At 35.0% G+C, this 57,671-nt stretch carries 49 protein-coding genes and 7 pseudogenes (2 of these 56 cut by a window edge); 29 read left to right on the forward strand and 27 right to left on the reverse strand.

The window, feature by feature from the left end; translation table 11 throughout:
• The 7 genes and pseudogenes from ABWU73_RS05410 to ABWU73_RS05440 form a co-directional block, all read left to right on the forward strand.
• On the forward strand, nt 1-153 hold the final stretch of the coding sequence (locus tag ABWU73_RS05410) for a phage tail protein (RefSeq protein WP_065095495.1). It extends 195 nt beyond the left edge of the window; only the last 153 of its 348 coding nucleotides appear in the window; its start codon lies off the left edge, out of view; its stop codon occupies nt 151-153.
• Nucleotides 150-359, forward strand: coding sequence for a tail protein X (locus tag ABWU73_RS05415; protein ID WP_065095422.1), 210 nt, complete (start codon nt 150-152; stop codon nt 357-359). Before ABWU73_RS05410 ends, ABWU73_RS05415 begins: the two co-directional genes overlap by 4 nt.
• The gene (locus tag ABWU73_RS05420) at nt 360-1,304 is read left to right on the forward strand and encodes a contractile injection system protein, VgrG/Pvc8 family (protein WP_065095423.1); all 945 of its coding nucleotides are present in this window, start codon (nt 360-362) and stop codon (nt 1,302-1,304) included.
• 81 nt (nt 1,305-1,385) lie between these two features.
• Nucleotides 1,386-1,851 (forward strand): annotated as a pseudogene (locus tag ABWU73_RS05425) (ankyrin repeat domain-containing protein).
• A 60-nt stretch (nt 1,852-1,911) separates the two neighbouring features.
• Nucleotides 1,912-2,145, forward strand: coding sequence for a hypothetical protein (locus ABWU73_RS05430; RefSeq protein ID WP_065095424.1), 234 nt, complete (start codon nt 1,912-1,914; stop codon nt 2,143-2,145).
• Between the two features lie 27 nt (nt 2,146-2,172).
• A complete protein-coding gene (locus ABWU73_RS05435; RefSeq protein WP_341810181.1) occupies nt 2,173-3,090 on the forward strand; it encodes a patatin-like phospholipase family protein in 918 nt (305 codons plus the stop codon).
• An 11-nt stretch (nt 3,091-3,101) separates the two neighbouring features.
• A complete protein-coding gene (locus tag ABWU73_RS05440; protein ID WP_341810182.1) occupies nt 3,102-3,698 on the forward strand; it encodes a hypothetical protein in 597 nt (198 codons plus the stop codon).
• A 92-nt stretch (nt 3,699-3,790) separates the two neighbouring features.
• On the opposite strand, the gene ABWU73_RS05445 is transcribed toward ABWU73_RS05440, so the two are convergent.
• On the reverse strand, nt 3,791-4,702 hold the full coding sequence (locus tag ABWU73_RS05445; protein ID WP_065095427.1) for a helix-turn-helix domain-containing protein: 912 nt from the start codon (nt 4,700-4,702) through the stop codon (nt 3,791-3,793).
• Nucleotides 4,703-4,751: 49 nt separating this feature from the next.
• Nucleotides 4,752-5,681, reverse strand: coding sequence for a helix-turn-helix domain-containing protein (locus ABWU73_RS05450; RefSeq protein WP_065095428.1), 930 nt, complete (start codon nt 5,679-5,681; stop codon nt 4,752-4,754).
• Nucleotides 5,682-5,778: 97 nt separating this feature from the next.
• Here ABWU73_RS05450 and ABWU73_RS05455 point away from each other — a divergent pair, with 97 nt between their 5' ends.
• Nucleotides 5,779-6,699 (forward strand): Rpn family recombination-promoting nuclease/putative transposase, encoded by a 921-nt coding sequence (locus ABWU73_RS05455; protein WP_341810183.1) that lies wholly within the window; start codon nt 5,779-5,781, stop codon nt 6,697-6,699.
• Here ABWU73_RS05455 and ABWU73_RS05460 read toward each other — a convergent pair.
• Nucleotides 6,696-13,586, reverse strand: a complete 6,891-nt coding sequence (locus ABWU73_RS05460; protein WP_264329742.1) for a hypothetical protein — start codon at nt 13,584-13,586, stop codon at nt 6,696-6,698. The two genes, ABWU73_RS05455 and ABWU73_RS05460, sit on opposite strands and share 4 nt — an antisense overlap.
• An 822-nt stretch (nt 13,587-14,408) precedes the next feature.
• Here ABWU73_RS05460 and ABWU73_RS05465 point away from each other — a divergent pair.
• From ABWU73_RS05465 to ABWU73_RS05495, 7 genes and pseudogenes are all read left to right on the forward strand, one after another.
• The gene (locus ABWU73_RS05465) at nt 14,409-15,497 is read left to right on the forward strand and encodes an IS481 family transposase (RefSeq protein ID WP_264329420.1); all 1,089 of its coding nucleotides are present in this window, start codon (nt 14,409-14,411) and stop codon (nt 15,495-15,497) included.
• Nucleotides 15,498-15,739: 242 nt separating this feature from the next.
• Nucleotides 15,740-17,719: an ankyrin repeat domain-containing protein gene (locus ABWU73_RS05470; RefSeq protein ID WP_264329746.1), complete on the forward strand. Its 1,980-nt coding sequence runs from the start codon at nt 15,740-15,742 to the stop codon at nt 17,717-17,719.
• A 250-nt stretch (nt 17,720-17,969) separates the two neighbouring features.
• A pseudogene (locus ABWU73_RS05475) lies at nt 17,970-18,215 on the forward strand (PD-(D/E)XK nuclease family transposase); the annotation flags it as partial.
• 454 nt (nt 18,216-18,669) lie between these two features.
• Nucleotides 18,670-18,813: a hypothetical protein gene (locus ABWU73_RS05480; protein ID WP_173862902.1), complete on the forward strand. Its 144-nt coding sequence runs from the start codon at nt 18,670-18,672 to the stop codon at nt 18,811-18,813.
• A gap of 37 nt (nt 18,814-18,850) precedes the next feature.
• Entirely contained in the window at nt 18,851-20,398 is a 1,548-nt protein-coding gene (gene ltrA / locus ABWU73_RS05485) for a group II intron reverse transcriptase/maturase (RefSeq protein WP_341810189.1), read from the forward strand.
• Complete coding sequence (locus ABWU73_RS05490) at nt 20,395-21,216, forward strand: Rpn family recombination-promoting nuclease/putative transposase (protein ID WP_341810190.1); 822 nt, start codon at nt 20,395-20,397, stop codon at nt 21,214-21,216. Before ltrA ends, ABWU73_RS05490 begins: the two co-directional genes overlap by 4 nt.
• A gap of 177 nt (nt 21,217-21,393) precedes the next feature.
• A pseudogene (locus tag ABWU73_RS05495) lies at nt 21,394-22,226 on the forward strand (IS5 family transposase).
• A 23-nt stretch (nt 22,227-22,249) separates the two neighbouring features.
• Here the strand turns inward: ABWU73_RS05495 and ABWU73_RS05500 are convergent.
• The 3 genes from ABWU73_RS05500 to hemC all read right to left on the reverse strand — a co-directional run bounded on the left by ABWU73_RS05500 (nt 22,250) and on the right by hemC (nt 24,294).
• On the reverse strand, nt 22,250-22,441 hold the full coding sequence (locus tag ABWU73_RS05500; RefSeq protein ID WP_070356842.1) for a hypothetical protein: 192 nt from the start codon (nt 22,439-22,441) through the stop codon (nt 22,250-22,252).
• Between the two features lie 96 nt (nt 22,442-22,537).
• On the reverse strand, nt 22,538-23,425 hold the full coding sequence (gene murB / locus ABWU73_RS05505; RefSeq protein ID WP_264329809.1) for a UDP-N-acetylmuramate dehydrogenase: 888 nt from the start codon (nt 23,423-23,425) through the stop codon (nt 22,538-22,540).
• Complete coding sequence (hemC, locus tag ABWU73_RS05510; protein ID WP_264329869.1) at nt 23,416-24,294, reverse strand: hydroxymethylbilane synthase; 879 nt, start codon at nt 24,292-24,294, stop codon at nt 23,416-23,418. Before hemC ends, murB begins: the two co-directional genes overlap by 10 nt.
• Nucleotides 24,295-25,234: 940 nt before the next feature.
• Here hemC and odhB point away from each other — a divergent pair.
• Nucleotides 25,235-26,407, forward strand: coding sequence for a 2-oxoglutarate dehydrogenase complex dihydrolipoyllysine-residue succinyltransferase (odhB, locus tag ABWU73_RS05515; protein WP_010962667.1), 1,173 nt, complete (start codon nt 25,235-25,237; stop codon nt 26,405-26,407).
• Nucleotides 26,408-26,447: 40 nt separating this feature from the next.
• Here the strand turns inward: odhB and ABWU73_RS05520 are convergent, their stop codons facing one another.
• Nucleotides 26,448-28,391: a tetratricopeptide repeat protein gene (locus ABWU73_RS05520; protein ID WP_341810191.1), complete on the reverse strand. Its 1,944-nt coding sequence runs from the start codon at nt 28,389-28,391 to the stop codon at nt 26,448-26,450.
• Nucleotides 28,392-28,464: 73 nt separating this feature from the next.
• On the opposite strand from ABWU73_RS05520, the pseudogene ABWU73_RS05525 reads away from it, so the two are divergent.
• Nucleotides 28,465-29,297 (forward strand): annotated as a pseudogene (locus ABWU73_RS05525) (IS5-like element ISWpi1 family transposase).
• On the opposite strand, the gene ABWU73_RS05530 reads toward ABWU73_RS05525, so the two are convergent.
• Nucleotides 29,272-31,224 carry an NB-ARC domain-containing protein gene (locus ABWU73_RS05530; RefSeq protein WP_341810192.1) on the reverse strand — a complete coding sequence of 651 codons (1,953 nt, stop codon included), beginning with the start codon at nt 31,222-31,224 and terminating at the stop codon, nt 29,272-29,274. The pseudogene ABWU73_RS05525 and the gene ABWU73_RS05530 sit on opposite strands and share 26 nt — an antisense overlap.
• 239 nt (nt 31,225-31,463) lie before the next feature.
• Here ABWU73_RS05530 and secA point away from each other — a divergent pair, with 239 nt between their 5' ends.
• Entirely contained in the window at nt 31,464-34,124 is a 2,661-nt protein-coding gene (gene secA / locus ABWU73_RS05535; RefSeq protein ID WP_264329807.1) for a preprotein translocase subunit SecA, read from the forward strand.
• A gap of 9 nt (nt 34,125-34,133) precedes the next feature.
• Here secA and ABWU73_RS05540 read toward each other — a convergent pair whose 3' ends face one another.
• From ABWU73_RS05540 to ABWU73_RS05550, 3 genes are all read right to left on the reverse strand, one after another.
• Entirely contained in the window at nt 34,134-35,243 is a 1,110-nt protein-coding gene (locus ABWU73_RS05540) for an ankyrin repeat domain-containing protein (protein WP_209472768.1), read from the reverse strand.
• Between the two features lie 336 nt (nt 35,244-35,579).
• Nucleotides 35,580-36,221 carry a fructose-6-phosphate aldolase gene (gene fsa / locus ABWU73_RS05545; RefSeq protein WP_007552982.1) on the reverse strand — a complete coding sequence of 214 codons (642 nt, stop codon included), beginning with the start codon at nt 36,219-36,221 and terminating at the stop codon, nt 35,580-35,582.
• A gap of 39 nt (nt 36,222-36,260) precedes the next feature.
• On the reverse strand, nt 36,261-36,602 hold the full coding sequence (locus ABWU73_RS05550) for a hypothetical protein (protein WP_213862869.1): 342 nt from the start codon (nt 36,600-36,602) through the stop codon (nt 36,261-36,263).
• A 270-nt stretch (nt 36,603-36,872) separates the two neighbouring features.
• Here ABWU73_RS05550 and ABWU73_RS05555 point away from each other — a divergent pair, with 270 nt between their 5' ends.
• From ABWU73_RS05555 to ABWU73_RS05570, 4 genes and pseudogenes are all read left to right on the forward strand, one after another.
• A complete protein-coding gene (locus ABWU73_RS05555) occupies nt 36,873-37,136 on the forward strand; it encodes a transposase (protein ID WP_010082296.1) in 264 nt (87 codons plus the stop codon).
• A gap of 177 nt (nt 37,137-37,313) precedes the next feature.
• Nucleotides 37,314-37,394 (forward strand): annotated as a pseudogene (locus ABWU73_RS05560) (hypothetical protein); the annotation flags it as partial.
• Between the two features lie 124 nt (nt 37,395-37,518).
• On the forward strand, nt 37,519-37,794 hold the full coding sequence (locus tag ABWU73_RS05565; protein WP_213862870.1) for a DDE-type integrase/transposase/recombinase: 276 nt from the start codon (nt 37,519-37,521) through the stop codon (nt 37,792-37,794).
• Nucleotides 37,784-37,948 (forward strand): IS3 family transposase, encoded by a 165-nt coding sequence (locus ABWU73_RS05570; RefSeq protein WP_080717620.1) that lies wholly within the window; start codon nt 37,784-37,786, stop codon nt 37,946-37,948. The genes ABWU73_RS05565 and ABWU73_RS05570 overlap by 11 nt, the downstream gene beginning before the upstream one ends.
• A 523-nt stretch (nt 37,949-38,471) precedes the next feature.
• Here the strand turns inward: ABWU73_RS05570 and folD are convergent.
• The 5 genes from folD to ABWU73_RS05595 form a co-directional block, all read right to left on the reverse strand.
• Entirely contained in the window at nt 38,472-39,350 is an 879-nt protein-coding gene (gene folD, locus ABWU73_RS05575) for a bifunctional methylenetetrahydrofolate dehydrogenase/methenyltetrahydrofolate cyclohydrolase FolD (RefSeq protein WP_209472766.1), read from the reverse strand.
• A complete protein-coding gene (locus ABWU73_RS05580) occupies nt 39,334-39,909 on the reverse strand; it encodes a UbiX family flavin prenyltransferase (RefSeq protein WP_010082294.1) in 576 nt (191 codons plus the stop codon). The genes folD and ABWU73_RS05580 overlap by 17 nt, the downstream gene beginning before the upstream one ends.
• The gene (locus ABWU73_RS05585) at nt 39,902-40,168 is read right to left on the reverse strand and encodes a DUF2312 domain-containing protein (protein ID WP_010082293.1); all 267 of its coding nucleotides are present in this window, start codon (nt 40,166-40,168) and stop codon (nt 39,902-39,904) included. Before ABWU73_RS05585 ends, ABWU73_RS05580 begins: the two co-directional genes overlap by 8 nt.
• A gap of 13 nt (nt 40,169-40,181) precedes the next feature.
• The gene (locus tag ABWU73_RS05590; RefSeq protein ID WP_010962674.1) at nt 40,182-41,465 is read right to left on the reverse strand and encodes an HlyC/CorC family transporter; all 1,284 of its coding nucleotides are present in this window, start codon (nt 41,463-41,465) and stop codon (nt 40,182-40,184) included.
• A gap of 88 nt (nt 41,466-41,553) precedes the next feature.
• The gene (locus tag ABWU73_RS05595; protein ID WP_006280246.1) at nt 41,554-42,732 is read right to left on the reverse strand and encodes an aspartate aminotransferase family protein; all 1,179 of its coding nucleotides are present in this window, start codon (nt 42,730-42,732) and stop codon (nt 41,554-41,556) included.
• A gap of 275 nt (nt 42,733-43,007) precedes the next feature.
• Here ABWU73_RS05595 and ABWU73_RS05600 point away from each other — a divergent pair, with 275 nt between their 5' ends.
• Nucleotides 43,008-44,180 carry an NADH-quinone oxidoreductase subunit D gene (locus tag ABWU73_RS05600; protein WP_010962676.1) on the forward strand — a complete coding sequence of 391 codons (1,173 nt, stop codon included), beginning with the start codon at nt 43,008-43,010 and terminating at the stop codon, nt 44,178-44,180.
• A gap of 27 nt (nt 44,181-44,207) precedes the next feature.
• Here ABWU73_RS05600 and ABWU73_RS05605 read toward each other — a convergent pair whose 3' ends face one another.
• A complete protein-coding gene (locus ABWU73_RS05605) occupies nt 44,208-44,351 on the reverse strand; it encodes a hypothetical protein (protein ID WP_153296793.1) in 144 nt (47 codons plus the stop codon).
• A 589-nt stretch (nt 44,352-44,940) separates the two neighbouring features.
• Nucleotides 44,941-45,135: pseudogene (locus ABWU73_RS05610) on the reverse strand (IS256 family transposase); the annotation flags it as partial.
• A 157-nt stretch (nt 45,136-45,292) separates the two neighbouring features.
• Between ABWU73_RS05610 and ABWU73_RS05615 the strand changes: the two are divergent.
• Complete coding sequence (locus ABWU73_RS05615; RefSeq protein WP_264339118.1) at nt 45,293-46,618, forward strand: IS4 family transposase; 1,326 nt, start codon at nt 45,293-45,295, stop codon at nt 46,616-46,618.
• A gap of 41 nt (nt 46,619-46,659) precedes the next feature.
• Here the strand turns inward: ABWU73_RS05615 and rmuC are convergent, their stop codons facing one another.
• The 8 genes and pseudogenes from rmuC to ABWU73_RS05655 all read right to left on the reverse strand — a co-directional run bounded on the left by rmuC (nt 46,660) and on the right by ABWU73_RS05655 (nt 52,081).
• Nucleotides 46,660-47,991, reverse strand: a complete 1,332-nt coding sequence (gene rmuC / locus ABWU73_RS05620; protein WP_151807714.1) for a DNA recombination protein RmuC — start codon at nt 47,989-47,991, stop codon at nt 46,660-46,662.
• Between the two features lie 256 nt (nt 47,992-48,247).
• Nucleotides 48,248-48,418, reverse strand: coding sequence for a DDE-type integrase/transposase/recombinase (locus ABWU73_RS05625; protein ID WP_080717647.1), 171 nt, complete (start codon nt 48,416-48,418; stop codon nt 48,248-48,250).
• Nucleotides 48,419-48,662: 244 nt separating this feature from the next.
• A pseudogene (locus ABWU73_RS05630) lies at nt 48,663-48,833 on the reverse strand (IS110 family transposase); the annotation flags it as partial.
• A gap of 10 nt (nt 48,834-48,843) precedes the next feature.
• Complete coding sequence (locus tag ABWU73_RS05635; protein ID WP_264704179.1) at nt 48,844-50,181, reverse strand: IS110 family transposase; 1,338 nt, start codon at nt 50,179-50,181, stop codon at nt 48,844-48,846.
• A 289-nt stretch (nt 50,182-50,470) separates the two neighbouring features.
• The gene (locus ABWU73_RS05640; RefSeq protein WP_080717648.1) at nt 50,471-50,617 is read right to left on the reverse strand and encodes an IS3 family transposase; all 147 of its coding nucleotides are present in this window, start codon (nt 50,615-50,617) and stop codon (nt 50,471-50,473) included.
• Between the two features lie 59 nt (nt 50,618-50,676).
• Nucleotides 50,677-50,811, reverse strand: coding sequence for a hypothetical protein (locus ABWU73_RS05645; RefSeq protein ID WP_007548509.1), 135 nt, complete (start codon nt 50,809-50,811; stop codon nt 50,677-50,679).
• Nucleotides 50,808-50,942 carry an IS3 family transposase gene (locus ABWU73_RS05650; protein ID WP_007548354.1) on the reverse strand — a complete coding sequence of 45 codons (135 nt, stop codon included), beginning with the start codon at nt 50,940-50,942 and terminating at the stop codon, nt 50,808-50,810. The genes ABWU73_RS05645 and ABWU73_RS05650 overlap by 4 nt, the downstream gene beginning before the upstream one ends.
• A gap of 209 nt (nt 50,943-51,151) precedes the next feature.
• Nucleotides 51,152-52,081 (reverse strand): AEC family transporter, encoded by a 930-nt coding sequence (locus ABWU73_RS05655; protein ID WP_141456821.1) that lies wholly within the window; start codon nt 52,079-52,081, stop codon nt 51,152-51,154.
• Nucleotides 52,082-52,625: 544 nt separating this feature from the next.
• Between ABWU73_RS05655 and ABWU73_RS05660 the strand changes: the two genes are divergently transcribed.
• On the forward strand, nt 52,626-53,708 hold the full coding sequence (locus ABWU73_RS05660) for a multidrug effflux MFS transporter (protein WP_353285475.1): 1,083 nt from the start codon (nt 52,626-52,628) through the stop codon (nt 53,706-53,708).
• Between the two features lie 28 nt (nt 53,709-53,736).
• Here the strand turns inward: ABWU73_RS05660 and prfA are convergent, their stop codons facing one another.
• Entirely contained in the window at nt 53,737-54,816 is a 1,080-nt protein-coding gene (prfA, locus tag ABWU73_RS05665; RefSeq protein ID WP_007548640.1) for a peptide chain release factor 1, read from the reverse strand.
• 98 nt (nt 54,817-54,914) lie between these two features.
• Here prfA and yihA point away from each other — a divergent pair, with 98 nt between their 5' ends.
• The 4 genes from yihA to ABWU73_RS05685 form a co-directional block, all read left to right on the forward strand.
• Nucleotides 54,915-55,508: a ribosome biogenesis GTP-binding protein YihA/YsxC gene (gene yihA, locus ABWU73_RS05670; protein ID WP_010962460.1), complete on the forward strand. Its 594-nt coding sequence runs from the start codon at nt 54,915-54,917 to the stop codon at nt 55,506-55,508.
• A gap of 4 nt (nt 55,509-55,512) precedes the next feature.
• Nucleotides 55,513-56,424 carry an acetylglutamate kinase gene (gene argB, locus ABWU73_RS05675; RefSeq protein ID WP_209473400.1) on the forward strand — a complete coding sequence of 304 codons (912 nt, stop codon included), beginning with the start codon at nt 55,513-55,515 and terminating at the stop codon, nt 56,422-56,424.
• Nucleotides 56,425-56,838: 414 nt separating this feature from the next.
• Nucleotides 56,839-57,300 carry a dUTP diphosphatase gene (dut, locus tag ABWU73_RS05680; protein WP_006279458.1) on the forward strand — a complete coding sequence of 154 codons (462 nt, stop codon included), beginning with the start codon at nt 56,839-56,841 and terminating at the stop codon, nt 57,298-57,300.
• 63 nt (nt 57,301-57,363) lie between these two features.
• Nucleotides 57,364-57,671 carry the beginning of a hypothetical protein gene (locus tag ABWU73_RS05685; RefSeq protein WP_182282568.1) on the forward strand. 346 nt of this gene lie beyond the right edge of the window, so the window shows 308 of its 654 coding nt (coding positions 1-308); the start codon lies at nt 57,364-57,366; its stop codon lies off the right edge, out of view.

A 57,671-nucleotide genomic window follows, 5' to 3' on the forward strand; every position in this document is an offset into this window, starting at 1 on the left:
GAAGCTGAAAAACCACATGTTTTAGTAGATAGTTTAGGTAATATTTTAGGACAATTTGTAATTACTAGGTTAGAAGAAAAGCAGATGTATTTTTTACCTAATGGACTACCAAGAAAAGTTGAGTTTAGTTTGAGTTTGAAGAGCTATAGATGACTATATATTACTTAACCAAAGAAGGAGAAATGCTAGATCTGATTTGCTGGAAACATTACGGATTTACGGATGGAGTAGTGGAATTAGCACTAGCAGAGAACTTAGGTTTGGCAGAATATGGAAGCTTTTTGCCAGCAGGATTAAAGATAAAGCTTTCTGCTATTCAGAAAACAGTACAAAAGTCAAAATTAAAGGTGTGGGAATAAATGCAGCCAGATTTTGTAATAGATAAATGTGAATCAATTAGAGATAGAGTTATATCGTTACGCCTTACCGATGAATCTGGAACTATAGATGATATAGTTGAAGTACATGTTGATTACAGAGATGAAAACTTAAATGTTCCGAATGAATTAAATATCGCTCTGGGTTACAGAGAAACTGGAGTAGTACCTATGGGTATATATACAGTTAATGAAATTACGGTGCAGAGTCCACCTAAAACCTTACTAATAAAGGCTCATGCAACAAATTTAAGACTATCATTAAAGGAGAAAGTATCAAAAGAATGGCATCAAATTACTCTGGGTAACTTGGTTAAGGAAATAGCAGAAAAGCACGGATATGGATGCAGAGTTGCAGAAGAATTTGCAAGTGTGTTGATTCCACATATTAACCAAATAGAAGAAAGTGATATAAGTCTGTTAACAAAGATCGCAACAGAGCGTGAAGCAATGGCAAAGCTAGCTGGCGGATATATACTTTTTATTCCAAAAGGCAAAGCAAAATCGGCAACTGGAAAAGCTTTAGGAACAACAGCTATTAGACCTCAAGACACGATAAATTGGAAAGTGCATTTTACCGTAAGCAGGTACAACTCAGTGATTGCAAAATGGCATAGCTATGAAAAAGGTGCAACTATATCAGAAACAGTTGGCTCTGGTAGTCCAAGTTATATTATACAAACGCTTTATTCGAATGCAGAATCAGCACTAAGTGCAGCAAATGCTAAAATTAAACAACTCAAGCGAAATAATGCAGTGTTGGATATCACTATGCCTGGTAATCCAGAACTATTTGCAGAGGCGAAACTTAGCTTATTAGAATTTCATCAAGATATAGACGGTGAATGGATAATTGACAGAGCAGAACATTTGTTAGATGGTTCAGGTTATCGCACTGCATTATCAGCATCTATCAGTAAATGTTAAACGAAAATCAGTAAAATAAATATTCAATGTTAAGAAAAGTGTTAAACATGAGCAAGAAATAAGCTATACTTTTGGTGGTTTATAGCAACAGTAGTATATTACCTATTGCTATACGAAAGCAAAAGCGACAGACAATTATAAAACAATACTGCGGATTGCATCTGAAAATTGTAACTTAGAGACTGTAAAATTTTCAGCAAATAATCTATTAGATATTAATACACAGATTCCCGAATTAACAGCATTACATTATGCATCTGGTGCAGGATGTTTGGAGATTGTTAAATTTTTAATAGAAAAAGGAGTTGATATAAACACAGAAAAATATAAAAGATGGACAGCATTACATGCAGCTTCATACAAAGGTAACCTAGAGATAATTAAATTTTTGTTAGAAAAAGGCGCAAACCCTAACATTAGAGACACAGATGGAAAAAACCCAAGAGATGTAGCTGTACTAAGATCGCGGCATAATAAAGATAAACCATACGATGAAATTATACACTTGCTCTATAATGCTGAAAAGAAACACGAGTCTGATCGGTAATATTTCGTAACTGGAAACGAGAAGTAGTTGAAAGTTTTTTATTACACAGTTAGGAGAAACATGCAGAATCAAAAGATTCCAATCACAGTAATAGTAACGATGGTAATACAGACCATAGCAACAATTTGGTGGCTTGCCAAGCTGGATTTACGGGTTCACATTCATGATAAATTTATAGAGCAGAACAACGGATTGACCGTTACGGTATATCGTCTGGAAGAACGGGTAAAAAATCTTTCTGAGGAACTTGATGAGTTTAAATTACAAGTCTTAAGCGGGAAAATTAAATCTTAACATCTTTATCTAAATTTTCATTTCACAATGACTAAATATATTTTATCCGTTGACGGCGGAGGCATAAGAGGAATAATACCAGCCATAATACTAGCAGAAATAGAAAAAAGATCAAGAAAAAAGGTAGCAGAAATCTTTGATCTTATGGCAGGGACCTCAACCGGTGGAATTGTTGTAGCAGGATTATGTAAAAAAGATAAACAAGGAAACCCTCAATATTCAGCCAATGATTTAGTTGAGCTTTACCAAAAGTATGGACCATATATTTTCAAGTCTTCATTTTTTAGGCGATCAATATTATCTTGGTTTAACTGTGCACAATACCCATATAAAAATATTGAATTTGTATTGGACAAATATTTTGGTGATGATACTCTACAAAACACTTTAAATAATGTACTGCTTACCAGTTACGACATTCAGAATAATTGCCCATTTTTCTTTAAAAGCTGGAAAGAAGGTACTATTAAGCTGAAAGATGCACTCAGAGCTGCAACGGCTGCACCTACTTATTTCATACCAAAACATCTAAAAATTGACCAGATAGATAGAGTATTAGTGGATGGCGGGGTGTTTGCCAATAATCCTGCGGCTTGTGCATATGCAAGTGGTAAGAAATTGTTTCCAAATGATGAGATTATACTGTTATCACTAGGTACTGGTAGAACAGATAGAAGCATAGCTAATTCAAGGAGATTTGGAAAAATAGGATGGATCAAGCCACTACTGAATGTGATGTTTTCTTCAAGTTTAGATGCAATAAACTATCAGCTTGATCAAGTAATAGGTGACAAATATATACGAATACAATCGCAACTGAAAGTAGCATCAGCTGAGATGGATAATATTACATTTAAAAATATTAAATATCTGCAGCAAGAGGCAAATACAATGATAGAGGACAACCAGGAATTAATAGATAAATTCTGCGATATCGTATCTTAATTCACGTAAAAATGCCAAGCAAGATAAAGAACTTATATAAAAAAGCGAAAAAGGGCTTAAAGAATATAGCTTTGCCGAAAAAACATAAAAAAGTTCAAGAAGCTAACGATAAGCCGAAACCGCTAAGCCCTGAAATTGTGATGAAACCTACGCTATGGCAGAAAAAAGTTGAATTAACCTCTAAAGCAGAAAATATCGAAAAAGATAACAAGTGGAAAATAAAAGTATTCAAAACTAAACACGTAGAGAAGGATTCAAAAAGGGGAAAAATGTTCAAAAATGGTCTCAAAAAGCTAAAAGGGAAAATAAAAAGCCTAAACCCCATAAAGTCCAAGAAAAACAAGATAATCGGGAGCAAAAGACTAGCATTTTTACTAACATCTGCTACAATCGTGGCAATTTTACCAACATTCAGTTTAGCTCCCTTGCCAGCATTAGCGGTAACTTCTGCATGTGTTTTCAGTATTAATTTTATAGCTGTGAAGACGTTAAAGAAAGTTATCAAACAACGCAAATTAGCAGTAAGATCTGAAGATGAGCCAGAAAAACTAGAAGAGGTATCTGTTGAACAAGCGAAATCTAAGCAAATTTTCAGAGATGGTAAATAGATTTATTAAATAAACAATTACTTTTGCTTATATCTTAATATATTATTTCTGAGTACCTCTGTTTTTAATCCAGAATTCAAGTTGTTACTTCATCACTCACTCAACTCATCAACAGTTAGACCACTTGCTCGCACAATAATCTCAATCGCAATACCTGCCTTAACTAGATCTTTTGCAATCTTGATTTTCTCTGCTTTTTTAACTTTTTCCTTGCCGCTTTTCATATCTTCAGATAGAGATTTGACTAATGCATCTAATGATTCTTGTTCTCTGTACTCATCCATTAAACTCAATAGCTTTTTGCTTTCTCTTGTTTTAGGCAGTAGAACTTTAATATTCACTGATAATGCTCTTGCTATTTCATATAATTTATCAAATGAGATGGCAGTATATCCTTTTTCATATTCGTGTATTTCCTTGAGCGTTAAATCAATTTTATCCGCCAAATCTTTTTGAGTATATCTTCTTATCAATCTCCATTCTCTTATTCTTTGCCCTATTCTGTAATATATAGAATCAGTGTAAATTTCTTGTTCTGTATCATTATACTCGTAAATAGATAAGCCGGTTGCTTGGGAAATTATGTCAACTGAAACTCCTTCTTTTACTAGATTTTTTGCTATTTCCAACTTTGCTTCTTCCTGATTAATTTTTTCGCTAATATGAACAAACCTGACTAATGAAGGTACTATTTTGCCTAACTTTTGACTCTCGTATATTTTTGTTAGATAGAGTATTTCTTCGTCTTCATCTTCATGCTCTCTTACTGTTATTGGTTTAGGTAATAGATCTACAGCATCAACTGATAATACTCTTGCTATTATATATAGTACTTCAATTGGAATAACGATATATCCCTGTTCATAGCTGTTTACTTCTTGATATGCTAGCCCGATCTTACTTGCCAACTCTGCTTGAGTACACCTTTGCATTAATCTACACTCTTCTATTTTTTGCCCTATTTTGTAGCTTATAGGACTAACATTACTTGCAGAAATAAACATATATACCTCCATTTAAGAAAAAACTTTATTGCTATAATTTTTTTACGAGCTATCCATCTAAAACCATATCAATAGATAAACCTACCGCTTGCAAAATAATATCAATAGAAATTCCCCCTTTTACTAGATCCTTTGCAACTTTAATCCTTTCTATCTCTCTCACTTTCTCCTCACAAATACGTATTCCCTCAAACAGAGATTTTATTAGTGCATTACGTAGTTCTTGGCTCTCAATTTCTTTGTATTCTTTAATCAAATCAAGCAGCTCATTTTCCACTGTACTACCTTCATCTTTCTCTATTAGTAGATCTGTAATATTAATCGATAACGCTTCTGCCATTTCATATAATTTATCAAGTGGAACAGCAGTCCTTCCTTGTTCATAGTTGCTTATTTCATGACGTGTTGTATTCATTTTCTCTGCTAAATCTTTTTGAGTATACTCTCTCACTAGCCTCCATTCTTTTATCTTCTTTCCTATTTTGTAGTAGATAGAACCTGTTTTTTCTTCAATACATTCATCAGCAGAGAGGCCAATTGCTTGTGAAACAATATCAACAGAAATTCCTGCTTTAACCAGACCATTTGCAATTTTTATTTTTTCCGATTTTCTACTACTTTTCTCACTAACTTGAACAAATTTGGTTAATAAACAAAACATCCTACGTAACTCTTGATCATTAATCTTTTTATATTTCCTTACTAAATCTAATATTTCCTCTCCCTCATCTTCAAAACAGATTTTTTCATTTGATACAGGAATAAGATCCTTAATATTAATTGATAATACCTCTGCCATAGCGTATAACTTCCCAATTGAAATTTTTCGTGTTCCTTTTTCATATTGTAGTACTATTTGATACGTTACTCCGATTTTTCCCGCTAAATCTCTTTGAGTATATCCTCGCTTTAACCTCCAGTTTCTTACTTTTTGTGCTATTTGGTATCTTAGAGAGATAGTAGTAGTATGCTTTGCCATACAGAAATAAATATTATACAGGTTAACATAAATCAAAATTGTTGAACATTTCTTCAAAATTGTGTATAATTATTAATGTTTTCTAGGTTAACCCGTCATGGCTCTTTCGAAGTTTCTCGATCCAAAAAATGATATATCGTTCAAGCGCATCTTTGGCACTGAAAAAAATAAAGATATCCTTATTCACTTTCTTAATGATATTCTTGGCTTCACTGGCAAAAGTGCAATACAGGATATAGAGTTTTTAAGTACTATTCAAGACCCTGATATTGCTTCTAAAAAACAAAGCATTGTTGATGTTCTTTGTAGGGATGAAAATGGGCTGCAAGTCATAGTCGAAATGCAGGTCGCTAAAACTAAGGGCTTTGAAAAACGTGCTCAATACTATGCTGCTAAAGCCTATTCAAGACAGGCTGACAAAGGCGATCAATATCATGACCTTAAGGAAATTATCTTTATTGCTATAGCAGATTGTATTTTATTTCCTGATAAGTCTGAGTATAAATCAAAGCACACTATTCGCGATGAAGACACTAATGAACACGATCTTAAAGATTTTTATTTTATATTTATTGAGTTGCCTAAATTTCCAAAAACCAAAGAAGATCAGCTTTCAAGTATAGTTGAAAAATGGGTCTACTTCTTTAGATATGCAGATGAAACTAGTGAAGAAGAGCTAGAGAGAATAATAGGTAGTGATCTAATAATTAAAAGAGCGTATGAAGAATTAAATAGATTTAACTGGTCAGAAAAAGAATTCATTGCCTATGAACAAGAAATCAAGCGTATTCGTGATGAACAGGCTGTCCTTGCTCAAAAACTCGATGATGCTAAACATGAAGGTAGACAAGAAGGCATCCAAATCGGCCATGAAAAAGGCAGAGAAGAGGGCGAAAAACAGGCTAAAATAGCAGTGGCTAAAAATCTACTTAAAGCTGGTGTATCTATCGATTTAATAGCTGAATCTACTGGCCTTCCTAAAGCTGAAATAGAGCAACTTCAGGAAGAATTAGCCTAACGTGATCTTTTTAGTTGGTTATTTACTGTCACACCACTTAAATAAGATTCAGGTCTATCATTTGTTTCATCAGTAGTTCCCGGTGACTGACTTTCTGACCGACTAGTGTTAGTGAGAGAAACAGTAGAGGCAATAGTTGCAGAATCAGTAGTACTACTATTTCGGAAAACAGTGGCAAGATGTTTTATTGACCGCTTTAAAGAGAATTTCAGCTCGCGTGTTTGCTCTGCTTCTCCAATTTCACTTTTTGAGCCTATGAAAGGAATTACTTTGGTTGCTTGTACTACTTCTTCCATGTTCTTACCATTTTTTAAGCTATCAATATACTCCCTAGCTGTCATACTCACCTCTTTTTTATCTATTAGATCCTGAAACTTTTTGCTACTTAAATTCATATCGGCATTGATAAGCAACGGTACACTACCTTCTATATTAATTTTAGTTCCGAAGTCATATAGCTGTACCCTGGATAATTCTTGACCATTAATCTTAATAAGACCAAGCTTCTTATCCTGCTCTGCTAGAAGTTGACGTTCTGTTTTAATTTCTTTTGCTAAAATTTGCTTATCTTCATTGAATAATTGTCTGTTAGCTTTAGCAATGTCAAAGTGTTCAACAAGAAAGCCTTTTTCTCCCATTTTATAGCCAGCAGACTTTACCCCTATTTCTACAACTTCTATAAGCTGATCAACATTTTTTAAACCAGAAACAAATGCTGCATTACTATCAAAATAAGCATAACTATTACCTGCTCTATAAATCGCGACAACATGATTACTTGTTACTAAATGAATGGCAAAGTTACCTTTGATTCCAGCCATATAATTTGATAAATCATTGAGTATTTTGTAGCATCTAGTATGAATTAGGTCCAAAGGCAAACTACTAGACGAATCCAGGTGTTGTTCGAGCCCATCAAGTAATTTATTAAAAGCAAAAACTTCTCTTTCTTCTCTTTTAGATACCTGTTTACCCTGAGCTATACGTTCATAAATTTCAGATGAAGTTTCTAAATTACTCAAAAATGATTTGTTACTCCGCAAAAATAAAGCTTGGGATAAGCTGCGTGTAATTGCCACACATTTACCACCAATCTTAACTCCACGTTCTTCAAACGAAGGTAAATAAAGCCCTTGTTTCACTGGTTGAATGGATGAAGCAAACTTTGATAATTGTGAGGACACCTCTCGTTGCTTTTTGTTACGACATACCAACTGTATTTGTTTTGGAGATAAATCTCTTGAGCCACAAGAGCTACCTACCGCTGTGTCTAAAATTTCATCATCTTGCCTGTTTTTACTCCGATTGGTGTTACCCTTCTGAGTTTTTCTCTTAGCTTTAGGGTCACTTTGTTGTAGACTATCCGAATTTTGTTCTTGTTCTGTTCCCTTGGATGAGTTACTTGGTTTAGGACCTGCATTGGTTGCTTTGCCTTCTTCACTAACATTCTGTCCACCTAAGAAAATAGGAGGAGCTTTTTTAACTTGTTCATGTAATATATCAGATATCTTATAACGATCATTTTTGATAAGATTGTTTAAATATTTTGTTTTGTTTCCCTCTTTATTGAAACAAAGGTCATGCAATCTTTTAAAAATAGAACAAACATCAATTCCTACTCCATGTAGTATCCTAGATAAATCTTTCGGCGTAAAAAGCTTTTTCTCAGCCAAGAAGTGATTTAAATAATTTTCTTTATTAAAACAAACTTTATGAAAGTTTCTTAAAATAAAAGTGGCATTATTTCCCGCCATGGATAATATATTAGATAAATCACTTGGCGTGAAACCTACCTTACGAAAGTCACCTAAAAGCTGTGTTTCGCTTCCTTTCTCATCAAAACAAACATCATGAAAATTTTTTAAAGCAGAACAAATGTTAGCTCCTGCTCCATGCAATATCTTAGATAAGTTACTCAGCGTAAAACTTTCTTCCCTGATTAAGAAATGATTTAAATATCTTTTTGTGTCTCCTATAAAACAAAAATCATGAAACTCCTCTAGATTCTTTTCTAGATTATTCGTTGCTCCACTCAACATACTACATAAATTACCTGGCCTAAAACCTACCTTATAGAAATCATCTAAAAGTTTTGTTACTTCTCCTTTCTCATTAAAACAAACACTATGCAATCTTTTTAAGATAGAAGAAGCACGAGCTCCTGCTCCACATAATGCAGAGGATAAGTTACTTGGTCTAAAGCCTGCTTTATAGAAATCATCTAAAAGTTTTGTTCTTTTTCCTTCATCATTAAAACAGACATTATGTAATTTTTCAAAAGTATATACAGCTCTAGTTCCTGTTTTACTTAAAATACTGGATAAGTTACTTAGCTTAAAGCTTTTTTCTCTACCTTTTTCCTCAATAAAAAAGTGCTTTAAATGCTGTTTTCTATTTCCTTGCTCATCAAAAAAAGCATCAAATAGTTCTTTAAAAGCTTTAGAAGCATTAGCTCCTGCTCCATGAAGAATACTGGATATATTAGCTAGACTCATTCCGTCTTTTTCTAAAATTTTTAGATATTGAGTTTTATTTCCTTCTTCATCAAACCACAGATCATACAAGCTCTTAAAAGCTGCTGCAGCATTAGCTCCTGCTCCATTCAAAATACTGGACATATTAGTTAGGTTTATCCCCTTTTCTTCTAGAGTTTTTAAGTATTGAGTTTTATTCTCTTTTTCATCAAACCATAGGTCATATAGGTTTTTAAAAGCTGTGGCAGCATTAGCTCCTGCTCCATGCAAAATACTGGATATATTAGCCAGATTTATTTTTTCTTTTTTTAGAATTTTTAAATATTGAGTTTTATTCTCTTTTTCATCAAACCATAGGTCATATAGGTTTTTAAAAGCTGTGGCAGCATTAGCTCCTGCTCCGCCTAAAATACTGGACATATTGGCTAGACTTACTCCTTCTTTGTCTAGAGTTTTTAAATATTGAGTTTTATTTCCTTCTTCATCAAACCAAAGGTCATATAACTCTTTGAAAGCTGTTGCAATATTAGTTCCTGATCCACCTAAAATGCTGGACATATTAGTTAGATCTATTCCTTTTTCTTCCAGAATTTTTAGGTGTTGAGCTTTATTTCCTTTCACGCCAAACCATAGATTATATAAGGTTTTAAAAGCTGTTGCAGCATTAGTTCCCACTCCATGCAAGATATTGGACATATTAGTTAGATCTATTCCTTCTTCTTCTAGAGTTTTCAAATATTGAGTTTTATTCCCACCTTCATCAAACCACAGATCATATAGGCCTTTAAATGCTGTTGTAGCATTAGCTCCTGTTCCATGAAGAATACTGGATATATTAGCTAGATCTATTCCTTCTTCTTCTAGAGTTTTCAGATATTGAGTTTTATTCCCACCTTCATCAAACCACAGATCATATAAGCCTTTAAATGCTGTTGTAGCATTAGCTCCTGTTCCATGAAGAATACTGGATATATTAGCTAGATCTATTCCTTCTTCTTCTAGAGTTTTCAGATATTGAGTTTTATTCCCATCTTCATTAAACCATAGATCATATAAGTCTTTAAATGCCGTAGAAGCTTTAGCTCCTGCTCCACTTAAAATACTAGACATGCTAGCCAAATTTATTCCTTCTCTTTCTAAAGTTTTTAAATATTGAGTTTTGTTTCCCTCTTCATTAAACCATAGATCATATAAGTCTTTAAATGCTGTAGAAGCTTTAGCTCCTGCTCCACTTAAAATACTAGACATGCTAGCCAAATTTATTCCTTCTCTTTCTAAAGTTTTTAAATATTGAGTTTTGTTTCCCTCTTCATTAAACCATAGATCATATAAGTCTTTAAATGCCGTAGAAGCTTTAGCTCTTGCTCCACTTAAAATACTAGACATGCTAGCCAAATTTATTCCTTCTCTTTCTAAAGTTTTTAAATATTGAGTTTTGTTTCCCTCTTCATTAAACCATAGATCATATAAGTCTTTAAATGCTGTAGGAGCTTCACCTTTTGCTCTATTCAAAATACTAGATATATTAGCTAGATTTATCCCTTCCTTTTCTAGGGTTTTTAAATATTGAGTTTTGTTTCCCTCTTCATCAAACCATAGATCATATAAGCCTTTAAATGCTGTAGGAGCTTTACCTTTTGCTCCACCTAAGATACTGGACACATTAGTTAAGCTTATTCCTTCTTTTTTTAGGACTTTCAGATATTTTTCTCCTTCTCCTTTAATTAAAAAATCTAAGAACTGATCAAATGTAGGTGTCCCTTTTCTACCAACCATACTTCCAGCAAACTTAATTTCTTCATCAATATTTTTTTGAATTTTCTGATAACTAGACCTATTATTTTTTATATCTCCCAAAAGCTTTTCCATTATTCCTTTTGTAATATGGCCAAATTCATGAGATTCTGACCAACGTAACGCTATTTCATGTAATTCTTCGTAATTATATGGAACATCAGATTTATCTATCTCATCTTTAATAATATTATTCAATTCTTCCCTATTAGGTTGGTTAGTTGCAAATATTAGTTTATCTAAAAGTTTCTCTTTTATTTCTTGTTTATTTTCATTAGAAAGTCCTCCTTTTTCTTTTTGCAAAGAAGGTAAAAGCTCTAATAGACTTAAAAGTCTCCTTCTTGTTGCTGCTTCTTGCGCAAATCGATAAAGACCATTCTTATTTATACACGAATAATTCCTTAAAATTTTATATTTCTTTTTTTGAAGATCTATACTATCAAATTTTAAAGGATAAAAACCTTCAGATTGCCCTTTTTTTAATTTCTTTTCTTCTGTAAGGTCTAGATCCGCATTAGTATAGATAATAAAATATTTTATATCCTTATCCTTTTCTAATTCTTCAATAAAAAGAGCAAAATGCTTATTAATAGAAGATGTATTATTTTTTTCCTGTCGTCTGGAAGGAAATAATTGACTATACCCAATATTACTATCTGCATTATGAGCCTTTATGTAAGTAATTCTATCTTTATAATTAATAGTGATGTCATTAGATATACCATGACTTTCAGAATTTATGGAAGATATGTTTTTATGCAAAAACATGTCATGCAAAAAGAGCATCAATAAATTGAACTCATATATGATTCCAGGTCCAAGTTTCTTATACCTTCCTGAAGCCGTGGGATCACGTAATATTTCTTCCTGTAGTGCTATATAATCGTATTGAACTTTACTATTTTTTTCTATTTCACTTTTAATAATGCTGTTCAATTCTTCTCTATTAGGCTGATTAACTGCAAATACTAATCTATCTAAAAATTTTTCTTTTACTTTTTCCTGAGAAAATTCTCCTTTTTTCATTACTTTTTGTGCAGCAGATGAAAATTCCAGCCGCTTTAAAAGTTCCCCTCTTGTTATTTTATTCTGCGAAAATTGATAAAAACCACGCCCTTGCGTATTATCATTTGTAAATAAGAAATCTTTTAAAATGCCATATTTTTCTATACTTATGATATCAAATTTAAAAGGATAAAAATTCCTAGATCGCCCTTTCTTTAATTCCTTTTCTTCTGTAAGATCCAAGCCTGAATTGGTATAGATAACAAGATACTCTATATTATCTAATGAGCTATCTACCCTAGAGGTCAGATGTTTAACAAAACTATCAAAGTAGTTATTAATAGAAAAGCTTTGTTCTCCTTTATTAAATAGCTTAGCATAATTAATATCATTATCTGTATAATATTTGTCTACATTTTCAATTCGTATATGAATAGACTTCTCTTCATAATGAAGGGCAATATCATTGAATTTATCAATTTCAGAATCTCCAAACGCTAATGACAATAAAGGATATTTATGTTCATATGTAGACTTTCTAAGTGAGCACAGCACTGACAAGTCTAATTGATACATAAGTTTAATCAAATGATGAGGAATGTATCGCTTAGTCTGACAAGCATTATGCAGTTCATCCTGTCTAGATTCATCTTGTAAATCACTAGGAAATTCTGAATTTTCATTACTAGTAACATTTACATCCATGCGTGCCCTTTTTGATGCCTTATTATTTTTGTTTGTGACAGAACGCTTACGTTTTCCAGAGCTTACATCAGTCTCACGATTTTCCTCGCCAGGACTTCTTGAACGACCACTTTGTTTGTGTGAGAAACTTTCAATATCTTGTAATGGTTTAGAAATGTAAGGTTGAGAAATATTTTTTGAATTTGAACCTACCACATTACCGTAAGCTTCCTCTCTAGAAACCTCTATGCTTTTCTTTATATCTTTTTTAATATTACTAAGAAGTGGTATAAAATGGTTCCTGTAATTCACTATATAAATAGTATTGCCTTTACCTACCTTATCTTTAGTAACATGTAATCCATCTATCTCTTCATCTCTCAATTTTATAACCCTAATTTTTATGCCATATTTTTCACATATCATTTTTCCTTCAATTTCAGGTCTTCCCCATATAGCATTTTCCAACTTTAGAATTTTTATTTCTGAACCGGAATTTGCATTTTCAATGTCTTCTACAGTAAATTCAATACGTGGAATATATTCATAAAGTTCTTCACCTTTTTCTTTTAAAGCATTATCCAACCATAAGCCTTTTTCTGATTGATTAACTTGGCGTGCATATTGTTTACAACTTTCCCGCAAAGACTTTATACTAAATCCTTTACTACCTGTAATCAGACCTTTATCTTTTAACTCGTTCAATCCTTGAGCTACGGAATCAAAGAAACAATCCTCTCCACCTACAGCAGCTCCTATTTTGTACTCTTTAGGTAACGCATTTCTTAGCTCACTTAAAAGTTCCTCGGATTCAATTTTTTGCTTTTCATCTTTTGCCTCTTTTATCTGACGAAAAATAGAAATAGGGTCTCTAGTGAGTCGTTTTGAAGCTCCTGTTATGTTATAGCTTTGATCTTGTTGAACATGCATAAATTCACCTCTCCATTATGGGATTGTTAAGTTGCGTAACTTTCTCTATAATTATACCAGAATTTTTTATAATTCAATTTATTTTTTTCGTAAAAAATTAACCATTATAGATGTCAGTTATATAGTTGATAGGAGGGAATTTTAAAGAGAACTTGACTAAACTCAACCATACCAACAGAAAAGATATATTTTTATCTCGGTTTCCCTTTGCCGTTCTCAGATGAATTATGCTATTAATTTAGTGTTATATATCACTAAAAACTTAAATAACCTAACTATTTCCAGCAACAAAAATCAGCTGTTGTGAGAACAAGTTTTCTTGGAATCAGTTGGTCTATCACTCAATACGTGCGAACTTTTCTTTATAATAATTTTACTATACGCTAAAACTAGCTATATTGGCTCGCTTTCGCTAAATTTACATATGAACTAACTCGCCTAACTTTGTTGCAATAATTTCAAGCTTTTATTTTCACAACGCCGTTTTTATTTAATTTGTTCTCACAAATATACGATCTTTTTTGCAATTTTAAAAAGAGTCAATAATTCAATTCTTTATAACACTAACTAGTTTTACTAAAATATTTTTCTAAAAAGCTAGTTGACTCTTATAAATAATTCTCTACTAATACTGGCATGTGTTTGTTTATTCTGCTGAACACGTAGGTTTACTGTAAAAACTTCAGCAGTTTTGGCACTTCTTTAAAGCGTAAAAAATCTTATCCTTGTGATAATGGTATTAAATTGTAATAGTTCAGACTTGATCTGACAGGCGAACAAAGTAAGATAAAAATATGAATAAATTTTAAAGGAGTGTCAGATATGAGTACAACACAAGAAAAAATACTAAAACCAAAGTTGGGATTGCTAGAACTTGCAAAGCAATTAGGAAATGTATCACAGGCGTGTAAGGTAATGGGATATTCAAGGGATACATTTTACCGCTTCAAAGAACTGTATGAAAAAGGAGGAGAAGAGGCTTTACACGAGATAAGCAAAAGCAAGCCATTATATGCAAATAGGGTATCGGAGGATATAGAAAAAGCAGTAATTGAAATAGCAATAGAATTTCCAGCGTATGGACAAGAAAGAGCAGCAAACGAACTGAAAAAGAGAGGAATTCTCATCTCTGCAAGTGGAATAAGATCAGTGTGGCAAAGAAACGATCTTGAGAATTTCAAAAAGAGGTTAAAGGCATTAGAAGCAAAAGTAGCTCAAGATGGCATTATCTTAACAGAAGAGCAGATAACAGCTCTAGAGAAGGCTAAGGAAGAAAAAGAGGCCCATGGAGAAATTGAAACAGAACATCCAGGATACTTGGGTAGCCAAGATAGCTATTATGTGGGTAATATCAAAGGTATTGGACGAATTTACCAACAAACCTTTGTTGATACCTACTCTAGAGTTGCTTTTGCTAAGCTTTATACAGAAAGGACTGCTATTACAGCTGCAGACCTTCTCAATGATAGGGTGATACCGTTTTTTGATGAACAGAAAGTATCATTGCTACGCATTTTGACGGATCGTGGTACAGAGTACTGTGGCAGACCTGAAAATCACGCTTACCAGCTGTATTTGGGGGTAGAAAATATTGATCATTCTCGAACCAAAGCTCGTTCTCCACAAACTAATGGCATCTGTGAAAGGTTCCACAGAACTATGCAAGATGAATGCTACAATATTATCTTCAGAAAGAAAATTTACACCTCTTTGGCAGAGCTTCAGCTAGATGTAGACCATTGGGTGCATTCTTACAATAGATCTCGACCGCATTCAGGTAAATATTGCTATGGTAAGACACCTATGCAAACCTTTTTTGATAGTATGCATATTGCTTATCAGAAAAATATTGATAGCATTAAACAGGATGCTGATTTTGGTTTTGACTTTGTCAATTCTTCTGTCAGTTAATTCACGCCTGTCAGATCAAGTCTGAACTATTACAATTAAATATAGTTAGCAGTTCTCAATTTTGTTAATCTGGCAATTACAAAAACTATCTAAAACTCTCATTAATAAACAATTTTTAACCTACTAGTAGTACTCACCATAAAAACTTAATAAGATCTTAACGACATGAAAAGATTATAGTTATTGACTTAATGTTACATATCGAATATCATATACCATATATCTTAGTTTAGGGGGTGAGTATGGGTGATTTTACCAAGATGATGAAATCTATCATCAATCGACTAAAGCTAAAATCTAAACCAGAACTATATGATCTTGAGTATGAATCCATTATAGAACATCTATCATCTAAAGAACATTTGTTAAATGAATCGATAAGTGATGAGATGTTGTATTTAGGGGATTTGCAATCAATTGGAAACTATAATGAACTACCATCTTTAATGGATAGCAAACTTGTACTAAAAGAACGGGTTTGTGTTTGGTTTGCACTTGAGCATGATCTTACTCTAAGTCAAAAGAAATTAAATAAAGAGTTACTCAATGCTCTGGGATGTTTAACCTCTTACCATAGCTTATCTGATAATACCGAACCTCTTGAAAAATTTTTACATGACAATAAAAATAATAAAGATTTAAAAGTAATTCTTAACCTCAAAAGAGGAGCAAATGGGTCGACGGTACTACATGCGGTTGCAGGAGCAAGTATTGATGAATTCCGTCCCCTAGGAAATCGGGCTATAGATTCACTTTTAGATGCAGGTGCAGATCCTAACATACAGGATAATGGAGGAAAAACACCATTATACATTGCTGCTGCCATAGGTAATTATGATAATGCAAACTCTCTCCTATTGAAAGGAGCTAACCCTAACATACCAAATAGGAAGGGAAAAACTCCACAACAAGTAGTAATTAAGAAACTCTGCTTTGATCTAGAACAATTACTCTTAACTGATAAACAGAAAAAGTTGAATAAGGAATTGTATGACTTACTTGTACCCAGTCCAGACTGCATTAAAAATTTAAAGGACTTTTTAGGTAAGCATAAAGGAGATCCAGACCTAGAAGTGGTGCTAAATGTTAGGGAAGGAAGAGATAGATCAAAATTGCTTTTTCATATTCAAGATCTTTCTTGGGAGCCGGAACATCAAGATCTTATTCAACAGTTAGAAAAGATAATGCTAGAAGCAGGAGTATCATATTATGATGAAAATATTATTGATCGTTCGGAGAAGAAAGGACAGGCCAGCAAATTACTCGTTAATTTAACATCAAGTCAAAAGGAGAAGTTAAGTAAGTTTTCTGATAAGGTATCTCGAGCTCAAAACATGGTTGAACTTGAAGAAGTTGTGAATGATGCTATAAAGTCTGGCGTACGATTAAACTATTCTTCTTCACAAGATTTCTTTTCAGGTAGTGAGTACACCCTTACCGATTATGTGATAAAAAAAATCAGTGAGTTGGAAAAAAATCCTAAAGTTGCTAGTAGTATAGTATGTCAATTAGTATCAAAAGGAGCGGTGTTTGGTAATACAGTTGATGCTAATATTGTTAACACACTGACATCAGAATTTAAAGAGCATAAAACTAACATGAAAAAAGCATATAAAGATTATATTAGCAATACTCATAAGTTTATTGAAGTCGCAAAAAGTGCAACTAGCAGCGAGCTGAAAGATATAAGAATAGACAACTCCGTTTTTTACTTAGAATATTCTAAAGATAGTAAAATAGACATTACAAAAATAACAGATGGGGCAAGGGGTTTGGGTCTAACCCATGGAGATTTAAAGTGTGGAAGAAATATAGTAAAGATTGGTAATAGTGAAGTAGAAATTAAAACTGAAAAAGGCAAAAGGAATTACACAGATCTTACAGAAGGCAGCGATGTAGTATTAACTTTCTATACTAGTTTGGGAGAGTTAGAGGTTAGGTTGCGTCCTGACATAAAAAATAAAAGCCATATAAAGGTGGAAGTATGCAATCAAGATCTGCTGAAGCAATTAAAAGATTGTAAAGAAAAAATAGGAGAGAATTGCTTACTAGGAGAGTTATCAGTTAACCAAGCCATAGAACAAGGATTTTTTGTCAGATCTGGAAAATTGATGCGTTCTGAAACGATGAGTCAATCTGATGGAAAAATCGGTCCTTTGACAAAACTTGATGAAATAAGAGGAGCCTCAAGTTTCAAAGAAACAGTAAGCCGTTGTATATAGTAAGGACAGATGTTGATGTTAAGTTAATAGCTTAAGAGATTTTCTAAGGAATTTATCTTGATGTTTATAGTCTTTAAAGCATACCACTGGCTTTAAGATTTTTTAGGTCAGTTGCCTATATTAATAGGAACACCTACCTCAATTTGCCAACTCTTGAAATTCAGCTAACTTTAATAGGCTTTAGCATAAAGAAGTTGAACATTTCTTCAGAATTGTGTATAATTATTAACGCTTTTTAGGTTAATTTCTTATGACTTTTTCTAAGTTTCTTGATCCCAAAAATGATATATCGTTCAAGCGTATCTTTGGTACTGAAAAAAATAAGGATATTCTTATTCACTTTCTCAATGATATCCTTGGCTTCACTGGTAAAAATGAAATAAAGGGTATAGAGTTTTTAAGTACTATTCAAGACCCTGATATTGCTGCTAAAAAGCAAAGTATTGTTGATGTCCTCTGTAGAGATGAAAATGGACTGCAAGTGATCGTCGAAATGGTGCGACCTGAAAGCCTTCGGTCATATTGTTTAAAAGGAGAGGAATTCATTCAGAAAGAAACTGAAAGGATTCTAAAGCTTATTGAACCAGATGTTTTGCCATCTGAGTCTACGCATCAGTGCGAATTGGGTAACCAGTTGGTGCCGAGCGACGCGGACAATGAACCTCCTCTTGATAAAGAAGATGCTCAATCGTGAGAGAAAGCATAAACTACAAGCATCATGTGGTTGGAGGGCTAGGCTTAGTGGTATGGTGAACGTAAGTGAAGCTTCATAAGTATCGTAACGATTAAAGAGCTAAAGATGCTGATAAGCTCCGACCAAAAGGTAATGTGGATGAGTTACATTTTTCATTTCTGGATGTACGCAAATAATAATTCCACCGGTATAGAGAAGCCACCTAACCCACTATTGTATGACAAAAGGAACAGGATAAGCCTGTATTTTCGCCTATATGGCAGGCAACCCGCAAGGAATGCTGATGGATGTGCAGGTAAAGGATAATGGAGAAAGCGAATGCCATTTTGTAACGAAATGGATAGAATTTGTAACATTAATTCGCGTGAAAACGAGCAGACTTCCATTTGGTCCCTCATGACAAGAAACTTTGTTAACCACTTAAGGTAGGAAAGCAGATGATTACAAGTACAACTGTAAGTGCACCTACCAATAACTCCGAAGCATGGAACCAGTTACCCTGGAAGAAATGCCAAAAAGTTGTTATGAGGCTACAGAGGCGTATTGTTAAGGCTGTCCAACAAGGCAGATGGGGTAAGGTGAAAACTTTACAACACCTTCTCACACGCTCTTTTAGCGGCAAAGCTTTGGCGGTTAAGAGAGTAACTGAAAACCAAGGAAAAAACACAGCAGGTGTAGATCGTCAAATATGGTCAACTTGCAACACAAAATTTCAAGGAATAAAGCTATTAAAACAAAGAGGATACAAACCTTCTCCGCTAAAACGGATATACATCAGTAAGTCTAATGGCAAAAGAAGACCTCTTGGAATCCCTACGATAAAAGATAGAGCCATGCAAGCATTATACTTGTTTGCTTTGGAACCGATAGCTGAAACGATCAGTGATCGTCACTCTTATGGTTTTAGACCAAAAAGATCCTGCGCAGACGCTACTGTGGCTTGTCACTTGTTACTGGCAAGCCGTAACCAACTACAATGGATACTCGAAGGTGATATTAAAGGGTGTTTTGATAACATTAACCATGAATGGCTCATGAAGCATATTCCTATGGAGAAGAAAATTCTTCATAGCTGGTTAAAAGCTGGCTTCCTAGAATCAAAAACTCTGTATTCCACAACTGCAGGTACCCCACAAGGTAGTATCATCTCTCCAATACTAGCAAATCTAGCCCTAAATGGACTTGAAAAATCATTGGAAAGTCAATTTGGTAAACTTGGCAGTAAAAGAAGAAGCAAAATCAGAAGTGGAGTAAATGTAATCAGGTACGCAGATGACTTTATCATTTCAGGAATCACACGTGAAGCACTGGAAAATGAAGTAAAACCTCTAGTATCGTCCTTTCTTCAGGAGAGAGGTCTTATCCTTTCCGAAGAGAAAACAAAAATTACATCTATTACAACAGGGTTTGACTTTCTTGGTTGTAATGTACGCAGGTATAATAAGAAGTTAATTATAAAACCTTCAAAAGAAAGTATTAAGAAACTTCTTAATAAAGCACGTACATTGATAAAGGCAAACATAGCGAACACTCAGGCCGTACTAATCAAGTTGCTCAATTCCCTATTAAGGGGATGGGGAAATTACTACAGCCATGTGTGTGCGAAAAGAGCTTTTAACAAAATAGACCATGAAATTATGTGTGCTCTATGGAAATGGGCAAAGAAAAGACATCCTCGTAAAGGATTACGTTGGATAAAGAATCGTTACTTCAAGGTAATGAAACAACGCCAATGGGTCTTTGCTGCACCCATATGCAAGAACAAACCGAAAGAGATAAGGTATTTAAGACTGCTTAGGTTGATTGATATACCTATCAGACGACATGTTAAAATCAGGGCGGATGCAAATCCACTTGACTTAAAATGGAAAAAGTATTTTGATGAAAGAGTGAAACAAACAAAAATGTTAGCAAGCTCTTTCTCAAGAGAAGGTTCTCTACTGTTGGTGTCACCATTAAGAATGATGTTTTCTGAGGAATCATGAAGGACAAGCCGGTTCGAGAAAAGAAGGACTTAGATAAGGGGCTCAAGCGTAGTGTGGGGAAACCTGCATGCTGCGTTTCTAAGGGAGGGAGTAGTAGCAATACTACTTCCTTACCTAACCAGCTTACTCGCGATAAAGGCTTCGAAAAACGAGCTCAACTATATGCTGCTAAGGCTTACTCAAGGCAAGCTGATAAATCTGGTAAGTACATTGATTTAAAGAAGGTTTTCTTTATTGCTATCTCTAATTGTAATTTATTTCCTGATAAGCTTGATTATATATCCAGCCACACTATAAGAGATGAGAAAACCAATGAGCATGACTTAAAAGATTTTCAATTTGTATTTATTGAACTACCTAAATTTCCTAAGAATAAGGAAGAACAGCTAGAAAGCATAGTGGATCGTTGGTTATTTTTCTTCAAATATGCAGATGAAACTACGGAAGAAGACTTAAGGAAAATAGCAGAAAAAGCACCAATAATAAAGTTAGCCTACGATGAATTAGACAGGTTTAGCTGGAATGAAAAAGATTTAGTAGCTTATGAAGAAAGAATAATGGATCTACGGAAAGAAGAAGCCATTCTTGAATACAGACTTGACCTTGCTACTGAAAAAGGCATCCAAATTGGCGAAGAAAGAGGCATCAAAATCGGTAAAGAGGAAGGGAAAATTGAAGGAAAAATCGAAGGAAAAATCGAAGGAAAAATCGAAGTCGCAAAAGCAATGCTGGCTAACAATGTTGATGTCAACACTATTGTCAAATTTACTGGCCTTTCTATTAGTGAGATTGAAGAATTAAGTGTGAACGGTTACTAATTAAGAACTTTAATTATCAATCATAAATCACTGAATTTCGCTAGTAAATTTGTTGCCATTGTCCATATTGCACAATTGTATATAAGATATAGTATAACAATAGTGTCCGTTCAGCTAAGAGGTTGTCCGGAAACAAGTAAAAGGCTATAATATCTGAAATTTTAGTACGGGGTAAAGATGAGAAAAAAGTATCCAACAGATCTAAGCGAAAGGGAATGGGCAAGAATAGAAAAACACTTCAGAGTATCATACAAGAAAGGAGGAAGGCCGCCAAAGTATAGCAAAAGAGAAATATTAGAAGCAATTTTCTATGTATTGCGTACAGGGTGTCAATGGCGGCATTTACCAAATGATTTTCCGCTATGGAAGACTATGTATGAGCAGTTCAGGCAATGGAAGAAGCAGGGAATTTTTGAGAAAATGAATTATGAAATTACAAAATATAGTAGAAGAAAAATAGGAAGGAATGAGCAGCCGAGTGCCTGTATAGTAGATAGTCAATCTGTAAAGACTACAGAAAAGGGGGGATCAAAGGCTATGATGGAAGTAAAAAAGTAAAGGGTAGAAAAAGGCATATAATTACAGACACTCAGGGTTTTATACTAGGTTGTTACGTAGGCGCTGCTAACGAAAATGATAGAGATGGTATTAAAATAGCATTAAACAATATGAGAACAAAATATACTAAAGTTAAAAAAATGTGGGCTGACATGGGATACCAAGGAAGAAATTTAAAGAATCACATAAAGGAAGAATATAACATAGATATTGAAATTGTTAAAAGGCCTCCATGTAGATTTTGGGTGCACAAAGATACGCCACCTGAGCTACTACCAACAAGAGAACAAGGGTTTAAAGTACAGCCAAGAAGATGGGTTGTAGAAAGGACTTTTGCTTGGGTTAATAGGAATAGAAGGCTATCGAAGGAGTATGATTTACTCACAACATCCACTGAGAATTTCATATACCTAGCTATAAGTAGGGTTATGTTAAAGAGGGAATATGCTTGAATTTACTAGTTTCCGGACAACCTCTAATACCAATTCCCACTGCACAATAAACGGATAGATAACAATGGAAAAAAAGCCATACTATTGCCTTTCTTTCTCACTCCACAATTAAATAACTCTACAATATCGCTTATTTGATTCACTAATAATGAGAATTGGTATAACTTTGCTATTTTTCTCTCTAGATTCTTGCAAAGTTCTACAAGATTAACCACATTACCTCACGGTTTCTCTATGATTATTTTTTTAGATTACTTGTTTACCTTATTTGCCGTTCTCCTGAACGAATATACATAAGCTATAAAAACTATCTAATAGCTACCCAAAACCCTTATTTCCCACTCAAGTTCAACATTAAATTTATCCTTTACTGCATCTTTTACTTTGTTGCCAAGGTTTTCCAAGTCAGATGCAGTTGCATTATCGTAATTGAGCAAGAAGTTACAATGTTTCTTAGAGATTCTAGCTCCACCAATATTTAACCCTAGGCAGCCGGATTTATCAATTAACTCCCATGCTCGGTAGTTTTTTGGATTTTTGAATATGCACCCAGCAGTTTTTCCTCTTATTGGCTGGCTTTTATTTTTTCTCTCAACAATTTCCTTTAACCTTTGCAATATAAGCTCATACTCTGAGTTTACTCCTTTAAACTCAGCTTCAACAAAAATCCAATTTCCTTTTAGGCTATGTCCACGGTAAAAATACCCCATTTCTTCGCTGGAGAACTCATATAGGTTTCCATCCTCTAGATTCACTGCTTTTATGGATTGTACAACACTTGCGATGTCACTACCATACGCACCTGCATTCATTTCTATTCCGCCACCAACTGTTCCTGGAATTCCAACTAGAAACTCAAGTCCACTAATTTGTTGCTCTCCTGCAAAGTAAGCAAGGTTACTAAGCAGCGCAGCACCGCCTGCAACAATAGAGTTGTTACCCTTACTTTTAATATATGCAAACTCCTTACCTAATTTTACTGTTATTCCTCGAATGCCGCTATCTCGCACTATTATGTTGGATGTTGCACCAATAACACTAACTGGCAACTCAGTGTTTTTAATCAAGCATGTTAAATCTTCAATATCACGTGGTTTAAATAATATATCAGCTCGTCCACCGACATTTAACCACGTTGCTTTAGACATTAAGATGTCATAACGATAGATTCCACGTACTTTAGGTAAGCTTATAAGCATTTTGATTTCAACTCTAACCCTGCATCCATACCCATTTTCTCCGCATCTTCTATAAATGAAGTGCGCTCAGTGAAATATATATTTTTTCCATCTGCCAACATACAACGAAGGTATAGCATATTTTCGCTTACATATTCAGCCAAAGCTGCAAGTGGTGTAAAACATGAACCATTCACTGTCTTCATAAAACTGCGCTCTGATTTCACTCCTATAAAAGACATATTATTATTAATTTTCTCTAAAAGATCGATAATTTTTACATCATTCCTTCTACATTGAATACAAATCGCTCCCTGTCCCACTGCACTTAACATAACTTTTGGTGGCAATACCTCTGTAATTAAGTGATGTTTTTCTAATCTTATGAGTCCTGCTTCAGCTAAAATTATTCCATCAAAACTTTGATTTTGCAATCTAGTTGTTACATTTCCACGTAGCGGTACTATATTTAAATCTGGTCTAACATTTAACAACTGAACTTTTCTTCTTATTGAAGAAGTGGCAATAGTAGCCTGCTGTGGCAAAGACTCAAGGCTATTGTGTTTATGAGAAATAAACGCATCGCATGGACTTAGCCTTTCTAAAACACAAGGAATTGTTAAACCCCCTGAGAAAAACGCAGGCATATCCTTTAGCGAGTGAACTGCCATGTCTATATTATTTTCGAGCAATTCAGTCTCAATTTCTTTAATGAATAATCCTTTGCCTCCTATTTCAGCAAGATTTGCGTTTGCATACTTATCTCCAGAAGTTTTTATCTTAACAATTTCAATAGATAAGTTAGGAAAAGAGTCCAGCAACTTTTGTTTTGCTTCCAAAGCCTGGGCAACTGCAAGCTTGCTTCCTCTGGTACCTATTTTGACTAGCATGTGTACGATTGTTTGTCTGATGTCATTCAAGTAGCTAACTACTTGGATCCAGTTTATATAAACCTTTGCATTTATTGTACTTTAACTTAAAACCAAAAGCAACTTTGACTTTACAAAATAATAACCTTTTATATGCATAAATAAGCTTACTGGATTCTAGTACTTGCATGACAAGGTATAAACCTTATCGTCATACCACTGCGAACCGTCATACCGTCACGGTATCTCTAGATCCCGCTAACACGTAGCGGGATGACGAATTATTTAACCGTCATACCGCGATTCATTCGCGGTATCTCTAGATCCCGCTAACAAGCAGCGGGATGACGGTTGTCGTTTAGCCATAAATATTAAGAAATTTACCAAATAAAAAAAAAGGCAAAAGAAGCCCTGGGGTTATTATCCGCTTTAAAATATTGGCGTTTTTTATGTTTTAAACGCTTGACAAGCGAGATTCAGCCGCTTTTAATTGCAACTAACTTACGCTGCAAATGTTTAAGAAATTTACTAAGCAGAAAAAAAGACAAAGAATCCCCGAGTTAGCTAGTCTTTTACTATCTCTGTCGAGTATTGGCATTTTTTGATGTCTTGTAACGCTTTATAAGCGCGTTCAGCTTATTTAGATAAAAATCTAGATGTAGATGAAGTTTTGTAAAGACATACAGTATCTATATACTGCAAAAAATTGAACATAAGACGCCGATACATTAAGTAATCCTTACCTTTTAATCTGCAGATTGGCGAAAGCAAATACAATAGCTTCACTATCATGATAAGGGGGCTGGCGGAGTTTGTCAAGGAATTTTTATGGCTGCGCTGGAATGACATTTGGGAGTTGTGGTCCACTTCTAAATGATAAGAGCCTCAATGAATTTATTAGTTTATTACATGTCTCTTTTCATGTATAAATCTATAGAAAGTTTTATACGGAAGTTGTTTTATGAGCAAAATTATAGAAATCAGAGCACCAAAAACTCTTGGTGGTGAATCAGTTACAGAAGGTATAGTAAAAATAAAGAAGGGTATTGGAGAAGCAGTAAAAGTAGATGACTTGATCTTTGAAATTGAAACTGACAAAACAGCACTCGAATTAACTGCAGAAGCTTCAGGGCAAATAACTGAATTTCTTATAAAAGAAGATGATGTAATAAGTCCTGATCAATTGTTAGCGAAGCTTTCCATGGGAGAAGTAAAAGAGGAAGCGAGAAAAGAAGATAAAAGCGAAAGTGCTGCTAAAAAAGATGCTCCATCAGCTCGTAAAATTATGGAAGAAAATGCAATCAGTGCAGAAAGCGTCAAAGGAACTGGCATGGGAGGCAGAATAACAAAAGCAGATGTGATAGGCCATATGAACAAAGCTGAACAACCTGCAATAAAACAATATGAATTGCCAAAAAGTGTAGTAAATGGAGAGCAAAGAGAGGAACGAGTAAAAATGAGCAAAATAAGGCAAGTAATTGCCGCTCGTTTGAAAGCATCGCAAAATACTGCTGCAATACTGACCACGTTCAATGAAATTGACATGAAGAATGTCATGGATCTAAGAGCAAAATATAAGGACGCCTTTGAAAAAAAATATGGAATAAAACTTGGTTTTATGTCGTTTTTTATAAAGGCAGCGGTGCAAGCATTGAAAGAAATTGCTGAAATTAACGCTGAAATCTCAGGCGATGAAATCATATATAAACATTACTATGACGTAGGTGTTGCTGTTGGCACCGATAAAGGTCTTGTTGTACCAGTTATTCGGGGTGCCGATCAGATGTCATTTGCAGAAATTGAGTTGACTTTAGTTGCTCTTGGCAAAAAAGCTCGTGAGGGTAAATTACAAGTATCAGAAATGGAAGGTGCAACATTTACCATCTCAAACGGTGGAGTATACGGTTCACTTCTTTCCACTCCGATAATAAACCCTCCGCAATCTGGAATACTTGGAATGCATTCAATACAAAACAGGCCAGTTGCTGTTGGTAATGCAGTAGAAATCAGACCTATGATGTACATTGCTCTCTCTTACGATCACAGAATAGTTGACGGCAAAGGAGCAGTAACTTTCCTCGTTAAAATAAAAAATTATATAGAAGATCCAAACAGGTTAGTTTTGGAAGTGTGATTATAAAATAAGTGATTATTAATCTAGTGTTGCTAAAAGCCTAAATATCATCTAGCTCTGCCAGCAGTTTAGCAACTTCCGGATGATCAGGGCCATAATGTTTCTTAAAGATGGATGAAGCCCGTGCAAACAACTCCTTTTGTTTCTTATGGTTACCTAGAGCACCATAGGCGTCGCTTAGGTTTATCAGTAGTGTAGCAACTTCCGGGTGATCAGGGCCGTAATGTTTCTCAAAAATAGGTAAAGCCCGTTCGAACAACTCTTTTGCTTTCTGAGGATCATCTAAATCCCCATAGGTGATACTTAGGTTTGCCAGTAGCTTAGCAACCTGGATATGGCAAGGGCCATAATGTTTCTCAAAAATAGGTAAAGCCTGTTCAAGCAACTTCTTCTTTTTCTTATGATCACCTAAAGCACCATAAGCCATACCCAAGTTTCTTAGTATTCTAGCAACTTCGAAATGGTCGAGGCTGTAATGTTTCTTTTGAATTGCTAAAGCCTGTTCAAGCAACTCTTTTGCTTTCTGGGGATTACCTAAATCCTTGTAAGCGTTACCTAGATTCACTAGTGCTCTAGCAACTTCAAAGTGATTAGGTCTGTAATGTTTCTTTTTGATTGCTAAAGCTCGTTCAAGCAACTCCTTTTGTTTCTGAGGATCACCCAAATCCCCACAAGCGATACCAAGGTTTGTCAGTGTAATAGCGACTTCAAAATGATCAGGTCCATAATGTTTCTCTTGAATTACTAAAGCTCGTTCAAGCAACTCTTTTGCTTTCTGAGGATTACCTAAAGCCCTATAAGCGGCACCTAAGTTTGTCAGTAGCTTAGCAACTTGAAAATGATCAAAGCTATAATATTTCTCAAAAATAGATAAGGCTTGTTCAAGCAACTCCTTTTTTTTCTTATGATTACCCAAAGTACCACAAGCGTTACCTAGGTTTATCAGTGTTCTAGCAACTTCGAAATGATCAGGTCCATAATGTTTCTCTTGAATTACTAAAGCTCGTTCAAGCAACTCTTTTGCTTTCTGAGGATTACCTAAAGTCCTATAAACGGCACCTAGGTTTGTCAGTAGCTTAGCAACTTGAAAATGACCAGAGCCATAATGTTTCTCAAAAATAGGTAAAGCTCGTTCAAGCAACTTTTTTGCTTTCTGAGGATTACCTAAATCTCCATAAGCGATACCTAAGTTTACTAGTATCATAGCAACTGTAAGATGATCAAAGCCATAATATTTCTCGTCGATTATTAAAGCCTGTTCAAGCAACTCCTTTTGTTTCTGAGGATTACCTAAATCTCCATAAGCGTTGCCTAGGTTTGCCAGTAATTTAGCAACTCCAGGATGATCAGGGCTGTAATGTTTCTTAAAGATGGGCAAAGCCTGTTCAAGCAACTCTTTTGCTTTCTGAGAATCACCTAATGCGTAATGAGCGTTGCCTAGGTTTACAAGTGTTCTAGCAACTTCAAAATGATCAGAGTCGTAATGCTTTTCCTTGATTGCTAAAGCCTGTTCAAGCAACGCTTTCGCTTTCTGAGAATCACCTAAAGTCCCATCAGCGTTACCTAGGTTTGCCAGTGTTATAGCAATTTCTGGATGATCAGGGCCGTAATGTTTCTCTTGAATAGGTAAAACTCGCTCAAGCAACTCCTTTTGTCTTCTGGGATTACCCAAGTCATGGTATCCATCATCCATACATATTAACAAATCTTCAAGATAATACTTCTCTATTGTTTGCTTTTCTAAAGGATTTTTTTCTAGCCAATCATCTATATGTGATAAGAACGTTTCTAAATGTGGTAACAACTGTCGTTTCTTAGCATAATCTTCTAATTTGTCACTACCATAAGGGAAGCTTTCTTCCAGTAACTCAAAAGTCTTTTTCACAACTTTGTCTTTGCCTTGTTTTTCTAACTCTATTCTTGTTACTTGCTGCACTAACCTGTGAACGTTGACTGAACTTTGCTCTTCTCCTGAGTTGATCATTGAATATTGCTTAAGAGGTTGTCCGGAAACAAGTAAAAGGCTATAATATCTGAAATTTTAGTACGGGGTAAAGATGAGAAAAAAGTATCCAACAGATCTAAGCGAAAGGGAATGGGCAAGAATAGAAAAACACTTCAGAGTATCATACAAGAAAGGAGGAAGGCCGCCAAAGTATAGCAAAAGAGAAATATTAGAAGCAATTTTCTATGTATTGCGTACAGGGTGTTAATGGCGGTATTTACCAAATGATTTTCCGCTATGGAAGACTGTGTATGAGCAGTTCAGGCAATGGAAGAAGCAGGGAATTTTTGAGAAAATGAATTATGAAATTACAAAATATAGTAGAAGAAAAATAGGAAGGAATGAGCAGCCGAGTGCCTGTATAGTAGATAGTCAATCTGTAAAGACTACAGAAAAGGGGGGATCAAAGGCTATGATGGAAGTAAAAAAGTAAAGGGTAGAAAAAGGCATATAATTACAGACACTCAGGGTTTTATACTAGGTTGTTACGTAGGCGCTGCTAACGAAAATGATAGAGATGGTATTAAAATAGCATTAAACAATATGAGAACAAAATATACTAAAGTTAAAAAAATGTGGGCTGACATGGGATACCAAGGAAGAAATTTAAAGAATCACATAAAGGAAGAATATGACATAGATATTGAAATTGTTAAAAGGCCTCCATGTAGATTTTGGGTGCACAAAGATACGCCACCTGAGCTACTACCAACAAGAGAACAAGGGTTTAAAGTACAGCCAAGAAGATGGGTTGTAGAAAGGACTTTTGCTTGGGTTAATAGGAATAGAAGGCTATCGAAGGAGTATGATTTACTCACAACATCCACTGAGAATTTCATATACCTAGCTATGAGTAGGGTTATGTTAAAGAGGGAATATGCTTGAATTTACTTGTTTCCGGACAACCTCTAAGTAGTTGGATAGCATCACCTAACTTTTCTCTATTGCGTTCTAATCCTAAAAACATTTCTACAGGAATATTGTCAGAGGCAATATAGGCGATAATATCTAAAATTTCTTTGGCTTGCTGGCCATACTCTGCGTTGTCTTTGATTTTATTAATAGTAATTTTCCAGGTTATAAAAGTTGTCTTGGTGTAGCTATTGTCGCTGTCTTTAGGAAACTTAAAATCAAGTAATTTTTCTGCTTCCTTTTTATATCTCTTTAAATAATCACTAATTTCAAACTTCAAGCCTACATTCTTTAATGCTATATCCCTTTCTTTTATGTATACAACTGCCTGCTGCAGAGCTAAAGGAAAATGCTGTAATGTTTCTGCTAAATTCTTTATTTCATTTTCTTGTGATTCATCTTTTATACCTAGTGCTTTTCTAATGAAGTCCATTGATTCTGGTTCAGTAAATGCACCCAATGTTAATGATTTTATATCTCCCCATTTCTGATTACGAGAGGTAATCAAAACACTAGGTTTATTATCATCAGATGATAAAAAGTGGGACGGTAAGAATTGACTAATACCAGCATCTTGACCTTCACTTCTATATTCTTCTGCATTATCGAAAACAAAGAGACTTTTTCTCTTGGCGAAAAAAGCGTATATGTCTCTTACAATAGATTCAATATCCCTATCTTCTGTAGGAATGCCTAAAGGATCTCTAGCTAACCTGAGAAAAGACTGCACCATGGTTTCATGGGTTTCAGCTTTTATCCATATAATATTGTTGTCATAATCTTTACTGTGTTCTTCAATATATTTTTTGGCCAGCTCAGTCTTACCTATTCCTCCCAACCCACTAATAGAAACCAGTTGCGATATTACTGTGGCTACACCTTGACTCTCTTGTATTGACTCATGCAATTTTTCTAGCTCTGTTTTTCTTCCAGTAAACGATCCTACTGGGTTTCTTACCTCAAATCGAAAGCCTCCTAAGATTTCTTCTTTCATCTTGCGAAAGAATTCTCTTCCGTCTTCATGTGTAAGAAAACGTCTCCCTTTTTCTTTCAGCCAATCTAGCATTTTTTCTTGGAAGCGAGCGTAAACATTTTTTCTGTCAATATCATTAAATTGCTCACCTAGCTCACTTTTGATAATATCCGCTAGTTTTATTTCATTAGGCTGATTTACTGCAAATACTAATTTGTCAAAAAATTCTTTTATATTGTCTTCCAACCTACCTTCATTCATCATTCGTCCAAATTCACGTTGCCACGTCTGATTTCTTTCCAATTTCCTTTTTGAGTCCTGATCTGGTTTACTTTGAAGTTTTTCTATCTCCTCTTCTAATTCTTTTATCATCTCCTCCACAGCACCCTTAAATGTCGGTTGCATTATTGAAATCATGTTATCGTGAGTACAAGAGAACTTATATCTAGTGCCGCCGTCTTTAAAAAAGACATCACTAGTGTCGATTACTTCAACCAAAATTTCTATTTTCTCGTTTGGTCCTGAAGTTTTTACCTTCAATTTCCTCACTGTGTTTTGTGCTGTACTTTGATCCAGATCAAAATCGATATTAGTACAGATAATAAAATCTTTCAGGTTACCATCTGCAAAATCTTGATTATTTTTGATCTTTAGGTAAGAAATGAAATACTTTGCTAATCCAAATTCACCACTTTTATCTTTTGTAAGTAAGTTCCCTACTCCAATTTTCTTGTTATCTTCATCTTGTGTGTGTTTGGCCTGCAAAAAGCGGTATGCTTTCTTACTACCCTGGATATATTCAAATACTAAGTCATCAAACTTTCTGGCTTCTTCTATTTCTGTACCTAAGCGAAAAGAATGCTGATAGAGCACTCCGCGATGCAAAAACAGCATCAATACCTTTAACTGATAGATATTACCGTGCATAACTAGTTACCTCATACAGGCTGCTATAAATTTGTTTGATCTAGAATTAAAGATTACCAAACACCTAAAATAATGCAATAGAGTCTTTACATGTTGATAGAAGGCCTTCAAGAATAGGAATTGCTTGTAATTCTTGATTTAAAAAAGACTTTCCAAAGATTTCCCGAATTTAATATGTCATTGCTGTAGGCTGCATTTAGTAATATAATCTCATATTAAATAAGACGTTACTTAAGTTTATGCTAGATTCTCCGCTAATTTTGACAGCCATTCTTATATTTTTCATTTTTACGTTGTCATTCTTTTTTATAAGAAAGATATTTGGTTCCACAAACAAGAAGATAATAAAATCCTTTAGGAAAATTGTTCAGCAAATAAATGCATTAGAAACAGAAATGCAGAGCTTATCTGATGAGGAGCTTGCTGGTAAAACTGAAGAATTCAAACGAGAATTGAAAAATGGGAAAACGTTAAATGATCTTCTCGTACCTGCATTTGCAGTTGTGCGTGAAGCCTCTCGACGATTCCTTAATATGAAACATTTTGATGTCCAGCTAATTGGTGGAATGGTGCTTCATAATGGCATGATATCAGAAATGAAAACAGGAGAGGGAAAGACACTCGTTGCAACTTTAGCTGCATACCTTAATTCTTTAGAAGGGAAAGGCGTGCACGTCGTAACTGTTAACGATTATCTTGCAAAACGAGACACAGAGTGGATGAGCAAATTATATAATTCTCTTGGGGTTTCTGTTGCGTTTATTACGAATAACTTGACAGACGAAGAGAGGAAAGAGGCTTACAGTGCAGATATCGTGTATTCCACAAATAACGAGCTTGCCTTTGATTACCTGCGAGACAATATGAAATTTTCTCAAGAAGACATGGTTCAGAGAGGCTTTCACTACGGAATAGTTGATGAAGTGGACTCAATACTCATTGATGAAGCTCGCACTCCGCTTATTATTTCTGGCCCGGTTGAGGAAAACAATCAGATATATAAGCATATCAATAAAATAGTAACCAAATTAGTTGACTCCGATTATGAAGTAGATGAAAAAGGTAGAACGGTATTCTTGACTGAAGATGGTATTTCACGAGTGGAGGAACTACTAAGGTCATACAATCTCATTCCTGAAAATTCCTCGCTCTATGATACTGACAGCATGATAATGACTCATTATATAGACCAAGCATTACGTGCATATAAGCTGTTTACTGCTGATAAAGATTATATAGTAAAGGATGGCAAGGTAGTGATTATTGATGAATTTACTGGGCGTATGATGGAGGGCAGGAGATATTCCGATGGTCTTCATCAGGCACTTGAAGCGAAGGAGAATCTTGAAATTCAGCATGAAAACCAAACTTTAGCATCGGTCACATTTCAGAATTACTTTCGTATGTACAATAAACTTTCCGGAATGACGGGAACAGCAGCAACAGAGGCAGAAGAGTTTCGTGATATATACAGATTAAATGTAGTAAAAATTCCAACCAATGTACCTGTAAAAAGAGTTGATATTGATGATGAAATTTACGGTACAGAAAAGGAAAAATTTAATGCTGTGTTGAAGTTTATAGAAGAATGCTACAAACGCCTTCAACCGGTCCTTGTTGGCACGGTGAGCATCGAAAACTCTGAGAAGCTTTCTGCGCTTTTGCAAAGCCATTCTCTTAAGCATTCAGTATTAAATGCTCGTTATCATGAACAAGAGGCGTACATAATAGCGCAAGCTGGAGTGCCAGGTAGTATCACTATAGCAACTAACATGGCAGGACGTGGAACTGATATTCAGCTTGGTGGAAATGCTGAAATGATTGCAAAGGTGGAGCTAAAGAAGATAAAAAATGCTGATGAAAGAGAAAAAAAATACCAAGAAATAGTTGAAAGAGTAAAAAAAGATAAGGAAATTGCTATAAAAGCTGGTGGTTTATGTGTGGTTGGAACCGAAAGACATGAAAGCAGGAGAATAGATGATCAATTACGCGGCCGTTCTGGTCGTCAGGGGGATCCTGGACTTTCTAAGTTCTTTTTATCGCTCGAAGATGACCTAATGAGAATATTTGGCTCTGATAGAATGAGAAGCTTTTTACAAAAAGTAGGGTTAAAGAATAACGAAGCTATTCATCATCCATGGATCAATAAGGCACTCGAGAAAGCGCAAAAGAAAGTTGAAGCTAGAAACTATGACGTGCGGAAATCTCTACTTAAGTTTGATGACGTAATCAATAACCAACGTAAAGTTATTTTTAAGCAGAGAAACAATATCTTAGGCAACGAAATTAATGATATATTTGAAGTGTATAGCGAAGTAAATGAGAGCGTAGTAGAAGGTATAATCCAAAGTGGCTATTACGAAGATTATGTTGAAGATATAGCCAAAGAATTCCATACAAGGTATGGAATAACGCTTGATAAAGAAGACTTGGCAAAGTTTTTGAATAAACAAGAAGCTTTGAATTATATAAATGATAAGATACAAGAATTTTTTACTGAGAAAGAAAAATATTTCAACAGTCAGCACACTACAGATTTGTGGAATACGATCGTGAAGCAAATGATGATAATGACACTTGATCATTTATGGAGGGAACACCTTTCAGTTCTAGAGAGCCTAAGACAAAGCATAAGCTTACGTGCTATGGGGCAGAAAGATCCACTGAATGAATTTAAACGCGAAGCTTTCTTGATGTTTGAGTCAATGCTTGAAAAATGGAAGGAACTCACCATTCACCGCTTAGCACACTTTAAGTTGGCAGACAACCAAGAGATAGGCAATAGGTTACATTCTGCTAGAAATAGCAGACTTCCCAAAGTCTCAAGAAATGACAAATGTCCTTGCAACTCCGGAAAGAAATACAAACACTGCCATGGTGCGGTTACTGTGGTAAACTAATAATTATGGTTATACAGTTTGTTTATTTCCATCAACATTACTGCAGCTAACCTCACTTAGCTTACTGTTTAATGAATGCTCTGATGACTTATATGCAACTCCATAGGTAATACCACCAACTATCAGTACAGATGCTACAGTAATTCCAATTATTGCTAGTGCAGGTAATGCAGTGGCATAGGCAAGTACTAGTGGAACTACAACAGCAGATATAACACCCACAGTAATTCCTGCTGTTATAGCTTTAGGTCTATGGATGCATGATGGATTTGCACCATAATTTAGCAGGAGTTTTGCCATCCTTGGACTAGGTTTGTAAGGTTCATAAAAATTACCTAGTAAAGTTGTGTCACAATCTAGTAGCAGTTTTCCTCCTAACCTTATATTACGGTAACTATAATTAAGAGTAGCATAGTATAAAGGTGCCCTTCCATCCTTGTCTTTTATATTAGCATCTGCACCTTTTTTTAATAGCATTTCTATTGTTTGTATAAGTTCATAACCAATAGCATAATGCAAAGGAGTTTTTCCATCCTCGTCTTTTATATTAACATCTACTCCTCTTTGTAATAAAAGTCCCGCTATCTTTGCTGCACTATCATCCTTCATAGGAGTACATATGTTAGCATTACATGTAGCATAGTGCAAAGCAGTTCCTCCAGATTTATCCTGTAGATTAACATTTGCCACTTTCTCCAATAACATTTGCACTATTTCTATATCTCTTTTGCCAGCAGCTACATGTAAAGGAATCTCTTTATCTTCATCTTGTGCATTAACGTCTGCTCCCTCTTCTAGCAAAACTTCTACTACTTGCGTATACCCATACTGAGCAGAATAATGTAAAGAGGTTTTTTTCCATACATCTTGTACATTAACATTAGCCCCGCTTTTTATTAGGTGTTTTACTACTTTTCCACAACCATTTTTAGCTGCTATAAGTAATAAACCACAATTAAGTACTTCAAATGTGTGATTTATATCAAACTGGTTACTTTCCCACTCACTGTAGATATCTGGAAGCTTCTGCTGTAGTTCATCTTTGATTTTCTCAACTACATTTTCTGCACTCAGGTCTGGACTACTGTTGACTTCTTGTAGTATTAACCTTAATGTCATTTCCTTCTCCAAGATATAAAATTTTATTATGGCATATGGAGTGGATTATGTCAATGAAGAACTAAGAAACTGGTTCTTCTTTTTTTCTATAGCTTTAGGTTTACCTACAATTTGAAAAACAACAAATTCGTCATTCCGCTACTCGTTAGCGCCGCGGCGGTATGATGTAGGGAAACCTTTCTTGGGTTAGCTATAAAGTTAAAATTCGACCAGGGCAGCCGCAATAAGGTAGCAAACGCCATCATGTCTTTAGGAGAGTTTGCTAATGAAGGCTCTTAAGTTGACGCCATTGCCTGAACGGATACGCCAATTTTTATGTTCATTTGTAACCGTCTATTATTTTACACCCCAGTCTTTTTCAAATATTGCTAGCCCTTGGTCAGTAAGTGGGTGATTAATTAATTGTCTAAGTACTTTTGCTGGCACAGTAATTGAATCAGCACCAAGCCTTGCAGCTTCTATTACATGCGCTGGGCTTCTCACTGATGCAACAAGAACTTTAGTATCAAAACCGTAATTAGAATATATAGTACATATATCTTCTATTAGCGATAAGCCATCATAGCTTATATCATCAAGGCGACCAACAAAGGGGGAAATAAAACAAGCACCGACCTTAGCGGCAAGCAGTGCTTGTCCAGGAGAAAAACATAATGTGATGTTAACAGGTATTTTATGCTCTGTCCATAACTTTTTACAAGAAATTAATCCTTCATGTGTAAGAGGTAATTTGATCACAACATTATCAGCAATTTTTGCTAAATTCAGACCTTCTGTGATCATCTCTTCATGGCTATCTGCAACAACTTCAACACTAACAGGCCCTTTTATAATAGAGCATATTTCACGCACTAAATCCTCGTATTTATCTTTACGCCCGGACTTTGCTATTAAAGAAGGATTAGTTGTTATGCCGTCAATGAACTCCTTTAGTCCTTTAATTTCATTTAAATCAACGCTATCAAGAAAAATTTCCATATTAATCTCCTATAAAAAAAATACCCTTGCAAAATCTTGTCATCCTACCGCTTGACTTACAACCGTATGAACTTTCTGCGTTGTAAACATCAAACAGCCGATAACACAACTGTACAAATATTGAGACATAAGAGTAATTTGTACCAAGAAAAAAGATGTCATCCCAGTGCCCAGACCCCTTAGACAATGTACCATCTTTTGATTTTGTCCATTCTGGGCGGGGTTTTCAAGTTCTTTGATCTTAAATACTACATCTACTTTATCAAGATCAATGTTGACTTCTTTTACTAATGTTCTAATAAGACTACGTTTGGCTTGCCAATCTAGGTCCGATTTAACACTAGAATAAAAGCCCTTTATGCTATTTGTAATAAGATTCATTTTCTGCCGTATTCCCTTTTACCTTTTTCTTCTCTCCTTCAATCTCTTTTAAACGTTACTTCATTTTTTTTATTGCCTGCTTAAAGTCTTCCTTACTTATAGTTAGTGCATACTTTGTTGCCGTAAAAACTTCTGGTACCCAAACAATTGTAATAAGTATACACAATCTTTGTCAACTATTTTCGGCACTGGTATATTGACCTTACCCAGAAAAAGTGGAGAGAAAGAAAGGAGTTTTTTCGGGTAAAATAAAATTTTGGAGGATTAGAAATGGTAAGAGAATATACGGCAGAATTCAAATTGGAAGCTGTTAAGCTGGCAAATGAACAAAGAAAGGTAGGTCAACCAGTTGCAAAAGTAGCAAGAGATCTAGGAATAAGGGATAGTGTATTAGGAAAATGGATGAAGAAATATAACGAAAAAAAGTCAGCGGCAAATGCATTTCCAGGTAGAGGTAACATGGCTCCTTACGACAAAGAGAGGTTTGATTTACAAAGAGAGTTAGCAAGAGTAACAAGGGAAAGAGACATTTAAAAAAAAGCCCTGGCCAGTCAAAAAGAGTAAAATATTTTTTTATAAAAGAGCATAGTAACTGCTATAAAGTACAGGAATTATGTAGGATTTTCTGCTAGTGGCTACTATAAGTGGACCACAAGAAAAATAAGCAGTAGAGAATCAGCAAATAAAGAGCTACTCGCAGCTATTCAAAAAATATATCAAGTTTCTAAATGTAGATATGGAGCTCCTAAAATTCATGCTGAATTGAAGGCTTTGGGTAAAAGTTGCAACTTAAAAACAGTGCAAAGTATTATGCAGAAAAATGGTATTCAGGCTATATTGAGAAGAAAATTTAAAATTAAGAAACAACAAACGGACAGTAGAGTCGTAGCTCCCAATATATTAGACCAAAACTTTATTGTCGATCAACCAAATAAAGTATGGGATTACTTATATAAAAACCAAAGAAGGATGGCTATATTTGGCAACAATAATCGATCTATATTCACGCATGGTAGTTGGCTGGTCAATGAGCAGTTCAATAAATAAACAATTGGTTATGGACTCTTTATTAATGGCCGTTAACAAGCGTAAACCTGCCAAAAATCTACTATTACATAGTGATCAAGGTTCACAATATACTTCGCAAGGTTATCAATATCTCTTATCCATAAAAAACATAGATGAGTTATAAAGGTTGTTGTTACGACAATTCTGTTGTGGAAAGCTTCTTCAGTTCTCTAAAAAGGGAGTTACCAATAGACACCTCTCGGCACTCTAAACAGCATATCAAAACTGCTATATTTGAATATATAGAAATTTTTTATAACAAACAACGTCACTATTAACTATTGCATTCCTGAGCATTTTGATTCATCATTCTCTTTGTGAAAAACATTCCAAACTTTCTCTCCACTTTTTCTGGGTAAGGTCAGATACTATAAACTATAAAAAAATTTCTCCGATAGTTCATATAGCAAGTAAATTCACAAAATGAAGACTATTATTTTTATTACAGGTGTATCTACGGTTGGAAAATCAAGTTTGGCTCATATATTAGGTTCAAAGCTTTTTATGCCTAGAAACTTTGCAATTCCACTAACTATAGCTAACCCAAGAAAGGTTTCCCTACGTCATACCGCCGCGGTATCTCAGCATAGATTTCGCTAACGAGTAGCGGAATGACGAATTTGTTGTTTTTCAAATTGTAGGTAAACCTAAGCCACTTTAGCTATACTTGTAGAGAAAAAAGAATAGATGATGATCCTAAATATTTAATAAATTTGACTACTGAGGAATTTCAAAAATCTCAATTTTTTATTAATTGTGATATGGTACATTCTATCTTCATATAGCTTTCCTCTTCATACCTCAACTAATGAAATCAGAAGCATCAACTCCCTTTTGCAAGCAAGCAGCAATAACAGTGTTCATCATTAGAAATGCAATGGTCATTGGGCCAACGCCCCCGGGTACTGGGGTCATAGCTTTGGCTTTCCCTTTTATTCCTTCAAAGTCAACATCACCTACAAGCTTTCCTACGTTAACGCTATTTATGCCAACATCGATCACTATTGCACCTTTCTTTATCCAGTCTGCTTGAACAAAATTTGGCTTTCCGACTGCTGCAACTACTATATCCGCTTTAGAGCAATATTCAGCTAAATCCTTGCTTTGTGAATGCAAGATGGTGACAGTGCAGTTTTCTTGCAATAGCAGGTAAAACATTGGCTTGCCCACGATATTTGACCTACCAATTACCACTGCGTTTTTACCGGAAAGGTTCTCTTCAATTGACTTAATTAAATGCAAAGAACCTTTAGGAGTGCAAGGTATAAGGCAGTTTTTTTCACCTTTAACTAATTTGCCAACGTTTTCATCATGAAAGCCATCTACATCTTTTTCAACACTTACTGTGTTAATTACTCTGCTTGCACTAATATGATTTGGTAAAGGCAATTGCACTAAAATGCCATGCACAGATGGATCTTCATTTAATTCATTGATTTTTTCAATTAATTCATCTTCTAAAATATTATTAGGCAAAACAATGGTCTCAGAACTTATGCCTATTGATTCTGCTTTTTTCTGTTTGTTGCGAACATAAACTTGACTTGCTGGATTGCTACCCATGAGAATTACTTTCAGGCAAGGAAAAATGTTATACTCTCTCTTTAAAATATCAATTTTTTGTGATAGCCTCTCACATAGGTCGTTTGCTATTTTTTTACCATCAATAATAATTGTCACTTCCTTGCCACTCCTTAAAGTCGGGTAATTTGATATCAAATAAATCCAATACTTTGCCAACAGAATGATTAATAATATCATCCAACGATTTCGGTTTAATATAAAAAGCAGGCACTGGTGGAGCAATAATTGCTCCCATCTCCGTTAATTTTAACATATTTTGTAAATGCCCAAGATGCAGTGGTGACTCTCGCACCATAAGAACTAACTTTCTTCTTTCTTTTAGCGTTACATCTGCAGCCCTTGTCAATAGATTGGAAGTAACACCTGATGCGATTTCAGACATTGTCTTCATAGAGCATGGTGCTACAATCATCCCTGAGGTTTTAAATGAGCCGCTTGCTATTTTTTCTCCAATCTTTTCTTCAGAATAGTAAAAATCTGCAAGTGATGTAATATCTTCAAGTTTTTCTTTAATCTCGTGAGCTAAAGTTACTTTCCCAGCACGACTTATCACTAAATGAGTTTCATAATCGACGTCTTTCAACGCTTCTAAAATACGCACACCGTAAATAGAACCAGATGCTCCACTTATTCCAATTACAATTCTGCTATTCACTTAACTCTTCTTCGTAGCTCATTCCCAATGCACGTTTATAGGTATCAAGCAATATTTCTTGTTCCTCTCTGTCATCATCATCCATCTTCCTCAGCCTAATAATTTGTTTCATCACTTTTATATCCCAACCTTCATCTGCGGCTTTTGCATATACATCACGAATGTGATCTTGCACATCCCTCTTTTCTTGTTCAAGTTTTTCGATTCTCTCTATGTAACCCTTCAACTCTTCAGCCGTTATTTTTACTGTATCTTCCATGAAACTCCACTAATTAATTGCTGCCACTAATATTACCAATTTTTACTTGCACTTCAACAACAGTAATAATATTTTTATCTTTTTTTAAAATCTTAAAGCGAAAACCATACATGGAAAACTCCTCGCCTTCGTCAGGAATGCGCTCTATTTCATTCACAATCATACCTGCTAGAGTTGTAGCTTCTTCATCAGGGAGATTCCAGTATAACTGCCTGTTAATGTCCCTAATAGTAGATTTTCCTTCTATGTGATACATATTATCAGATATTTTCTTTATAAAATTCTCCGTAATCAAATCATGTTCATCCGAAATTTCTCCAACTATTTCTTCCAGTATATCCTCAAGAGTTACAATTCCCTGCAGTGCTCCATACTCATCAATAACAAATGCAAGGTGTTTCCTGTTCTTACGGAAGTTGTGAAGTTGCACGCTGAGCGGTGTACTTTCTGGTATGAACCAAGGCCTTGACATAACTTGGGTAATGTCAACTTCTTCCGCTTTATTATTCTTTTCACGCAAAGCATTTATTAGAGCTTTCACGTGAATTACACCTACAATGTTATCTGGTTCCTTCTGCCATAAAGGTACTCTACTGTGACTGCTGGTTAAAATCTCTCTTATTAACTCTTCTTTATTCCGATCTATATCAAGAGAAAATAGGTTTCTTCTATGGGTCATAATTTGTGATATCTCTGTCTCAGCCAAATCAAGTATGCTGCTTAGCATATCTAAATCCTGTTGCAACATAGTTCCTTCACTGCGGTGAAGAGTAATCATATTACGCATTGCATCCGCTGCAGATATCACTTCCTTATCTTTATGCAGCCCACATAATTTTAGGATGAGGTTAACAATAAATTGAATACCTAGTGTCAATGGAGAAAAAATCTTTACAAAAAACAATACAAAATAAGCAGAAAATGATGCAAATTTTTCAGGATTTTGAATAGCATAAGTTTTTGGTAGAACTTCGCAGAACAATAAAATACAAAATGTCATTATAATTGTTGATAGGAGAATGCCCTCATTTCCAAAAAGATTGATAAATATTGCTGTAAATAAAGCAGAGCAAGTAATATTAATAATTGTATTGCCGAGCAATACCGTTCCTATTGTCAATTCTTTCCTATTTAATAAGCGATCTATTACCCTGGCTTTTTTGTTACCGTCTAGCTTTAGCTTATTAACTCGAGAACGGCTAATTGAGGTTAAGCCTATTTCTGCTCCTGAGAACAAAAACGATAAAACTAACAAAACAAAAATTGCTGATGATACTAAGACCAATAACCAATCCATTAAAGTACGATGTTATTGTGATAAAAAATAAAATTAATTTTACATGTTATGAGAGGCATTTGCAAGCCTGAATTTATATTGCCGAATTTTATATACCTTTAATCTTAAAAAACAAATCATAAAGCATATTACACGCTGCGTTCACATGCTCATCCTCAATGATAAGTGGTGGGGTTACCCTTACTACTTTGTTGTTTAAAACCCTAGTTATTATTAAACCTTTATCAAGAGATCGACTAATAATTTTATCAGCTACAAGAGTTGCTAGTTCTATTCCCATTAGTAACCCTTCTCCACGAACTTCTAAAATCATCTCAGGAAATTCTTTAGCTAAAAGCAACAGCTTTTCTTTTAAATATTTACTAATTCTTTTAACATGATCAAAAAAGCCTTCTTTTAGCATTATATCGAGCACTGCATTACCAACAGTCATGGCAAGTGGATTGCCACCATAGGTTGATCCATGAGTTCCTGGAGTAATTGCTTCTGCTATATAATCTTTCACTAAACATGCAGCTACAGGAAAACCGTTACCCATAGCCTTCGCACAGGTTAGCATATCAGGTTCAATGCCGACATTTTGATAATGAAATAAAGAACCGATGCGTCCATATCCGCACTGCACTTCATCAAAGCACAAAATTATTCCTTGAGCTTTTGTTATTTCCCTTACTTTTTGAAGATATTCTACGTCTAGTGGATATACTCCACCTTCGCTTTGTATGGGCTCTAAAAATACAGCAGCTATTTCATTGTTGATTTTTTCTTCTAATGCTTTAATGTCATTTCTTGGCACTTTATCAAAACCAGAAAGGAGCGGAGCAAAACCTTCGCGTGATTTTTCATTGCCTCCAGCAGAAATTGCAGCAATACTGCGGCCATGAAAGCCTCCTTCAATTGTAATAATACGATTACGTTTTGCTTGCCCTTTTGAATAAAAGTAACGACGAATAAACTTAATTGCAGCTTCTGTTGCTTCAAGCCCACTTGAGCAGAAAAAAACTTTATCTGCAAAAGTAAGGGTTGTTAAACGCTCGGCAAGCCTTTCTTGCTCGGGAATAGTGAAAATGTTAGAGCAGTGCCATAATGAGCTCGATTGCTCTTTCAGCTTATCTGTAATGTATGGATGACAATGCCCTAAAGAAGTTGTAGAAATACCTGCAGCAAAATCTAAATATTTTTTACCATCTTTATCAAAAAGATATGCCCCTTCTCCCCTGACTATAGGAGTGTCAAGTCTATTATACGCATTAACAACATGATCCATTTTATAAGTATTGTGGTATTATCTATACTATACCTGAAATGAATCCATTAACACAAAGCTTTTCCTTTAACCTCTTATGCTACTTCAACTAAAAATTTGGCTAATGCAAACCTTTTTTGTCATTCTATAGCTAAAGTGACTTGGTTTTACCAACACTTATTAGCCATTGTAAAAGTTTTTGTTTCTATTGAATGATAGTTGTAGCCTATGCAAGAAGTTTATTGACTTTGAGCGCACTTTAGCCTATACAATTTTAATATCTTAAACTACTGGACATGCCCGATCTAAAGACAATGATGTTAAATTTTGGACCTCAGCACCCAGCTGCACATGGAGTGTTGCGTCTTGTTTTAGAGATGGATGGTGAAGTGATCGAGAGGGCAGATCCCCATATTGGGCTTTTGCACCGCGGTACTGAAAAATTAATAGAACATAAAACGTATCTTCAAGCTTTGCCTTATTTTGATCGCCTTGATTACGTATCACCAATGTCACAAGAGCATGCATATTCACTTTGTGTGGAGAAATTGTTGCAATGTGAAGTGCCAATTAGGGCAAAGTATTTACGTGTCTTGTTTTGTGAACTGACGAGAATACTAAATCATTTACTGAACGTTTCTTCTCAAGCACTTGATGTTGGAGCAATGACCCCTCTTTTATGGCTCTTTGAAGAAAGAGAAAAAATACTGGAATTTTACGAAAGAGCTTCAGGTGCAAGGTTTCACGCAGCTTACATCAGGCCAGGTGGAATTGCAGCAGATGTTCCAGAAGATTTGATTGAGGATATTGCAAAGTTTATAGAGCAATTTCCAAAATATATAGACGATGTTGATGAACTTTTAACAGAAAATAGGATATGGAAGCAACGCACTGTAGGAATTAGTGAAATATCAATTAAACAGGCACTTGATTGGGGCTTTAGTGGCCCAATGTTGCGCGCTGCTGGGCTTGCTTGGGATTTGCGAAAAAGCCAGCCATATGAGATATATGATCAACTAGATTTTGATATACCGATCGGCCAAAATGGCGACTGTTATGACCGTTATCTAGTTAGAATGGCAGAGATTAGGCAATCTATCAGTTTGGTGAAGCAGTGCATAGAGAAAATGCCTGAAGGGCAAATAAAAACTGAAGATAGAAAAATTTCTCCACCGTCAAGAGCAGAGATGAAAAAATCTATGGAAGCTCTGATTCACCATTTTAAGCTCTATTCAGAAGGATATCACGTACCAGAAGGTGAGGCTTACGCAGTTGTTGAGGCACCAAAAGGTGAGTTTGGAGTGTATATAGTTTCAGATGGTACCAATAGACCTTATAGGTGCCGAATAAGAGCACCTGGCTTTGCGCATTTACAAGCCTTAGACTTTATGGCAAAAGGACACATGCTTGCTGACGTTGCAGCAATTATTGGCTCACTCGATATAGTTTTTGGTGAGATTGATAGGTAATCATTGGTACCCGTTCAGGCAATGGCGTCATGCAAGTAGCTGACACATAACTGTACGAACATTTGTTTGCAAAGGCAGTATGTTAAGTGTTATAGCCGATTTTGCCTCAAACACAAAGGCAGTGCCTTGACTACTTGGATCCAGAAAAATTGATTGTGTACTATACAACATTTTTGATCAAAAGCGTAACCGTTCACTGTTAGACTGCATTCTGTGATTTTTAGCAAAACATGATCTTTCATTTGAGCTTCCTTCAATTTAAAATAAATACAGAAAATTGCTGCCTATAGCTAAACTGACTTAGATTTACCAACAATCGTCATCCCGCTACTTGTTAGCGGCTAAGAGATACCGCGGCGGCATAGCTATCTTCAAAAATATGGTTGAATAATTGTGTGTATAATTATTAATATTTTTAAACACTTTGGCTATGGCTTTATCTAAGTTTCTCGACCCTAAGCTGGATTTAACCTTCAAAAAAATATGTAGGGTCAAGAACTGGCGCGCCTACTTTAGGGTTTGGTGGCTGATCCATTGTTTTCACAATAGGCCTCAATCCAAATTCCCATGTTAACGTTTCCAGCTCCCGCCTCGTCAAACGCAGCATCCGCACTACGCTTTCCTAGCAGATTCTTTACCAAAGTTTATAACATATTGTGCTGGTGATGCTTTCGGTTTGTAATACCTTATTCTATAGTCTGAATATAGACCCAGCGTTTTGTATATCCATTCGCTACTCCACTTCTTCCAACCAAACCCTCTCTTCACTTTCAGCTAATAAGTGATTTTCTATTTCACCTTCCAAACTTGCCTCCAGCAGCTTTTTTATAAATGGTGTAAATGCTCCATCCCTTCCTGTTAATGGTCTGCCTTCCCTTATTGATGACAGTATATTTGCTTCCAGTTCTTTGTAATCTACCAAACCGGTAGTTCTGTTTACTACTTTCTGACTCATTGTCAAACCTCCATTTTTTTTATATCAATTTATTACTTTTTTTTTGGTTTGACACACTTTTTTGAACCATACGCGTCAAGTTAAGGAAATAAAGGTATGAAAGAGATAGAATAATAAGGTATAAGTTCTCCCAGATATACTTTTAGTGAGAGAACCAATGAATAAAATAACTTGCTTATCAAAAAAGCTCAAAGAATTTTTTAATGAAAAAGCAGAGAAAATCTCAATTACAACAAGGTTTATAAAAAGAAAGAGAAAGCTAAAAGGTTCATCATTCGTAAAAGCCATGGTCTTGGGTAATATAGGAGTTGATAATTGTAGCGTAGAAACAATGTGTCAATTACTAAACGAGGACTCGATAGATATAACAAAACAAGGTTTGGATTTTAGATTTACTGAAGAAGCAGTGGAATTTATGAAAAGGATGTATAATGAATCTGTGATTCTCTTTAAAAATATCTTGCAAGTTGATTGCAAAATCTTACAGCAATTTAATAGTGTTAAATTATTGGACAGTAGCTATATTACTCTACCTAACAGTATGGAAGAGATGTATAAAGGTTATGGTACTAGCTACAGTGGCTATGAAAGCAATACTAAGTCTGGAATAAAGTTACAATTAGTTTTCGACTACATGAATCAGATAATAGACCAACTTAATTTAACGGAGGGGGTAAGATCAGACCAGGGATATAGGAAACATTTAAGTAATATATTAAGCAATGATTTGCTAATATCTGATCTCGGTTATTTTGTGCCAAGTTCTTTTAAACAAATCAATGAAATAGGAGCTTATTTCATAAGTCGTTATAAATCCGATACCAACATATATGATGTAGAAACAAATCAAAAAATGGAGTTATTAGAATGTTTAGAGGATAAGTTATTTTTAGAAAACGAGGTATTGTTAGGAAAAGAAGCAAAAATTAGAGTAAGAATTATATGTCAGAAACTAACTGAAGAACAGTCTATGGCCAGAAGAAGGAAAGCTAATAGATTAGCAAGATCGCAGGGATATACATCCTCTAAAAGAAATCAAAAATTGTTGAACTGGTCAATATTTATAACTAATGTTCCAGAAAATAAAATTAGTGCTGAGCAAGTATTAACGATTTACAGAGTAAGGTGGCAAATTGAGTTATTATTTAAATTGTATAAAAGCCATATCAGGCTTGATAAGCTAAAAGGAAAGCCATGCAGAGTATTATGTGAACTATATGCTAAATTGTGCGCAATTCTTATATTTCACGGCATAGTTGGTTGCACAGAAGTGAAAAAGAATACAGAACTTAGCTTAACAAAGGCATTTATTGAGCTAAAAAGGCGGGTTAGAGAGTTATTTTTAGTATTAACCAAAATTAATAGTTTAAAAGCATTTCTTAAAAAACTCACTATAACTTGGTCGCGATTTTCATTAAAAGACAAACGTAGAAGGGCTAGAGTATCCACTTTAACCTCTCTAAATTTGCTCACAATCTCTTAACTTGACGCGTATGCTTTTTTGAACATTCCCTGTTAAGATGCCTAATCTACTTTCAGCTCCTCAGTATGTAAACTGCGTGGTAAAGACTCTAATTCCTTTGCAGCACTTAAACTTTTATTTTTTGCATGTATACCAAGCTTATTGAATTCTCGAGCAGCAGGAAACACCCTTGCTTCAAGAGAGCCAGCAGTTTTATTATAATGATCAACAGCACTTTTTAAGCTCCTGCGCAAATTATCAAAGTTTTCACCCATTGTGCAAATGCGCTCATATAAAATATGACCTAGTTCACTGATTTTCTTTGCGTTTTCAGCTATCATCTCTTGCTTCCATCCATACGCTATTGCTCTCAGCAACGCAATTAGAGTGATCGGTGTTGCAATGATCACTTTTTTTTCCACTCCAATCTCTATCAAAGCAGGCTCATATTCCAGTGCTGCGCTAAAAACCCCCTCCCCTGTTAAGAAAAGCACCACAAGTTCTGGCGTATTTTCAAATTGATTCCAATACTCTTTTTTACCCAAATCATTTATGTGTTTTTTTATTGCCAGGGAATGGTTCTTTAATTTCTCCTTTTGTATTTGCAAATCATTTTGTGATATAGCATCCATGTAAGAATCAAGCGGCACTTTAGCATCTATTATTATTTGCTTTCCAGATGGCATTTTGATTATTAAATCAGGACGCAATAAATTATCCTCGTTTTTATCAATCACTGACGGCTGAGTAAAAAAATCGCAATACTCAATCATTCCTGCCATTTCTACCACTCTTTTGAGTTGCATTTCACCCCATTTGCCCCTAATGTGAGGTTTCCTCAGGGCATTAGCAAGGTTGGAAGTTTGGTTCATCAGCGCTCCAATTTGCTCCTTTAAACCTTCATAGGCCCCTACCCTCTCCTTTTCTAGCTCACGTATTTCATTATCGAATTTTTCTAATTTTTCTTTTATTGGAGTTACAACTTCGTTGATCGTTGCTTGTCTTTTTTTGAAATCGCTTTCCGTTTCTTTTAATTTACTATCGATTACTTCCTTTGCTAAGTTCAGAAAATTATTGTTATTTGTTTGCAAAGCATCAAGAGAGAGCGCTTTAAAAGTGTTTGTTAATCTCTCCTCTGCTTTTGTTAGTAATTCTATTTCCTTTTTCTTTTCCTCACGTTCTTTTTGCAGAGTTACTTCAAGTTCTGCTTTTTTGACCCTTAAATCAACTATTTCTTCATTCTTCGTAAGCAAAGTTTGCTTTGTTTCTTGAAGTTCTTGCTCTAATTTACATAAATTACCCTCAAGGTTTGCTTTCTTTTCGCTCAGTTTTTTTACGATAATGTAGAAAAATAGTAATAGAGAGACAACCAGAGCTATAGAATTGAAAAGCATCAGAATAAAAAAGCTGTATTTACAATTCTATATGATTTTTGTGTGTATAAGAAAGAAAAAAGGAGCACCTAAAGAGGTGACCTTACCCAGAAAAAGTAGAGAGAAAGTTAAGACGTTTTTATCATGAGAATAAATTGTGCAGGAATGCAATAGTTAATAGTAGAATGTCTACGTTATTTGTTATAAAAGATTTCTATGTATTCAAATATGGCAGTTCTGGTTTGTTGAGCGAGAAGTATCAATAAGCAGCTCCCTTTTAAGTGAACTTTTCTGCAACAGAGTTATCGTAACAACAGCCCTTATGGCTCATGCTGGAAATGATGTTTTTTGTATTCAATAGAAATTGGTAATTTTGAGAGGTATACTGTGACCCTTGATCGCTATGTAACAGCAGATTTTTATCGGGTTTGCGTTTATCAACGGCCATCAATAAAGAATCTATAACTAATTATCATGTTACTCATTAACCACCATGCGTGAATATAGGTCAATTATTGCCGCCAACAACCTTCTTTAGTTTTTATGTAGGTAATCCCAAACTTTATTTGGCTGATCAGTAGTAAAATTTTGATCCAATGTGTTCGGAGCCACAACTCGGTTGCTTATTTGCTGTTTTTTATTTTTGAACCTTCGTCTAAACTTGGCTTTAATGCCATTTTCTCCTAAGAAACTCACTCAACTAACTCTTCTTGTTGAACTAATATGTAGCCAAATTCGCTCGCTTTTTTGATCAAATTTTTTACAGTTCTATCTTTATAGCGTGTTTCATAGTATTCCATTCCTTTTTCTACATATTCCTGTCCGTATTTGAGCATACTATAAAATATGCATGCCATTTTTCTCCTAAGAAACTCACTCAACTAACTCTTCTTGTTGAACTAATATGTAGCCAAATTCGCTCGCTTTTTTGATCAAATTTTTTACAGTTCTATCTTTATAGCGTGTTTCATAGTATTCCATTCCTTTTTCTACATATTCCTGTCCGTATTTGAGCATACTATAAAATATGCATGCCATTTTTCTTGCAGTAGCTGTTATTGCTTTTGGTGCTCCTAGTCGTTTTTTCAATCTTCTGTAGTATGCACCCAACGCACTTTTACTATTTCCTACAGAATGAGCAGCTATTCGCAAAGCATTTGCAGCACGGTTAATGACTTTACGTGTTCTTGTGTTAAACACTTTTTCCCCTGTAACTTTATTAGCAGGACTGAGTCCCAACCACGATGAAAAGTGCTTTTCTGTTGGCCATTTACTATGGTTTATACCAACTTCTGAAATTATGGTTTGTATACTTAATACATCAAATCCAGGAATTTTAGTGAAATCCATACCAGTTATTCGGTGCAGTTCCTCATACAAAGCAAAGCTTGGCTTACTTTTGCTATTTTTATTCTTTTGCTTACTTAGCTGTTTGCTTTCACAAGACTTTGTTTCAAACGTTTTATAATAGGCTTCAATATTTCTATCACATTCTGCTATTTTTTCTTGATAAATATTATATAGTTCAAATTCTTGCTTTAGCGTGAATAAGTGTTCCTCTCTATAGTCACCAGCTAACGCTTTTGCAATAGTAGACTGATCATTTTTCATTCGCACGTCCCTGAATTCTGCCAATTTTTCAGAATCTCTTTCGCCTTCAATTATAGCTTCAATGATTTTCATACCAGTTATCCCAGTAATATGACTAATAACCTTGTGTAATTGTATATTCATTTGAATTAATGCCTTCTGCATACGCAGAATATGTGTAGATGCACTTTCAGTGAGATTTTTGCGTTGCCGCACGTAACTGCGCAATACACACATCTGATTATCTGGCCTAAACGATCCATGAAGCAGTCCGTAGCTATGCAGTTGTTGGAGCCATTGGCAATCTTGAACGTCAGACTTCCTACCAGGTACATTCTTTACATGCCGTGCATTTACCAATCTTACCTCGAATTTGTATGACTCAAGTATTTGAAATAAAGGAATCCAATATACTCCTGTTGATTCCATAGCTACTGTTGTAACTTTACACTTTTTCAACCACTGTGCTAAGTTATGAAGGTCTTCAGTAAAGCAGCCAAATTTCTGAACGCGTTGTTCATCTCTTCCTTCAGGTACACACACATAGTGTACAGCTGAACCAATGTCTATTCCTGCTGCATTAGGATTCACTATTTCTAATTTACTTTTTGCTTTTTTCATGGTAACTCCTGCATATAATTTGTAATAGGGAAACGCTTCAGCTTGGAACGGTTGATAGTACAATCTCCTAACCGAGGTAGTCTAAATGACTCCATCAATGATTTGACCGTTCCTTCCAAAACCATGCTTGCATACGGGCACTTAGGCACCATTGAAAATGTCGGTCATAACTGCAAAGGCGCTCCCTGTACAACTATACTTGAAAACTACTAAAAACTTAAATTTGTGTGTTTCTTTCTGATTTGACAGATTTCGTCTGTTCGATGCTTGCATAACACTTTGTACTGTTTTAATTTTTGCCTAAAGCTTTTAATTCAGCGTGAATTTTAGGGGCTCCATATCTGCATTTAGAAGCTTGATGTATTTTTTGAATATCTGCTAGAAGCCCTTCTTTTGCTAATTCTTTACTGCTTTTTTCCTTAGCAACCCATACCACCAGTACAAAACCCTACATAGTTCCTGTGTTTTATAGCAATTTCTATATAAAAGAATACTTTACTCTTTTTCTTTGCCCAGGGCTTTTTTTAAGATGTCTCTTTCTCTTATTAGCTCTTTTTTTAGATCAAATCTTTCTTTGTCATAAGGAGCCTTTGCCTGGAAATGCGTATGCTCCAGACATTTTTCCATCATATTTTCTTACTTAACATACTGCCATCTATACCTAGATCTTTTGCTATTTTTGTACTTGCTTGACCTGTTTCTTTAACCAGCTTAACAGCTTCTAATTTGAATTCTGCTGTATATTCTCTTCTATTTGTCATATTTTGAAAAAACGTTTTATTTTACTCCAAAAACGTCTTAACTTTCTCTCTACTTTTTCTGGGTAAGGTCAATTTACCGCCGCGGCGCTAACTAGTAGCGGGATGACGGGTTACCAAATTGTAGAAGTTGCTTTAGCTATAAATTCAAGTTTTATCAATGTCTTGTGTTGTTACCCAAATAATGGTTGTGCAAGCGCTTAATTTTTTGATCAAAAAGGAACAAGTTTAGTAAAAAATAATGATATTATTAGTGGAACATAAAACAGTCCCACTGCAGTACTGATTAGAAGCAACAGAGTAGCTTTATCTGGTTGATAATTCAAAATATTAGCAAGTATTATACTGGACCCAGAAACTGGAATAATAGCCAGCAACATCAGTGCTTTATATATGCTCTCATCGTATATACCTATAACATGCTTGTCTAAAAGGACAATTCCTAAAACAAACAGTGGCCAGAATACGTACTTTGCTGTAATAGTGATCAAAGCAAGCTTCCAATCTATTTTAAAGCTTGCAATATTCGCAATGCTCACTCCAAGTAGCACCATTCCTAATGTGACAAATGTACTTCTAATATTCATCATAACATCTGTTAAAAAAGTAGGTATTTGTATATCGTATATACTTAAAAAGAAGCCCAGAACCATCGCATAAAGCGAAGGAAGTTTGAACAACTTTAATATGCATTCTTTTGCGGTATAAATACCATTTGCAGCTATGTAAAATCCTAAGCTGTTTTCAAATAGCGCCATTCCTATATAACAAACAACATATACAGATACTGAATCTTCATCAAATAAAGCCATGGCAATCGGCAGGCCAAAATAACCCATACTTGTGCTGCCCGAGCTAAATGCTAATATGTTTCTTGTGTTATCCTTAAATAAAAAAGAAGAAAGATAATACACTGATAAGGACATAGTGCTACCTATAAACCATATCAAAATCGGCAGAGAAATTACTTTTAAGTTAACTTCTGTATGAGAGACTCCATATAAAATCACTATTGGATTAGCTATATAAAAGAGTATTTGAGATATAGTGTTTCTATCAATTTTAAGACATTTTCCTGCTAAATAACCAATAAATATCGTAATATAAATAGGTAATATTTTTAAGAAAAGAGTAAAGAACATACTAGCCTATTGTGATACTTTTGACTGATAAAGTGATATTAGATCTTAAGGTATTGTAAAAGTAAACAAAATTTATTTTCCAATTTATCCAGCTCATAGTTAATTAAATTAGTGCCAAAATTTGTTTTTACATAGGACTTAAGAATGACATTTTTATGATAAAATTATGTTAAGTTTCTGTAAAGCTTCTTGCATATTTTTGAATAATGACATATTTACTAAAAATTAAACTGCTTGTAGTAATTTAGACGGACTGTTGAAAAAGTAAGAGGAAATAAGTAAAGTTAGGACAGAGAGTAAGAGCTTTAACATAGTTGTCATATTTTTCTTTAATTAACCCTAGTGTCCAATTTATCCACCATTCCTTCACATGAGGTGTTTCTAACCATTTTAATAACAGTAAAAAATGTTTTCTTTCAACGCTTTAAATGTGATATTTTTATTCATTAATTAAAAATCTCAAATGTTACTACCATTTCTGTTAATCCTGTCTCTCATTGCCAAGTTCATTGAAATTGACATTTCCGTACCTAGTTTTCCTGATATGGTGCGCTATTTTAACGTATCAGAAGGAACAATTCAATTAACTATTGCTTATAATTTTTTAGGCTTTTGCATAGGAGGGTTGTTTTTCGGTCCATTGTCTGAATGCTACGGCAGAAGGAGAATTATGATCATAGGTAACACTTTGTTATTAATCGGCGCTGTTGGTTATGTTTTTGCACCGTCGATTTTTTGGCTTTTAATCTCTCGCTTTGTTCAGGGCATTGGTGTCAGCACATCTGTAGTTGTGTTTGCAATCGTTGCAGACAGCTATAAAGGTGACGAAGCGGTGAAATTTATTGGAATCATGAATTCTGTTCTAACAGTTGTCATGGCAATTGCGCCAGTGTTAGGCAGTTTCATCAATGAAATTGTAGGATGGCGTGGTAATTATGCAACTGTTGCAATACTTTGTTTGATCTCTTGGGTTTTGCTGCTTTTAGCGTTACCAGAAACAAAAAAGGACCGCGATATTTTCAGTTTGAAAAAAACGATGAAAGATTACAGAAAACTACTATCTAATCCGAGGTTTGTTACGTTGTCTTTGATGTCAAGCCTCTTTTCTGCCGCTTATATGTCATTCATTACTTGTGGACCTTTTCTGTATATGAAGACTTTTGGTTTATCTAGCACTATTTATGCACTACATCAAGGTGCAATAGTTGGGTGCTTCTCACTCATTAGTCTATTTGCTGGCAAAATCTTGCAGAAACTTGGAGAAATATGGTGTGTAATTTCTGGCACGAGCGTGGGTGCTATTGGGTCTCTATTGCTTGTAATATTCAGTATAATTGTACCCCACTCTTTCTACTTAGTAACACTGTCTATGATTATTTTTTCTATCGGTTGTGCAATTTGCCAGGCAGTGATTTTTAATGCATCAATAAATGTTTTCCCTGAAATTAAAGGTACGGTTTCTTCTGCAGTCTCGTTCATTAGAGCTTTTATCATGGCTATTTTTATCGGCTTAACAAGCTACGTTTACAATGGTCAAACAATTAGTGTAGCTGTTCTTGTTCTATCCGCGATAGTACTAGAACTTGTTTTTACTGCCTGTTTATTGTTTTTAAAAGATCCGGTATAATTAATGATCTTTTTACAGATGTGAGCGATTAACTTTCCCCGGCCAATCTTTCTGCTTCATTGCGTGAAATTAATGCCTCAATAAATTCATCTAGTTCACCTTCTTTTATAATCTGCTCTAGCCGATGTGAAGTTAGATTAATTCTGTGGTCTGTTATTCTTGATTGTGGAAAATTATATGTTCTTATGCGCTCGGAACGATCACCAGAGCCAATCTGACTTTTCCTCATTGTTGACCTTTCCATTTCTTTTTTTTGTCTTTCAATTTCGTATAGCCTTGCCCTCAATACTTTGAGCGCTTTAGCTTTATTTTTGTGCTGCGATTTTTCATCTTGCTGTATCACAACTATCCCTGTTGGCAAGTGGGTGACCCTTACTGCGCTGTCAGTTGTATTCACTGATTGCCCTCCAGGACCACTGGATCTATAAACATCTATTCGTAAGTCTTTTTCTTCTATTTTAAAGTCAACTTCTTCTACTTCAGGTAATATCGCAACAGTAGCGGCAGAGGTATGCAACCTTCCTGAGGATTCAGTTTCTGGCACTCTCTGTACTCTGTGCACCCCTGATTCAAATTTCAACCTTGCAAAAACTTCTGTTCCATTAATGAGTGCAGAAGCTTCCTTATAGCCACCTATACCTGTATTAGAAATGCTTATTGGCTCGAACTTCCAATTTCTTCTTTCTGCATATTTTTGATACATACGAAATAACATTGCTGCAAATAATGCTGCTTCTTCTCCGCCTGTACCTGCTCTAATTTCTAATATTGCATTTCTTGAGTCATCTTCATCTTTGGGCAATAATGCTAACTTTAATTTTGCTTTTATTTTTGGTAATAATACCTTGTGCTTTTCGAAAAATTCTTCTTTTGCTAACTCTTTTATATCACCTTCGCTGTTTTCATCTTTCATTATTTCTTCTAAGTCTGAAATTTCCTCTTTCAGCGTGTTATATTCATCAATTATCTTGATTATTGGCCTGAGCTCAGAGTATTCCTTTGAAAGGGTAATGAATTCTTTTTGACTTAAATTGGTAGGATTTTCCAAATTCCTCTCTATATCATTAAATTTTTTCTTTAAGTCTTGTAAATTATTTTCCATATCCATATAGCACAGATCTAGCTAAGTAATATATACTGAAATAAAAAATTTCTTATATCAAGCAATAACACTATAATATACCTACTACCTTCTAGTTGAATATAATGGCAAAACAGATAACATCAAACTGCAATTTCATATTTGGAGCTTCGGACATAAAATCATTACCAAATGAGTCGGCTCCAGAGATTGCGTTTGCTGGTAGATCAAATGTAGGAAAATCCAGTCTGATCAACTTACTGATAAACAGCAAAAAAGCTGCCAGAGTTTCCTCTAAACCTGGATGCACTAGACAAATAAATTTTTACTCTATGTACGATGATAAGTTCAGACTTGTTGATCTACCAGGGTATGGCTACTCTCATGCAGGCAAGGAGGAAATTATACAATATTTAAACTTAATTGAGTATTATCTAATTCAAAGAGAAAATCTAAGAAGAGTGTTTGTGTTGATAGATAGCAAGGTAGGATTAAAAGAAATAGACAAAGACTTCATTTATTGGTTAATATATAATAACATTAACTTTAACATTGTGCTAACAAAAATAGATAAAGTAAGTCAAAAAAGCTTAGGTGCTGTTATAGAAGATATTCAAAAATGGATTAATAATGAGAATGTGTCAATTCATCAAATGAGCATCCGTGTTAAGCATAAAATAACCAAGGTAAGAGATGAGTTTTTCAAGTTTACAAGATAAAAAAATGAAGAGTAGTGAATTTTTAAAGGGTGAGGTATCATTTGAACAAAAAGCAGAAATATTACTTGAAGTGCTATCTAACATACCTAGCTTTGTAGGCGAGACTTTTGTCATTAAATGCGGTGGTACAATAATCTTAGATGAAACACTATTTAATACTTTTGTGCATAATGTTGTCTTGTTGAAGCAGCTTGGTATAAATCCGGTAATAATTCATGACGGAGAATATGAAATTAACTCAGTGTTAAAAATGCTGGATATGAACAGTAAGTTTGTGAATGGTATCAGACTTACAGACAAAGACACTATGAAAATCATTGAAATGGCACTGTGTGGTTCAGTTAATAAAAAAATTGTTCAGTATATAAATTCTGCTGGTGGTTCAGCTATTGGATTATGTGGAAAAGATGGTAACTTAATTAAAGCCGAAAAAATAACCGCTACGCTTAGAGAAGATAGATCAAATAATATCGAAAAGATATTAGACATGGGGTTCATCGGTAGACCCACTGAAATCAATCCTGATATATTATTTTTTATTGAAGAATCAGATTTTATACCAGTTATTGCACCAATTGGTCATGGAAAAGATGGGGAAACATATCATATTGATGCCGATAGCACTGCAAGCGCAATCGCAATCGCAGTTTCTGCATCTAAAATGATAATCTTGAGTGACACAGATGAAGAAATAGATAAAATTGGTGGCAGGAAGATATCTGTTAAAAATTTAAATGCATCGATTGATTGTGGGAAAATTAAAGGGGAAAAATTTATTGAAAGGCTTATGGCATACGTTAAAATGGCGGAGGAATGTGCTGGAGTTGTTCACATAGTTGATGGTAGAATACCTAACATTATGCTTGATTTATTTACTGAGAGTAATTCAAGCATATCGATTGTGAGTGATTTATAACTATACTGCTTGCAACTACACGAATACCAAGAGGGTGTCATTCAAGTAGCTGACACTGGAATGACAACAATCTACGTCATACCGCGATTCATTCGCGGTATCTCTAGATCCCGCTAACAAGTAGCGGGATGACGGTTGTCAGGGTGTCATCCCAGCGCCCTTATGATGTCATCCCAGTGCCCAGACACTGGGATCCAGAAGACTTAATTTCAACCAAGTGGCTGCATAATAAGGACTAGATTCCAGACTGGAATGACATCATAGAGGCACTGGGATGACAAAAAAAGGAGCACTGAACTTGTCAAGGAATTTTATGGCCTAGCGTCACGCGCTGGAATGACATCATTTACATTTATCACTTTTGCAGATACAATTTACATGCTATAATTGAGTCTTCATAGATGGTAAATTGGAGTGCAAAGAAGTAAAATTAAAGTAGAAATAAAAAGATTATCACACGGAGAAGACTTGTCTCTTCCATGTTATGCAACTACGCAGAGTGCTGGCATGGATCTTTATGCTGCATTGAATGATTCTGCTGTTTTAAATCCACTTGAAAGATTACTTGTTCCAACTGGAATTGTGATTGCAATACCAAACGGTTTTGAGGGGCAAATCCGCCCACGTTCTGGTCTTGCTGCAAAACATGGAATCACTGTCTTAAATTCTCCGGGCACTATAGACTCTGATTATCGAGGTGAAGTTAAAATTTGTCTAATTAATCTAAGTAATCAGCCATACGAAATAAAAAGAGGAGATAGAATCGCACAAATCCTTATTTCTCCTGTATCTCAGGTAATTTGGGATGACAGAGAAGAATTCTGCGCAGAAGAAACCGGTCGCAATGCAGGGGGCTTTGGCTCAAGCGGCAGGTAGCTTACGAAAAAGCTTGACTATGACAGTTTTTTTATTTAAGCATATTAATATTTGAGGTCGTTTATGCTAACTTTCAAAAATCACTGTGGTCAATTCCACAAAACAAATACTGCACTTGTTGCACTTACTTCTTTGTATGTCATAGGCGCAGCAGTAGCACTTTCAGCACCATATTGGGTGTCTTCAACTTGCACGCTTGCTCCACTTGCAGCTTTTGCAGCTACACCACTTGGAATCGGTATATTAGCAATTGTTGCTGTTGCACTGGTTAGTTCAGCAATGTACGCTATCAGCAAAAACAATGAAATATCTGAGTTGAGAGCTCCGAAGATTGTTGTTAATAACGATAGAAAAAACGGTAAAGAAACAGC

The organism is Wolbachia endosymbiont (group A) of Andrena helvola (assembly GCF_964028415.1).
Classification (GTDB): Bacteria; Pseudomonadota; Alphaproteobacteria; order Rickettsiales; family Anaplasmataceae; genus Wolbachia; species Wolbachia pipientis.

Bases quoted from the DNA above. Each gene is read 5' to 3' on its own strand.
- ABWU73_RS05445 (WP_065095427.1), bottom strand. From the start codon at position 4,702: ATGTTTATTTCTGCAAGTAATGTTAGTCCTATAAGCTACAAAATAGGG.
- odhB (WP_010962667.1), top strand. From the start codon at position 25,235: ATGAGCAAAATTATAGAAATCAGAGCACCAAAAACTCTTGGTGGTGAA.
- ABWU73_RS05420 (WP_065095423.1), top strand. From the start codon at position 360: ATGCAGCCAGATTTTGTAATAGATAAATGTGAATCAATTAGAGATAGA.
- ABWU73_RS05415 (WP_065095422.1), top strand. From the start codon at position 150: ATGACTATATATTACTTAACCAAAGAAGGAGAAATGCTAGATCTGATT.
- ABWU73_RS05585 (WP_010082293.1), bottom strand. From the start codon at position 40,168: ATGGAAGATACAGTAAAAATAACGGCTGAAGAGTTGAAGGGTTACATA.
- hemC (WP_264329869.1), bottom strand. From the start codon at position 24,294: ATGCTAGTCAAAATAGGTACCAGAGGAAGCAAGCTTGCAGTTGCCCAG.
- prfA (WP_007548640.1), bottom strand. From the start codon at position 54,816: ATGGATATGGAAAATAATTTACAAGACTTAAAGAAAAAATTTAATGAT.
- ABWU73_RS05465 (WP_264329420.1), top strand. From the start codon at position 14,409: ATGAGTACAACACAAGAAAAAATACTAAAACCAAAGTTGGGATTGCTA.
- ABWU73_RS05460 (WP_264329742.1), bottom strand. From the start codon at position 13,586: ATGCATGTTCAACAAGATCAAAGCTATAACATAACAGGAGCTTCAAAA.
- ABWU73_RS05520 (WP_341810191.1), bottom strand. From the start codon at position 28,391: ATGATCAACTCAGGAGAAGAGCAAAGTTCAGTCAACGTTCACAGGTTA.
- ABWU73_RS05615 (WP_264339118.1), top strand. From the start codon at position 45,293: ATGAATAAAATAACTTGCTTATCAAAAAAGCTCAAAGAATTTTTTAAT.
- ABWU73_RS05645 (WP_007548509.1), bottom strand. From the start codon at position 50,811: ATGATGGAAAAATGTCTGGAGCATACGCATTTCCAGGCAAAGGCTCCT.
- ABWU73_RS05470 (WP_264329746.1), top strand. From the start codon at position 15,740: ATGGGTGATTTTACCAAGATGATGAAATCTATCATCAATCGACTAAAG.
- ABWU73_RS05595 (WP_006280246.1), bottom strand. From the start codon at position 42,732: ATGGATCATGTTGTTAATGCGTATAATAGACTTGACACTCCTATAGTC.
- ABWU73_RS05430 (WP_065095424.1), top strand. From the start codon at position 1,912: ATGCAGAATCAAAAGATTCCAATCACAGTAATAGTAACGATGGTAATA.
- ABWU73_RS05600 (WP_010962676.1), top strand. From the start codon at position 43,008: ATGCCCGATCTAAAGACAATGATGTTAAATTTTGGACCTCAGCACCCA.
- ABWU73_RS05570 (WP_080717620.1), top strand. From the start codon at position 37,784: ATGAGTTATAAAGGTTGTTGTTACGACAATTCTGTTGTGGAAAGCTTC.
- ABWU73_RS05480 (WP_173862902.1), top strand. From the start codon at position 18,670: ATGGCAGGCAACCCGCAAGGAATGCTGATGGATGTGCAGGTAAAGGAT.
- ABWU73_RS05435 (WP_341810181.1), top strand. From the start codon at position 2,173: ATGACTAAATATATTTTATCCGTTGACGGCGGAGGCATAAGAGGAATA.
- ABWU73_RS05625 (WP_080717647.1), bottom strand. From the start codon at position 48,418: ATGGCCGTTGATAAACGCAAACCCGATAAAAATCTGCTGTTACATAGC.
- ABWU73_RS05660 (WP_353285475.1), top strand. From the start codon at position 52,626: ATGGTGCGCTATTTTAACGTATCAGAAGGAACAATTCAATTAACTATT.
- yihA (WP_010962460.1), top strand. From the start codon at position 54,915: ATGGCAAAACAGATAACATCAAACTGCAATTTCATATTTGGAGCTTCG.
- secA (WP_264329807.1), top strand. From the start codon at position 31,464: ATGCTAGATTCTCCGCTAATTTTGACAGCCATTCTTATATTTTTCATT.
- rmuC (WP_151807714.1), bottom strand. From the start codon at position 47,991: ATGCTTTTCAATTCTATAGCTCTGGTTGTCTCTCTATTACTATTTTTC.
- ABWU73_RS05490 (WP_341810190.1), top strand. From the start codon at position 20,395: ATGAAGGACAAGCCGGTTCGAGAAAAGAAGGACTTAGATAAGGGGCTC.
- fsa (WP_007552982.1), bottom strand. From the start codon at position 36,221: ATGGAAATTTTTCTTGATAGCGTTGATTTAAATGAAATTAAAGGACTA.
- ABWU73_RS05540 (WP_209472768.1), bottom strand. From the start codon at position 35,243: ATGACATTAAGGTTAATACTACAAGAAGTCAACAGTAGTCCAGACCTG.
- argB (WP_209473400.1), top strand. From the start codon at position 55,513: ATGAAGAGTAGTGAATTTTTAAAGGGTGAGGTATCATTTGAACAAAAA.
- murB (WP_264329809.1), bottom strand. From the start codon at position 23,425: ATGCTTATAAGCTTACCTAAAGTACGTGGAATCTATCGTTATGACATC.
- ABWU73_RS05590 (WP_010962674.1), bottom strand. From the start codon at position 41,465: ATGGATTGGTTATTGGTCTTAGTATCATCAGCAATTTTTGTTTTGTTA.
- ltrA (WP_341810189.1), top strand. From the start codon at position 18,851: ATGATTACAAGTACAACTGTAAGTGCACCTACCAATAACTCCGAAGCA.
- ABWU73_RS05655 (WP_141456821.1), bottom strand. From the start codon at position 52,081: ATGTTCTTTACTCTTTTCTTAAAAATATTACCTATTTATATTACGATA.
- ABWU73_RS05605 (WP_153296793.1), bottom strand. From the start codon at position 44,351: ATGTTGTATAGTACACAATCAATTTTTCTGGATCCAAGTAGTCAAGGC.
- ABWU73_RS05555 (WP_010082296.1), top strand. From the start codon at position 36,873: ATGGTAAGAGAATATACGGCAGAATTCAAATTGGAAGCTGTTAAGCTG.
- ABWU73_RS05530 (WP_341810192.1), bottom strand. From the start codon at position 31,224: ATGCACGGTAATATCTATCAGTTAAAGGTATTGATGCTGTTTTTGCAT.
- ABWU73_RS05550 (WP_213862869.1), bottom strand. From the start codon at position 36,602: ATGAATCTTATTACAAATAGCATAAAGGGCTTTTATTCTAGTGTTAAA.
- ABWU73_RS05450 (WP_065095428.1), bottom strand. From the start codon at position 5,681: ATGGCAAAGCATACTACTACTATCTCTCTAAGATACCAAATAGCACAA.
- ABWU73_RS05650 (WP_007548354.1), bottom strand. From the start codon at position 50,942: ATGACAAATAGAAGAGAATATACAGCAGAATTCAAATTAGAAGCTGTT.
- ABWU73_RS05635 (WP_264704179.1), bottom strand. From the start codon at position 50,181: ATGAAAAAAGCAAAAAGTAAATTAGAAATAGTGAATCCTAATGCAGCA.
- ABWU73_RS05440 (WP_341810182.1), top strand. From the start codon at position 3,102: ATGCCAAGCAAGATAAAGAACTTATATAAAAAAGCGAAAAAGGGCTTA.
- ABWU73_RS05455 (WP_341810183.1), top strand. From the start codon at position 5,779: ATGGCTCTTTCGAAGTTTCTCGATCCAAAAAATGATATATCGTTCAAG.